Raw genomic sequence first — 40,506 nt, forward strand, 5'->3', positions numbered from 1 at the left:
CCGCCTTGGCGTGGTTGATCGCCTCCACCGTCTGCGGCATGACGCCGTCGTCGGCAGCCACCACGAGCACCACGATGTCGGTCACTTTGGCGCCGCGCGCACGCATGGCCGTGAAGGCTGCGTGGCCCGGCGTATCGATGAACGTCACCTTCGAGCCCGACGGCGTCGTCACCTGATAGGCGCCGATATGCTGCGTGATGCCGCCGGCCTCGCCCGAGACGACATTGGTCTGGCGGATGGCGTCGAGCAGCGATGTCTTTCCGTGATCGACGTGACCCATGATGGTGACCACGGGCGCGCGCGATTGCAGGTGCTCATCGACATCCTTGTCGCCGATGAACCCGGTCTCGACGTCCGCTTCCGAAACACGCTTCGGCGTGTGGCCGAATTCGGTGACGATCAGCTCTGCCGTGTCCGCGTCGATCACGTCCGTGATCTTGTGCATCGCGCCTTCCTTCATCAGGAACCTGATGACGTCGACGCCGCGCTCGGTCATGCGGTTGGAAAGTTCTTGAATGGTGATCGCTTCGGGAATTATCACCTCGCGCACGATCTTGTCCCTCGGCTGCTGAATGCCCATCGCCTTGAGCTTCTCGCGCTCTCGCTTGCGCTTGAGCGACGCAAGGGAGCGCTCGCGCTGCTGCTCGTCGAGAGCATTGTTGATGGTCAGCTTGCCGCGTTCGCGCTTCTCGTCGACGGAGGGTGCCTTGACGGGGACGCGCACCAGCTTACCGCCGCGCTTGATGGCCCGGCTCTCCTCGTCTTCCGCCTCGACGGCGACGGGACGCGGACGCGCGTCGTCCTTCCGGACGATCTTGGTCACCTCGCCGGTGCTGCGATCTGCGACGGGAGGCGCACCGGCCGGACGAGGCAGCTCGATCTGCTTCGGGCGGCCGCCTTCGCGAGGAGCAAAGCGTGTGTCGTTGCTTGACGGACGCGGGCGCGTCGAGCCTGCACCATGACGGGGAGCGCCGCCATCGTGCGACGGGCGCGACGGCTGGGGCCGCTCGGCCACCACCGGACGTTGAGGCGCGGCCTCCGGAGCAGCTGGCGCGGCTTGCACAACGACCTCGGCGACCGGAGCTGGCGGCTGTGCCACCGGCTCCTGAGCCGCAGTACGCTGCTCTTCGACGCGCTGCGCTTCCTCGATGGCGTTCCGGCTGCGGGCCTCCGCCAGCGCACGCGCACGCGCATCGCGCTCTTCCGGACGCAGAAGATCGGCCTTCCCGGCGTCGCCGCGCGGCGCATCGGTGCGGGTCGGCGCTTTGGGAGCTGGCTTCGCCTCGACCTTTGCGGCCAGCGGAGCGGCTGGCGCGGGTGCGGCTTCCGCGGCGCCGCCACCCGGGGCTGCCAGCTTGCGCGTTTTCCGCTTCTCGACCACCACAGACTTCGAGCGCCCATGGCTGAAGCTCTGCCGGACGTGGCCCGATTCAACGGTGCGCTGGAGCGACAGTGGTTTGCGCCCGCCCCCGGTCAGCGTCTTGTCGGCAGTGTCCTTGGTTTCGCTCATTCGATATCCGTTAAACCTCTAGATCCTGGGCATTTTCCGGCACGTTGAATGCACCGCCGGATGCGGCAGAGCCTGACCGATAGCGGTGGAACCGCTCGGCCTCTTTCAGAAAACGTTGGGCGGCTCCGCCTTGTATGAGGGCAGCATGTACCACATTTGACCGCCCCATGGCCAAGCTCAATTGTTCTGTAGATAGACTGGTTACCACAGCCACTTCACGGCCGTTGGCACGCGCAACTGCAGCAAATTTACGGGCTAGCTTCTCCCGCCCCCCATCGGCCGCATCCCCACCCTGAACGAGAGCCACGGCCGCGCCGGATTCGACCAGTTCGGCCACCTGCTGGAACCCGGTCGTGACGAGACCGGCCTTGTTGGCGATCGCCAGGGCCTCCAGAACGCGCTTTTCGAACAGGCGTTCAATGCGCTCGGGAAGTTCGCTGTCGGCTTTTACCGGCCGCTTGAGACTCTTGGAGAAAACGTTGGCACGGACAGCCTGCGCGACGACCGCCTTATCCGCCTTCACCCACACCCCGCGCCCGGGCAGCCGCCGCGCCAGATCTGGCACCATCGAACCGGACGGATCGGCGACGAAGCGGATCAGATCGCCGGGATCGAGAGCTTCCCGCGTGGCCGCACAGAGACGCTGCCCGCCGTCGGATTCGACGGCAGGCTCGGCATCGTCATGCTGGCGGCGGCGTTCAGCCAAAGCCCGACAACCTCCAAAACGTGTGTGCGCGGTGCCACGACCTTAAGCGTCCGAACCGGCAGCAGGGGCATCTTCCCCGTCGCCCGCCTCGTCGCTCAACTCACTCTCGGGCTGCGCGAGATCCTCGGCCGTGATCCAGCCCGCGAGCACACGCGCCGCCATGATCAGATCCTCGGCCTCCTTGCGGCCCACCTCGAAGCCGTCAAGCACGCCCTTGTGCCGCACCGGCTCCACTTCCTTGTTCTTCGAACGCTCGGTCCAGCCGATGAGATCGTCCGTTGCGCAGTCCGCAAGATCCTCGAGCGTCTTGATGCCGTTCTCGCCGAAGGCGACCAGCATCGCCGTCGTCACGCCTTCCACCTTGGTGAGATCGTCGGAGACGCCGAGCTCGCGCCGGCGCGCGTCGCGCTCCGCTTCGAGCTTCTCGAGATACTCGCGCGCACGCGTCTGGATCTCGCCGGCGGTATTCTCGTCGAAGCCTTCGATGTGGGCAATTTCCGCCAGATCGACGTAGGCCACCTCCTCGACCGAGGCGAAGCCTTCGGTCACCAGAAGCTGTGCGATCACCTCGTCCACATCCAGCGCTTCCATGAATACCTGACTGCGCTCCGCGAACTCCTTCTGACGCCGCTCGCTTTCCTCCTGCTCGGTCAGGATGTCGATATCCCAACCCGTGAGCTGGGAGGCGAGTCGCACGTTTTGGCCGCGCCGTCCGATGGCCAGCGAAAGCTGGCTCTCCGGCACCACGACCTCGATGCGGTTGCTATCCTCGTCGAGCACGACCTTCGACACCTCGGCCGGCGCGAGCGCATTGACGATGAAGCTCGCGGCGTCCTTGTTCCACTGGATGATATCGACCTTCTCGCCCTGCAGCTCGTTGACCACCGCCTGCACGCGCGCGCCCCGCATGCCGACACAGGCACCGACCGGATCGATCGAATTGTCGTTCGAGATGACTGCGATCTTGGCGCGCGAACCGGGATCGCGCGCAACCGACTTGATCTCGACCACGCCGTCGTAGATTTCCGGCACTTCTTGCGCGAAGAGCTTCGACATGAACTCGGGCCGAGCGCGCGACAGGAAGATCTGCGGACCGCGCTGCTCGCGGCGCACATCGTAGATGTAGGCACGGATGCGGTCGCCGTAGCGCACGTTCTCGCGCGGGATCATCTCGTCGCGCCGAATGATGCCTTCCGCGCGTCCGAGGTCGACGATGACGTTGCCGTACTCGGCGCGCTTCACCGTGCCGTTGACAATCTCACCGACGCGGTCCTTGTACTCGCCGAACTGGCGATCGCGCTCCGCTTCGCGCACCTTCTGCACGATGACCTGCTTGGCGTTCTGCGCCGCCACGCGGCCGAAATCCAGGGGAGGCAGGCCCTCCGCGATGAGGTCGCCGACCTTCGCCTCGGGGTTGCGCCGCTTGGCATCCGCGAGCGTGATCTGCGTCGCCTCGTTCTCCACGTCGTCGACCACCGCCAGCACGCGCGAAAGACGCGTCTCGCCGGTCTTGGGATCGATCTCGCAGCGAATGTCGTTCTCGGCGCCGTAGCGGGATTTCGCGGCCTTTTGGATCGCGTCCTCCATGGCCTGGATCACGATCTTGCGATCGATAGTCTTCTCGCGCGCGACGGCATCCGCAATCTGCAGAAGCTCGAGCCTGTTGGCGCTAATGCCTGCTACGCCTGCCATAGTCAGAGACCCTCCACGTCGTCGGTCTTGAGTTCGTCCGGATCGGCTTCCGCGCCGTCTCCGAGTTGTCCTTTGCCCTTGGCCTTTGCCCGGCTCAGGGCTTCGCGAATAAGCTCGTCCGTCAAGACCAGCCGCGCACTGGCGATCAGCCCGACGGCGAGCCCGATGATCTTGTGGCCCTCTTCGCCGAGGTCTGCCTCGATCAGCACCTCGCCGTCCTCGAAGCCTTCGAGGCGCCCTTTGAAGCGCTTCCGCCCTTCGATCGGCGCCTTGAGTTCGACCTTGGCCTCCGAGCCTGCCCAATCCACGAAATCGCTGGCCCGCACCAGCGGACGATCGATGCCGGGCGAGGAGACCTCGAGCCGGTAGCTGTCGGACACGATGTCTTGCACGTCGAGCAACGGCGAGATGGCCTTGGAGACCGCCTCGCAATCGTCGATGGTCATCGACCCGTCCGGCCGCTCGGCCATGATCTGAACCGTCTTGCCGTCGCGACCGGATACTTCGATACGCACGAGCCGAAATCCAAGACTGTCGAGCACCGGCTCGACAAGCTGGGCGAGTTCCGATGCGAGACCGGTCTCCTGAATGAAGCGGTCGCTTGACGCGACCTCGTTCGAGCTATGCATACCGAGTTGTTTCCGGCGGCCGACTTAGGCTACCAAAACAAAAAGAGCGGACCCTTGAGGGCCCACTCTCAGAGTTGAGATGATCATGAGCAAGCGAACAATACGTGACTATGACAGCCCTGGCAAGCGTATTTGCTAGCGCTTATCGCCCCGAAAATTGCGCACACCCCGCGCATGTCCCGCTACGTCCGGACAAAGCGGAAAAAATAGCAGCGGCGGCCTTCGCGGCCGGCCTTGGCCTCGTAGCGCGTGCCCGGCCAATCGGCGGGCCGCACCCGCCAATCCGACGGCCCGTCCGCCGTCCATCGAAACTCCGGTGCAGCAGCAACCGCGAGCAGCGCCGTTCGCGCGTAATCGCCGATATCGGTGGCGAGCCTGAGCTCCGCCCCGGACCTCATGACGCGCGCCAGAAGACGCAGAAGATCCGGCGAGAACAGCCGCCGCTTCTGATGCCGCTTCTTCGGCCACGGATCCGGAAACAGAATGAACACGCGCGAGACCGACGCCGCCGGCAACCACCGGAGAAGCGGCCGCACATCGTCGCCGAGCAAGCGGACATTCGCCAACCCACCCTCGTCGATCGCCGACAGCGCCTTGACCAGCCCTTCCTCGAAGGGCTCGCATCCGATGAGCCCGACGCTTGGGTTCGCCTTCGCCTGCCAGATCAGATGCTCCGAACCCCCAAATCCGATCTCGAGCCACACGGATGAGATGTCGGGCGCGAACAGACCGCCAAGATCGCGCGGAGGCGGGCTCGAAGGATCGACGGCGACCCGCGGCATAAGCTCGGTGAGCAGCCCTGCCTGCCGCGCGCTGATCTTGCGCCCCCTTCGCCGCCCGAAGGATCGCAGCTCGAACTGCGCCACCGGGGATTTGACCGGATCCACGCTGCACTCCTCGAAAAACAAACGGCCGCAGTGACTGCGGCCGCCTGCGAGCTCGAAAGAACCTGGGGCTCAGACCGCCTTCTGGATCGCGTCGGCGAGGTCGAGCTTCTCCCACGAAAACCCGCCGTCGTTGTCCGGCTTGCGGCCGAAATGGCCATAGGCCGACGTGCGGGCATAGATCGGCCGGTTGAGATCGAGCTGCTGGCGAATGCCGCGCGGCGTGAGATCCATGGCCTTGTCGAGCGCCAGCTCGATGGCCGCCTCCTCCACCTTGCCGGTGCCGTGGGTATCCACGTAGATCGACAGCGGGCGCGCAACGCCGATGGCATAGGAAAGCTGGATCGTGCAGCGATCCGCCAGGCCGGCAGCCACCACGTTCTTAGCCAGGTAGCGCGCCGCATAGGCTGCGGAGCGATCCACCTTCGTCGGATCCTTGCCGGAGAAGGCGCCGCCCCCGTGTGGAGCCGCACCGCCGTACGTATCGACGATGATCTTGCGGCCCGTGAGGCCGGTGTCGCCGTCGGGACCGCCGATGTAGAATTTGCCCGTCGGATTGATGTGCCAAACCGTGTCTTTGCCGATCCAGCCGTCCGGCAACGCCTCGCGCACATAGGGCTCGATGATGTCGCGCACCTGCTTGGAGCTGAGATCCTCGACCACATGCTGGTGCGACACCACGATCTGCGTCACGCCAACCGGCTTGCCATCCTGATAGCGCACCGTCACTTGGCTCTTGGAGTCGGGACCGAGCTTCGCCGCGTCCCCGTTCTTCGTCTTGCGCGCCCGGGCCAGGTCCTCAAGAATCTTGTGCGCATAGTAGATAGGTGCCGGCATCAGCTCCGGCGTCTCGCGGCAGGCATAGCCGAACATGATGCCCTGATCGCCTGCGCCCTCTTCCTGGTTGGCCGGCTGCTTGGCATCGACACCTTGAGCGATATCGGCGGACTGCCCGTGCAGCAGCACCTCGATGTTGGCGTTCGCCCAGTGGAATCCTTCCTGCTCGTAACCGATGTCCTTGATCGCTGATCTCGCGATATCCTGGATCTTCGCGACCGTCACTGCGCGCGGACCGCGGTACTCGCCCGCAATGATCACGCGATTGGTCGTCGCCATCGTTTCGCAGGCTGCACGGATAGCCCAGGGATCGAGCCCTTCCGAAAGGCCGTCGCGAAAAAATGCATCGACGACCTCGTCCGAGATCCGATCACAGACTTTGTCCGGATGGCCTTCGGAAACGGATTCGCTCGTGAAGAGAAAAGACTTGCGTGCCACTTGGTCCCCTCGATCTCGTTCTTGCCCGTGCAGTTCCGTAGGCACACGCTTTATGAAAGCACGATGACGGCTCGATACCGGGCGCCGTGGGTGTTGTGGGCAATTCGCGGCGTGTCTTGCCGGTTTTGCGGGTTTCGGTCAAGCGCTCGGGGCAGAAAAGCTTAGAACCTGTGCCGGAATGGACAGGCGAGGCGGCCAGCTACCCTGCATAGGTGGAGACGCGGTTTATTCCGCCGGATCCTCGCCGCCAAGCGCCCTTACAAGTTCCACAACCGAACGGCGCACCCGCGGATCGGCGATTTTCACGAACGCCTTGTTGAGTTCCAAGCCTTCTCGAGTCGAAAGAAATTCGATGACATAAGTTTCGGTGGGTCGTTCCGAGAATCCCGGTGTCGTTGATGTGTCGACAAGTTCGGATGGGGCCTCGTCGTAAAAGAATTGAACCGGCACCCCGAGAACTCGGGACAAATCAAACAATCGGCTCGCGCCAATACGATTGACGCCTTTCTCGTATTTTTGCACCTGCTGGAAAGTGAGACCCAGATGCTCGCCGAGTTTTTCCTGGCTCATGCCAAGTAGCATGCGACGCAGACGGACCCGCGTCCCCACGTGCGCGTCGATCGGATTGGGCTTGCGTGAACCGCGTTCGCTGTCGTCGTCGTCGGTGGCTTCATCTTTCGACATCAGATTCGCAACTCCCTGCCCTGCACGACCTCGCCGGCACACTCTGCCTATGGAACTCGGGCTCTGGGGTCAATAATTTACCAGCATGAAACAAATTTCACGTCATATTTGCGTTATATCTGTAATTGAAACGTAATTCTATGCGCAACCAAAAGGCGCATTAAATGTAATACGGACGATCCGGGTCGGGATTAATTGCTCGACGCTCAGCTTGCGCGCTCCAGCGTGCGGAAAAACCAAAGTGTTCCCGCTATTAATAGTGCCGCGAGCAAATAAATTACATCACCCAGAACTGCGTATGGCGGGGCCGAGCGCGCCAACGGCAATAAAGAATCTACCGAGCCTCTTAAATTTATTCCGAGCGCACCCAAGATATTGCCGCTCGAATCCACGACAGCCGATATCCCATTGTTGGCGGCCCGCACAAGGGGCAGTCCCTCCTCCACAGCTCTCACGCGCGCCTGATGGAAATGCTGACGTGGACCAGTCGTGTTGCCGAACCAGCCGTCGTTGGTGACGTTGAGAAGCAAGCCGGGACGCGATGCGCTCGCCCGCCCCACACCGGGGAAGATCGCCTCGTAGCAAATCAATCCGCCGACAGATGGAAGTCCCGGAATTCTGAGTATTGGCCTCGGAGTATCGCCGACCGAGAACCCACCCCGTAGGCGCGTCAGCTGTTCGAGCCCGATGGCCTCGAGCGTCGATTGCCACGGCAGGTACTCTCCGAACGGCACCAGATGCGTCTTGTCGTAGACGGCATCGAGTGTGCCCGCGCTATCGAACACCATGAGGCTGTTGTAGGCGCGGGCCGGCTTTACACCGACGGCACCTGCTGCATTTCCCTCTCGCCTCAGCGCGCCCGTGAGCAGGAAGGCTCCGTCGGGCAGCAGGTCGCCGATCGCCGCCAATGCCTCCGGGTGCTCGAGCGGGAGAAACGGCATGGCCGCCTCGGGCCACACCACGTGCGTAATGCCCGCAAGATTGTCGCGCTGGCCCGACGCATCCATCTCCGAGAGAGCGAGATGATCCTGGAAGATGGAGGCCTGTTTGTCGGGTAGCCACTTCTCCCTCTGGGGAATGCTCGGTTGCACGATCCTGATCTTGACCCCGTCCACCACGCCGGTCGGGCTCGTTGCGAGGCGAACGGCGCCATACCCGACGAGCACGGCGAGCGGCAAACCGGACATCGCAAGGATCGCGATCCAGGAACGGCGCCCCGGCGCCTCCCTCTCCGCATCGGCTAGGCGCACGAGCGGAGCCGCGAACACCGGCACCGCAACGAGCGTCAGCCCGTAGATACCGAGAAGGCCTGCGCTCTGCATCATCACCAGCGGCCACGTGAGCGCGTACCCCAGCACGTTCCATGGAAAACCGGTCAGGATGTGCCCGCGCAGCCATTCGGCAGCGGAAAGAGCGAGCGCCAGCACGAGAATGCGCGCGAGATCAGGCCGCCAAAGCAGCGCCGCGACCGCAGCAGCCACCGCCCAAAACAACGCCAATCCGGCCGGCATCAGCGTCACCGCGAACGGCAACAGCCACCCGAACTTGTCGGCTTCGACCAGAAACGCTTCCCCGATCCAGAACAGCCCGAACAGGAAATAGCCGAAGCCGAACCACCATCCGGCAAACGCGGCCGCACGCGCCACGTCTCGCGGCCCGCCCGGCCGGGACGCAGCCTCGTCGATCAGCCACACCAGAACCGGCAGCGTGAAAAACAGGATCGGTGAGATAAAGAACGGCGCCATGGCGAGGTTCGACAGCGCCCCCGCCGCGAACGCCGCCGCCCCCCGGCGCCAACCGCGCGCCGCCCTTACAGCGTGACGCCAGCCTCCGATTGCCTCCTGCGCCGCCATCCCGCGCTCAGCCGGAGGCTGCGCTATTGGCCGACGGCGCCGCCGGCAGATGAATCTTCAGTCGCTTCACGCGCCGCGGATCGGCGTCCAGAACTTCAAACTCGACACCCGACGCGGCATGACGGATCAGCTCGCCGCGGGCGGGAACGCGCCCGACGATGGTGAAGACCAAACCGCCGAGCGTATCGATATCGGCTTCCTCCTCGGGCTTGAGCAGCTTCTGGCCCAGCCGCGTCTCGAGCTCCTTCACCGGAGCACGACCCGATGCGACCAGCCCGAGCTTGGGATCGACGGCGATGAGGTCGGCCTCTTCCTCGTCGTGCTCGTCTTCGATGTCGCCGACGATCTGCTCGACGAGATCCTCGATCGTCACCAGTCCATCGGTCCCGCCGTACTCGTCGACGATCAGCGCCATGTGGATGTGCGTAGCCTGCATGCGGACCAGAAGGTTCATGGCCGGCATCGACGGCGGAATGTAGAGCACCGGTTTCCTGATCTTGAGCACGGCGATAGGCCGCGTGAGATCGATGCGGCTGAGATCCGGCTTGTTGTCGCCCTGCGCCGGCGGGCGCGCACCCGTACCGTCTTTGGCAACCTCTGCCGGCACCAGCCGCTGCTTCGTCGGCTCGCGCAACGCACGTCCCGCCACCTCCGCCGAAACCCAACGGAACAGATCCTTGATGTGCAGCATGCCGCGCGGATCATCGAGGGTCTCGTGATAGATCGGGATGCGCGACACGCCCGACTCTTCGAACAGCCGGATCAGCGCGCCAAGCGTTTCCATCTCCTCGATGGCGATGATGTCCGCACGCGGCACCATGATTTCATCGACGCGCGACGCCCCGAAACGCAACAGGCCCGAAAGCATCTTGCGCTCTTCGGGCGAGAACCCGCCGCTGACCTTGGCTTCCTCCTTGAGCAGCACCTCGAGTTTGTCGCGCAGCGTCGGCTGCTCGGCGAGACCCAGCCGCGTCCAGAGATGCTGAAGCCAGCCGCTGGCACTCTCGCGCATCGTCCGGCGCTCGGCGTCGTAGCTTATATCGTCCATCTGATCGTCGTCGTTGCTCATAGGCTTTGAATGGGGTGTTCGTCGCCGCCATAGGGATTGGGGATACCGAGGTCCGCCAGAACCTCGATTTCGATGCCCTCCATCTCCTGGGCTTCCTCCTCCGTCTCGTGATCGAACCCGAGAAGGTGAAGCAAGCCGTGTACGACGAGATGTTGAAGGTGATGAGCCGCCGCCACGCCCTGCTCGGCAGCTTCTCGCTCCACGGTCTCCTGAGCCAGCACGATGTCGCCAAGCGGCTGCGGGCTCGACGCGCCGAACCGCTCGAGAGCCGGGAACGACAGCACGTTGGTTGGCTTGTCCTTGCCGCGAAAACGCGCGTTCAATCCGCGCACGGTCTCATCGTCGCTGAGCGCCACACAGGCTTCGGCGGGAGGGCGCGCGACGAACCGGGCATCCGCCGCCAGCGCACGCCCCGCCGCCTCGATCAACGCATCGCGCTCGCCGAGTCGCGACCAGTCGCCCGCTTCGTGCAGAATGTCGAGGCTGAGCCAGAGGGGTGCCTCGCGGCGCCCCTCGCTCCGACTTCGACTGTCCGCAGAATCGGGCATGTCAGGGTTTCCTCGTCCCGGTGCCGACGCGGTCGTAAGCTTCCACGATCTTGGCCACGAGGTCACGCCGCACGACGTCGACGCTCGTAAACCGCACGGCCGTGATGTCCGAAACGTCGGCCAGCAATCGCACGGCTTCCTCGAGCCCGGACGTCATGCCGGGCGGCAGATCGATCTGCGATGGATCGCCGGTCACGACCATCTTCGAGTTCTCGCCGAGCCGCGTCAGAAACATCTTCATCTGCATGCTGGTCGTGTTCTGCGCTTCGTCCAGAATGACGAAGGCATTGGCCAGCGTGCGCCCGCGCATGAACGCAAGCGGCGCGATCTCGATCACGCCTTGCTCCAGGTCGCGTTCCACCTTCTCCGGCGGCAGCACGTCGTAGAGCGCGTCGTAAAGCGGGCGCAGGTAGGGATCGACCTTCTCGCGCATGTCGCCGGGAAGAAAGCCGAGGCGCTCGCCCGCCTCTACGGCAGGACGCGACAGGATGATGCGCTCGACCAGCCCACGCTCGAGGCATTGCGCGGCGAACGCTACCGCGAGGTAGGTCTTGCCGGTGCCGGCCGGGCCGATACCGAACACGAGGTCGGTTTTCTCGAGCGCACGGATATAGGTGCTCTGAGCCGGCGTCCGCGCCTTGACGACCTTGCGTCGCGTGGCGATCTGCGCCTGCCCGTCCGGGGACGGCACATCCTGCTGGCGCGCGTGGCGGATCAGACCGTCGAAATCTCCGGGTCCCACATGCTCACCTTTCGTCACGCGGTCGTAGAGTTTCTCGAGGACCTCACGCGCGATCTCGCAGGCGGTTTCTGGGCCGGACAGTATGACCACGTTGCCGTGCGCATGCGCCTCGATCCCGAGACGATCCTCGATCAGCGCCAGATTGGCGTCGAATTCGCCGAGGAGGCGAGTGAGGTGCCGGTTATCCTCGAAAGGAACCACGACGCGCTTACTGGGAATGGAAGATTTAGGCACTCGCCTTTGACCTATCGCCGTCTGGCTGCGTGTGGCTGTCAATCGCGTCGTCTCCTGAAATCTTTGAGAACCGACTCGGGGTACGTCTGAACAAGACTAGCATAGGCGCCAGCGCCATCTAATCAACGCCTTGGACCTGGGCCGAACCGTTAACAGGTTCATGATTATGCGCATATGACGCCTGCGAGACTGTTGGCTCGGGTAGCCCGGATCTCCACGTCGACGATTTGGCCGAGGCGAGAGGGGTCCGCATCTGCATGCACCAGTTGCAGGTAGGGCGACCGCCCGACGAGCTGACCGGCATGCCGCCCGGCTTTCTCGAACAGGACCGGCATGACCTTGCCGACGCAGGCGCCGTTGAAGCGGGCAAACCCGGCCTCGATCGCCGTCTGCAGCCGCTCGAGGCGCTCCCGCTTGACCTCCTCAGCAACTTGCCCGTCCATCGTGGCGGCGGGCGTGCCCGGACGCGCGCTGTATTTGAAAGAGAACGCGTGCGCGAAGCGCACCTCCTCGACCAGCCCGAGCGTCGCCTCGAAATCCGCATCCGTCTCGCCGGGGAAGCCGACGATGATGTCGGTTGAAAGCGCGATGTCGGGACGCGCTGCGCGGATGCGCCCGATAAGGTCCAAATACTCCGCCGCCGTATGTTTGCGGTTCATGGCGGCGAGCACGCGGTCCGAGCCGGCCTGGAACGGCAAATGCAGATACGGCATCAGCTTGTCTTCGTGCGCGTGCGCCTGAATGAGATCGTCGCTCATGTCGCGCGGATGGCTCGTCGTGTAGCGAATGCGCTTCAAGCCCTCGATCGAGGCAAGCCGGCGGATGAGCCCCGCGAGCGTCGTCGCATCTCCATCCTGGCCTTCGCCGTGGTAGCCGTTGACGTTCTGCCCGAGCAGCGTGAGTTCCGCAACCCCGCGTGCGACCAGCCGCTCGGCTTCCGCCACGAGAGCCGAAACGGGGCGCGAATATTCCATGCCGCGTGTGTAAGGCACGACGCAGAACGTACAGAATTTATCGCAGCCTTCCTGAACCGTCAGAAAAGCCGAGACGGCCCGCGGCGGCGCACGCTCCGGCAACGCCTGGAACTTGTCCTCGTCGGGAAATGCCGTCTCGACGAGTCCCGTCTCGCCGCCTTTGAGACGCCCGATGAGTTCTGGCAGGCGGTGATAGCTCTGCGGGCCCAGCACGAGGTCGACCGCGGGCGCACGCCGCACGATCTCCGCACCCTCTGCCTGCGCGACGCAACCGGCGACGGTGATCAGCGTTTCTTTGCCCGCCTTCGCGCGCTCGCGTTTGACGTCGCGCAAACGGCCGAGGTCCGAATAGACCTTCTCCGCGGCCTTCTCGCGAATATGGCACGTGTTGAGGATTGCAAGATCGGCATCCCCCGGCTCCTGCGTCTCCACATAGCCCTGCGCCGCCAGCGCCTCGCTCATGCGCTCGGAATCGTAGGCGTTCATCTGGCAGCCGAAGGTCTTGATGAAGACGCGCTTGGCCTCAGGCGAAGGCTCACGCTCCGCCGGCCCCTGCTGAAGCGTCGTGTCGTCGAGAAGCGATGAATCGAGATCGTCCAAGAGGCTTTGCGTTCCCGGCTGTCGAGCAGTCCCCCGCGCAGTCGCGGTATCACAATTCGCTCGCGGCTGCACCCCCACGCCGCTGCATTGCAGCATTGCGACCCCGTTTTGTCCAGCGTCACGCTGGCGATAGGGCAATAGGCTCATTCTACCACCTAAGCCGCTGGTAGAGGCCGTTAACGCTACCGGGCGTAGGGAATCAACGGGAAAGGACTCAGCGGAAAAGCGCTCCGCTGCTCGCCGGACGCGGTACGGTGCGAGCCTCCGCCGCAGGTACCGCCACCGTAATCGGAAGATCGGCCGGATAGTTCCTCAGGATCCTAACGACATTCTCGCGGATCTCGTTCTCGCTTCGGCGCGCGAGATCCTTGCGGTCGGCGAAGGCGTCGAGCGAAATTGGCGCCCCGATACGGATCTGCACATCCAAGGGCCCGGCCTTGAGAAGCTCCCAGGCATGGCTCTGCATTTCCATGTCGCCGAACCAGCCGACGAGCGGGCGCGCAGAACGGTTGAGCGGCACACCGTGCAGCCGCGTGTAGACAAGCGACAGCGTCTGCACCACCACGTCGGATGCACGCGCCTGCTCTCCACCGGGCTTAGCGGTGGGTTTCGCCGCAGCGAACAGCGAGGTCTTGAACGGCAGCACGCGGTTTCCGTCGCTCGACGTCCCTTCCGCGAACAGCACCACCGTATCCCCTGTCGCGAGCCGCGCCATGATCTCGTTCGTCGTCTCCCCGACCGCGCTGCGCCGCTCGCGGTCGACAAAAACCGTGCGCTGCAGTCGTGCGAGCGAAGAAACGAAAGGCCACCGCGCGACATCCTTCTTGGCAACGAACGAGAGCGGCGCCACGGCGCTCAAGACGGTGATATCGAGCCATGACGTATGGTTCGAGACCAGGAGCACGGGCCTGTCCTGGACGACAGAGCCCTCGATATTGAGCCTGATACCGAACAGCTTGCAGACTTGGCGGTGATACCAGTGCGGAAAGCGGCGCGCGCCCTTGGGCGACACCTTGAGAAGCAGCGCCTGCACCGGCATCAGCGGCACGGTCAGTGCGAAAAATCCCGTCAGGATGGAGGCGGCTCTGAACGTTCCCATACGTCCGACCTTGCTGGCCGCGCGAACTAGCCTTTGCGCGCGGGCTTCTTCTTGTCGATCGGCTCACCGTAGAGCTCGAGCCGGTGCCCGACCAGCGTAAAGCCGAGCTCACGCGCGATCTTCTCCTGCAGCTTCTCGATCTCCGCGCTATGGAACTCGATCACACGCCCGGTCGCGATGTCGATCAGGTGGTCGTGGTGGCCGCGTGTCGCCTCCTCATAGCGGCCGCGCCCACTTCCGAACGCATGACGCTCCAGAATGCCCTTCTTCTCGAGCAAATTGACGGTGCGATAGACGGTCGACAGCGAAATATGCGAATCGACCAGATGCACGCGCCGGTGCACTTCTTCCACGTCGGGATGGTCGCGGGCCTCCGACAGCACGCGCGCGATGACACGGCGTTGACCGGTCATGCGAAGCCCGTGCTCGGCGCACAGCACTTCGAGCCGGGTCAGGCTTTCGATTTTCGAGACCGCCATGGCATATCCCGAGCAGGCTTCAAGGTCGCGCAACGCGCGACGGAGTCGTGTTTCGTCTACTCGATTTCGGACGGGAATTCTACAAGGCAACCAAGGCCATGATAGTGCCGGACCACATCCGCTCAAGGCTCGTGCCACGCTCGCGAAATCGGTCTAGAGCTTGAGAGCCAGCGTCACCGCGTCGACCGCATCCCCCCCGGATCGCGCATAGTAACCGCGCCGCAGCCCGGTCCCCAGGAAACCGGTACGCCGATAGAGCTCCATGGCCGCATCGTTGTCGGCAGCCACCTCCAGGAACAGCTTCTTGGCCTCCGCCCGTTGCGCGGCCCGCGCGACACCTTCCACCAGCCGTTTGCCGACCCCTTTGCGCTGCCAGTCCTTGGCCACACCGATGGACAGGATCTCCGCCTCGTCTGCCGCCAGTTGCGCCATCACGAAACCAATGCAGGTCTTGGGCGATCCCCCGACCATGGCCATGAACGCCGTCGATGCGGGATGGTCGAGAAGCGCCCGGACGCTTTCTTCGGACCACGCCGGCGAGAACAGCTCCGCATGCAGCCGCGCGATATCGCCGGCTTGCTCGGGTCCCGCCCAAAGCAGCGACACGTATTTGGGATCGAGCGGCGTCGCCCCTGTCATGGTATCTCCGCGAGTGCAGACCACGCCGGCACATTGCCGTCAGCGCACTATAGGCGCAGCGCTAGTCATCGATAAACCGAGTATTCCTGAGGCGGAGCATATCGCGCTGAGCCGGTCTTGCAATGCGAGCTTTCGCCCGAGCCTCCCGCCTCAGAGAATTTGCGCCAGCTCCTCGAAGGCGAGACGCGGCGAGCGCGGCTTCAGCGCCGACGCATCGCCGTATCCGAGGTTGCAGAGAAAATTCGCTTTGATCGGCGTACCGGCAAAAAACTCCGCCGTCACACCCGCCTGATCGAAGCCCGACATCGGCCCGCAATCGAGCCCCAGCGAGCGTGCGGCAATGATGAAATAGGCGCCCTGCAGCGAACCGTTGCGGAACGCCGTTTCAACGATGTGCTCGGGCTTGCCGGTAAACCAGCTCCTGGCATCCGTGTGCGGGAAAAGCCGCGGCAGCTTCTCGTAGAATTCCAGGTCGTAGCCGAGGATCGCGGTCACCGGCGCCTTGAGCGTCTTGTCGAGGTTGCCGGCCGAGAGGAACGGCTTCAGCCGCGCCTTGGCCTCGGGAGACTTCACGAACACCACGCGCGCAGGCGAGCAGTTGGCGCTCGTCGGGCCCAGTTTCATGAGATCGACGACCCTCACCAGAAGCTCGTCCGGAACCGGCTTGTCGAGCCAGACGCTATGCGTTCGCGCAGAAAGGAAGATCTGCTCCAGCGCAGCTTGATCGATCACGGCGGACATCGGCAATCCTCGAGCGTAACGGGCAAAAGAAAAACCCCGCCGGGGAGGCGGGGTTCCGAAATCAGGATCTCAGACGGCCTGCACTTCCTCCACTTCGGGGCAGAAGTGCTTGAGCAGGTTCTCGATGCCGTGACGCAGCGTCGCCGTCGAGCTTGGGCAACCCGAGCACGCGCCGCGCATATGCAGATAAACGATGCCGTCGCGGAAGCCTGCGAAGGTGATGTCGCCGCCATCCTGCGCCACCGCCGGGCGCACGCGCGTCTCGAGCAGCTCCTTGATGGTCGCGACGACGTCCGCATCCTCGGCGTCGTAGGCGCCATCGGCCGCATCGTTGGCCCCGTCGCCGTCCACGACCGCCGCACCCGACATGTAGTGCTCCATGATCGCACCGAGGATCATGGGCTTGAGATGCTGCCACTCGGCATCGGTCTTGGTCACCGAGATGAAGTCCGAACCGAGAAACACGCCCGAGACGCCCTCGATATCGAACAGACGGCGCGCGAGCGGCGAGGCGTCGGCATCACCCTTGGCGCGGAAATCGGCGGTCCCATCCTCCAGCACCGTTTTGCCCGGGATGAACTTCAACGTCTGAGGGTTCGGCGTCGCCTCGGTCTGAATAAACATGTCGTCATCTCCTGGGGACCGACCCGCCCCGCGTCTTTAGAACTGTTCCAGAAAATAGGAATGTCGATGCGAATTGTCTAGCCCTAGCGTCGGAGTTCTCGCAAGCTCAGGCGAGCGCGACAATATCGTCGAAGGCCAGATTGCCGGGGACGACGGTCACCGGAATGGGAAATTGCCCGGCCGCTGGCCCAGCGGCCAAGGCGGAGACGAGCGGCCCGGGCCCTTTGGGGCTGGTCGAAGCGCCAAGCACCAGGATCGAAACGTCCTCGTCCTCGGCGATGGTTTTCATGATCTCTTCTTCCTTGATCCCTTCCCGGATCAGCTCCTCGCAAACGAGGTTCTCAAAACCGACGTGATGCAGCTTGCGGCGCAAGAGGCGGAACAGCGCCTTGGCTTTCGTCGTCTCTTCGTCGATCTGCACCTGGCGCACCCCCGCCCAGTGCTGGAAATCCTGCGGCTCGATGACATAGAGCATAAGGATGGTACCGGACGAGCGCACCACGCGCGCCGCCGCGTAATACAGCGCGCTCTCGACCTCCGGGCTCTCGTCGACAACGAGCAGGAATTTCCGTACATGGCCCGGCTCGAACGAGCGGCGTTTGCGGTATGTGAGCGTCATGCTGCGATGCTGCCACGTGATCTCGAAGACCACAACACGCGCGATGGCCCCCTCACGACCTGATGAAGCCGACGATGTCCTTGACCTCGTCCATGATCGGCGCCGCGATGGCCCGCGCCCGCGCCGAGCCGTCCGCAAGCACGCGATCGATCTCCGCCGGATCGGCCGTAAGGCGGCGGATCTCATCGCCGATCGGACCGAGACGCTGCACAGCCACCTCCGCCAGCGCCTTCTTGAAGCCGGAGAACTGCTGCCCGCCGAACTCAGCCACGACGGCCGCCTTCGTCTTTCCCGCGAGCGCCGCGTAGATGCCGATCAGGTTGTCCGCCTCCGGGCGCGCAGCCAGGCCAGCTTCCTCCGTCGGCAGCGGCTCGGGATCGGTCTTCGCCTTCTGGATCTTGCGCGCGATCGTATCCGCATCATCCGTGAGATTGATGCGCGACAGGTCCGAGGGATCCGACTTCGACATCTTCTTCGTGCCGTCGCGCAGGCTCATGACCCGCGTCGCCGGCCCCGTGATGACCGGCTCCGGCTGCGGGAAAAACGCACCGTCGTTGTAGCCCTTGGCCTCGATCTCGGCACGAAAGTCGTTGTTGAACTTCTGCGCGATGTCGCGCGCCAGCTCGAGATGCTGCTTCTGGTCCTCACCGACCGGCACGTGCGTCGCCCGATAAGCGAGAATGTCCGCCGCCATGAGGTTCGGATAGGCGTAAAGGCCGACGGACGCCGCCTCGCGGTCCTTGCCCGCCTTCTCCTTGAACTGTGTCATGCGATTGAGCCAGCCCAGCCGCGCGACGCAATTGAAAATCCATGCCAGCTCCGCATGCGCAGCCACCTGGCTCTGATTGAACAGAATGCTCGTCTTGGGATCGAGGCCAGACGCGATATAGGCGGCCGTCACCTGCCGGATCGCCTGCTTGAGCTCCTTGGGATCCTGCCAAACGGTGATCGCATGCAGATCGACGACGCAATAGATGCACTCGTGCGTCTTCTGCATCTCGATCCACTGCACCATGGCGCCGAGATAGTTGCCGAGATGCAGGCTGCCCGTGGGCTGCATGCCTGAGAAAACACGCTCTGTGAGTTTCATTGTCCCTCGTCCGGGCGTCGAACTGTCAGGCGCGGGTTATGGCGCGCCAAGGCCCACCGCGCAAGGCCGGAGCTAGCCGCGCCCGAACAGTTTGCGCAGCTGACGGAGATTGATCGTTCCCGTGGCGAGAACAATAAGGCCATAGACCGCAAGGCCCGCCCCGACCAGCGCCGCCAGTGCGAGCACGTGCACGGCGAACCCCTGGCCGGACACGAAATAGCGGGCCAGGAAATGCGCCGCCGCGATCAGCGCCGCACCCATCACCACCGATGACAGGAGAATGCTCGCGAACGCGCGCGCCATCCGCCGGTCCAGTACGAAATGCCCGCGCCGGACCAGCGTCGTCCATAGAAGTCCGGCATTGAGCCACCCGCCGAGTGTGGTCGCCACCGCGATGCCGAGCTGCGGCAGCCAGCCGATCTCCCGGAACAGGAAGAAGAGCCCGATCGACCCGAGCGTGTTGGCGATCAGGCTGATGGTCGCGTAGCGCATCGGCGTCTTGGTGTCCTCGCGCGCGAAGTAAGCCGGCGAGAACACCTTGATCATCACGAACGCCGGCAGCCCGAGCGCAAACACGGAAAGCACGGCCGCTGTGTTGGCGGTATCCGCCGCCGTGAAGGCGCCGCGCTCGAACAGAACCTTGACGATCGGGATCGGCACCACGGCAAGCGCCACCGCCGCCGGCACCGTCAGCAGCATCGCGAACTCGAGCGAGCGGTTCTGGCTGTCGAGAACGCCCGCATGATTGCCGGCCCTCAGTTGCCGTGCCACGTCCGGCAGCAGCACCACGCCGATAGCGATACCGACGATGGCGAGCGGAAGCTCATAGAGCCGATCCGCATAGTAGAGCTGCGACACGGCCCCCGGCTCCTGCGAGGCGATCACGGTGCCGATCATGATGTTGATTTGCGTCACGCCGCCCGCAATCACCCCCGGAATGCCGAGCGCGATCAGGCGGCGCATGCGGTCCGTCATACGCGGACGACGGAGCCTGAGCGAAAAGTTGTTGCGGCGAAGGCCGTCGATCAAGAGCCAGAGCTGCAGCACGCCCGCCACGAACACGCCAACGGCCTGCACGATGCCGCCGCCCGGCTCGTTGCGGTATCCAAGCCAGAACCCGACGAAGATCGCCGCCAGCAGTGTGAGATTAAGCACGATGGAAACGGACGAGCTCTCCACGAAGCGGCCGAACGTGTTGAGCACACCCGAGAACAGCGCCACCAGCGACATGCAGAGGAGATACGGAAACGTGATCTGCGTCAGCAGCACCGCGAGATCGAATTTCTCGGGCTGCGCGCTGAAGCCCGGCGCAAGAAGGTACATGAGCCACGGCATGGCCAGGATGGCGACGATCGTCAGCGCCACAAGCAGCGCCGCGAGTCCGCTCATGGCCTCCTCGGCAAAGGCCCGCGCCTCCTCGCGTCCGTTGCCTTCCAGCTCCTTGGCGAACAGAGGGATGAAGGCTGAGTTGAAAGCCCCTTCGCCGAACAGGCGCCGGAAGAGGTTCGGAAACCTGAAAGCGACGTTGAAGGCATCCGCCACCCAGCCGGCACCGAACGCCCAGGCGAAGGCGATATCACGCATGAAGCCGAGCACGCGGCTGACGAGCGTCAGGCTGCCCACGGTGGCAAAGGCGCGGTAGAGCTTCATGGTTCCCTAGCAGCGTCTGAAGTCAGGACGCGCAACCCATAGAGTGCTTCCGGAAAAGTGGAAACCGGTTTTCCGACGAGAAGCACGACAAACCTCAAACCGGTGCTTTCGGAAAAGTGGAAACCGGTCATGGCGGAGCCATACGCATGATGGCCCCGCGCCAAGCCTAAAGCGGAGACATCGTTCCGCCCTGCAGCGACGCGACGAAAAAGGCAGCCCCCATCAGAAAGACGAGCGTCGAGCCGAGCAGGCCTGCACCCGTGGCGACCGCTCCGGCGAGCCGGCTTTCGCCACCGGCCATGCGCGTCGCGAGTTCCCGCGAGCCGACGGCGAGCGATGCCAGGACCGACACCGTGATCGCCGTGCCGAGCGCCATCGCAAACGTCGCGAACACGCCCGCGATCAGGAGACCCTGGCTCATGGCGAAGATCAGGACCAGGATAGCGCCCGTGCAGGGCCGGATGCCGACCGATAGCGCAATCGCGATGGCCTTGCTCCACGACAGGTGTCCTTCGAGCTGCCTCGGATCCGGCATGTGGGCATGCCCGCAGCATGCCCCGTCCGCATCATGGTGATGATGATCATGCGCGTGGGCATGATGATGCGGCTCGTGAGCAGGCGCAGGGCTGTGCACATGAGCAGGCCCGTGGTCGTGCCCGCACGCACAGCCGCCGTGATCATGAGAATGAGCATGAGTATGGACATGTGCATGAGCGTGCGCCGCGTCGTGGTCGGACGTCTCGGCAGAGCCGCGGCGAAACAACTTGCCGAGCTGCCCGTAAAGCAACCAGATGCCAATCAGCGCCACGAAGCCCCAGCTCACCGTCTCGATCCAGCGCTCGGTGGCCGAAATCTCGAGGCTCGTCGCCTTGAGCGCGATGGCAAGCACGCCGACAATCGTAATGGCCGACAGCGCTTGAAAGAATGCCGACAGGAACGACAGCATGATGCCGCGCTTGACCGTCTTCTCGTTGGCGAGCACGTAGGACGAGATCACCGCCTTGCCATGCCCCGGCCCCGCCGCGTGCAACACGCCGTAAGTGAAGCTCAAGAATGCGAGCAGCAGCGTCGCATCCAGCACATTGCCCGTCTTCAGTTGCTTCACCGCGCCCGCAAGCTCGCGGTTGATGCGCTGTTGCTGCATGAGCACATACGACCAGACGTCACCGAGAAAGCTGCGCTCCGCCTTCTGCGGGGACGATTGGCCTGGCGCCAGTGGCAGCCCGAACGGCGATTTCTGCGGCTCGGATTGAGCGAGCGCGCCGAAGGAGACCATGAGGCAAAGCAGAAGCGCACCGAGCGCGGCCAGGGATCGGGTCATGATTTCTTGCAGCCCAGCGTCACTGTTTTCGCGTATCCGAGGCCCATGCCGGCATTCTGATCGCCAGTCGTCAGCTGCCCCCCGAACGACTCGTTGAGCTTCTGCAGCTCGGCGAGCTCATTCTCGGGGATGCCGATATTGGCGTGACAGCCCTGCGGCGCCCCCTCGCTGAGCTGCACCGGGTTGTCCTTGTCGAAGTCGAAGGCAATGAAGAACGACTCGTCGAACACCGCGAAATTGAAGCCCTGCGCTTCGGCGAGCACCGGCTGCTCGAACGGCAGCGTGAAATGCAGCGAGAGCAGGTTGTCTTTGTATTCGAGATAGTAGTCGATGGGCGGCTTGGCCTTGACCTCCGCCTTCCCGAGCTTGGCTTGGGTGAAATATCCGAACTCCTTGAGCCCATCGATATTGACTTGCGCCAGCTCCTTGAGCTCCTCGCGCGAGTACTGACCGTCGCCGTTGGTATCGAGGCCCTGGATCGCCATCGCCGTGTACATGTCGTCGAAGGTCCACTTGTGCTTGAGGCCGGTGATCTTGCCGCCGTCGTAAAGCACCGTCGTCTCGACCGTGACCCAGACATGCGGATGCGCCGCCGCAGGCAGCGACAGGCACGCGAACGCCGCTCCCAGCGCCAGGAGCCAACGCCCCAAAGCTCGCGACATCGAGATCAAGCTTCCCTCCACGCTTCGCCCCCAGGCACCGGATGAAAGGTGCACGCACTCTCTAGCATAGGGATCAGAACATCTCGCTGGCCTGACATATTTGTAAGGTGCGGAGGCCAGCAGATCCTCGGCACACGATCCAAAAAATGGAGCAGAACCAAGGCACGCTCGCCCTCGTTGCGCCTGATTGGATGTTATAGTATCCACAAATGAGTCAAAACGAGGAGTTTCCCTCAGCATGCCGACATCCCAGGCCATAGCCCCGTTCCGAATGAGGTGCGCCGCTCTGGCGGTTGCCCTCTTTGCGGCGGCACCTGCGTACGCCGAGCTCAAGGTCACGGCCACCATTAAACCCATCCACGCGCTGGTCGCCCAGGTGATGGAAGGGGTCGGCACACCCGACCTGCTTGTCCAGGGAGCTGCCTCGCCGCACACCTACGCGCTGAAGCCATCAGACGCCCGGGCGCTCAATCGCGCCGACGTCTTCTTCCGCATCTCGGAAACCGTCGAGCCGTTTACGCGCAAAGTCGTGTCCGCGTTGCCCGCTTCCGTACGCACCATCACGTTGGCGGACGCCCCTGGCATCGAGCTGCTGAACGTGCGCACGGGTGAAACTTTCGAAAAGCACGACCACGCGCACGAGGCCGGCGACGGGCACGACCACGATAAGCACGATCATACCCACGACCACGACGATCACGCTCACGAAGCCCGTGACGGCCACGTGTGGCTCGATCCCGAGAACGCACGCAAGATGGTCGCCGAGATTGCCCGCGTCCTCTCCGAAGCATCGCCCGCGGACACAGAAAAATTCAAGACCAACGCCGCCCGCGCCGATGCCGCGCTGAGCGCGCTCGAGACCGAGATCGCCCGCGATCTCGAGCCGGTCAAAGGCAAGCCCTTCGTGGTGTTTCACGACGCGTTCCAGTATTTCGAGCGCCGCTTCGGCCTCGCCGCCGTGGGCTCGATCACCATCAGCCCCGACACGCAGCCCTCCGCCAAAAGGCTGACCGAGATCCGCCGCAAGCTCGCGACACTCTCCGCGGCCTGCGTCTTTAGCGAGCCTCAGTTCCAGGCCAAGCTCGTCGCTGCCGTGACCGAAGGCACCAGTGCCCGGTCTGGCACCCTGGACCCCGAAGGAGCCCTGGTCGAGCCAGGCCCTCGCGCATACGAGACGCTGCTCCGCAACCTCGCCGGCGGTCTCGGATCCTGCCTCGCCCAGGGAAGCTGAGGAAAGCTGACCGCATCCACAGACCCGGAACGAAAACGGGCGGCTTGCATCATGCAAGCCGCCCGTTGTGTGTTCAGTCGATTGCGCGCCGCGTCTTACTCGACGGCGGAAGCCTGGGCTGAGCGCGAGATCGCGCCGGCGCCGACCTTGCGACCATAACGCGTGGCCATGCCCTCGACCGGCCGCGGAGCATCGGTCCGCGGCGAAGGAGAGACGGTATCGGTCGAAGGAGCATCCTCGACGACGTCCTCGCCGTTGGTGATCGTGTGAACCACCATATCCTCTTCCGGACGCAGCGGGTTGGCCTCGTCGTCCGGATAGATGAAGAATCCGGCCTTCGGTGCGCTCGCGACGGAGCGCGACTTGCCCTTCTTCGACTCAGGCTCGACCGCAGCAGGGGCGGAGGCTGAGCCAGAGCCGGCTTTCTCACGATCGAACTCGGCGATGGTTGCACCGGTCTTGAAGCGCTCCCAGGTCACGACGACCTTAGTGCCGACCGGAACCTTCGGATAGAGCTCGATCACGTCCTCGTTGAACATGCGGATGCAGCCCTTGGACACGTTCTGTCCGATGGTCCAGGGCGCGTCGGTTCCATGAATACGGTAGGTGCTGGAGCCGAGATAGAGCGCGCGCACACCGAGCGGATTCATCGGATGCCCGCCAGGCACCCAGCTCGGCAGCTTCGGGTTCTCTTTCAGCATGTCGGGCGTCGGGCGCCAATCGGGGTTCTCGCGCTTCTGCGACACCACGGTGTTGCCCTGCCAGCGGCTCTGTTCGCGCGGAATGGCGATGGGGTAGCTCATCGCCTGACCGGCCTTGGTGATGTGATACAGGCGCCGATCGCCAAAGCTGACGATGATCTGCCCTGCGGAAAACTTCGAATCGAAGCCCACGAGCTGCCGCTTGCCGCCGCCGTACTCCGGCTCGCCGCCCCAGAGAAATTCGATCAGGCCTTGCGCATTGGCCGCGCCAGGAACGCCCGCCAGCGTAGCCGCCGCGGCTACCGCTGCCAAAACCCCGCTTACCTTTGCCGTCCACACCGACATTTACGAAACTCCCGCTGCTTCAAAGCTGTGAAGACCGAAACCGGTTCCCTCTGCCGGTTTCACCCGTCACTGGCATGTTGCGTCCGCCTGTATGAACGCTCCGTATAGACCAGCCGGAAATTCGGCGGCAGAGCATGCCGGTCACACTACCGTCACTGACGCACCTGTGGCGCGACTTCCGGCTCGACCGATGCACTGCAGCAACGCTTGCCGATTTGTGAGGCGGATCGGAAGTTTGGTAGGCACAGCAACCCACTTACCGGATGATACGGCGCACAAAGTCAGTGAGAACAAAAAAAGAACAAAATCGATCGGCATAACGGTCACCATGAGCACTTCACCGAAGGTTGGCTGCTCAGAAATGTAAGTTGCGTCGTCCACTCGACAAGGAGCTGCGTATCGGCCCTCATCGCGCGGACGCTTGGAAGACGAGTGCGCGTTGCGTTTGTTGCGTCTTTGAGTTGTGCCGACGGCGATCCGGATCCCTCGTCCAAATCCCGGCGGCTTACGTTCCCCCTGCATACTTTTTGTGGCGCCAGCCCGCGTTCAAGTTGCGTCCCCCCTTGGTCTGGTCCCCACGGCCGGAATGGAGCCCCCGCCATTCCGGCCGATTTTTTTTTAGAATCCACCGCCCTCGCTGTTCGCGCGAAAGGTATCAACGATCGCGAGCACGCTACTCCGCGTCAGCGGCACCGGAACATGGAGGTTTTCAATCCCGCGTCCGCCCCTATAGAACGGTGATGACGCGCCGAGGCGCGGCGAGAGGCCCGCCGAATCCGCAGGGTCCGCATCCAGAGGTCCGGAGAGGAAATGTCCGAAATTTGCCTCCACGGACCCATCGAAAGGAAAAGGCGCACGTGCGGCCTGCGACCGGCCGCGGCAGCAGTCGGCGCCGCTCTCCTGCTTGCCATGCTCCCGAACAGGGGGCTCGCCCAGGACGTGAGCCTGCCCCGCGCGCAGCTCGAGCCCGAAGCCGGCGCAGGGCGCACTGAGAAATCTCTGGCCGTAACGAAAAAATATTTGATCTCGACCGCGAACCCCCTGGCCTCCGAAGCGGGCCGCGAGATGCTGCGCGCCGGCGGCTCAGCAACCGATGCCGCCATCGCCGCCCAACTCGTGCTGGGTCTCGTCGAGCCCCAGTCCTCGGGTCTCGGCGGAGGCGCCTTCCTTCTCCATTGGGACGAAGGAAAAAAGGCGCTGTTGGCCTATGACGGCCGCGAGATGGCACCCGCCGCCGCCAAGCCTGACCGTTTCATGGCAGCCGGCAAGCCGATGGACTTCGACCGCGCCGTACATTCGGGCCTGAGCGTCGGAACCCCGGGCCTGCCTCGTCTTCTGGAGCTGGCCCACAAACGCCACGGCAAGCTGCCGTGGGGCAAACTGTTCGAGCCGGCATTGAAGCTGGCCCGCGACGGCTTCGAAATCTCGCAGCGCCTCTATTTCATGCTGCGGTGGTTCGGCCCCGACAGTCTGTCGCCCGCCGCGCATCGCTACTTCTTCGATTCCAACGGCAGCCCGCTCCCGATCGGCCATCGGCTCAAAAACCCTGACTATGCCAGGACGCTGGAAGCGCTCGCCGAGAGAGGCCCCGAGGCCTTCTATTCCGGCCCCATCGCCGACGCCATCGTATCCGCGGTCAGGGAAGCGCCGAATGGCGCCGGCGATCTCACGCTCGAGGATCTTGCCGCCTACAAGGTGGTCGAACGCCCGCCCCTTTGCTTCGAGTACCGCAAGCGCCGCATCTGCGGCATGGGCCCGCCGTCATCCGGCACCGTCGCCGTCGGACAGACGCTTGGAATGATCGAGCGCTTCGACCTCGGCCAGAGCCCGGCTGCCGCCATGAAGATCCCAGCCATGCATCTCGTCGTCGAAGCCGAGCGCTTGGCCTACGCCGACCGCGACCGCTACCTCGCCGACCCGGACTTCGTGCCGGTGCCCGCAGGCCTGCTCGACCCGACCTACATCGCAACTCGCAGCGCCCTGATCGATCCTGCAAAAGCGATGCTGCGCGCCGAGCCCGGTGACCCGCCCGCAGCCGACAAGCGCGCCTTCGGCATCGACGCAACGCGCGAGAACGTCGGCACGAGCCACCTGTCCGTCATCGATGCCGACGGCAATGCCGTGGCTCTGACGACCACCATCGAAGGCCCGTTCGGCTCCGGTCTTTTCGCGGCCGGCTTCCTGCTCAACAACCAGCTCACCGACTTCTCCTTCCGTCCCGAGGATGAAAGCGGCCGTCCGGTTGCCAATCGCGTCGAGAGCGGCAAACGCCCCAGAAGCTCCATGACGCCCACCTTCGTTTTCGATGAAAAAGGCAACCTCTTCGCGGCACTTGGCTCGCCCGGAGGCAGCCGCATCATCCTGTTCGTCGTCAAGACGCTTGTCGGCCTCATCGACTGGCAGCTCGACGCCCAAGCCGCCATCGACCTTCCGAACTTCGGCAGCACCGGCAAGTCTCTGGAGCTGGAGTACGGCTGGTCCACAATCTGGCAGGCCCTTATGCTGAGGAGCTACGGGCATGCGATCACACCTGACCTCATGAACTCCGGCGTGCATGTCGTGTCCCGGCGCAATGGCGTGCTGGAAGGCGGCGCCGACCCGCGGCGGGAAGGAATAGCCCTTGGCGATTGAGCCCACCCGGCGTCGCACGCAGACGCCCCTCGCCATCACCGTCGTCGGCGCCGGCATCCTCGGCCTGTGGCAGGCGCTCACGCTGTCGCGCGCCGGCTACGCCGTGCGCCTCATCGAAAAAAGCGCCACACCCTTCACCGGGAGCGCCAGCCGTTTCGCCGGCGCCATGCTTGCGCCCGGGTGCGAAAGTGAAACCGACCCCGCCATCCGCCACATGGGCGCACGCGGCCTTGCCCTGTGGCGCGCCGTCTACCCGCACCTCATCAACGCTGGCAGCCTTGTTGTCGCCGCCGCGCGCGACTCCGCCGAGGCAACGCGCTTTGCACGCGCCACCGACCCGCCGCAGACGCTGGACGCCCGCGGCATCGCCGCGCTTGAGCCCGATCTCGCCGAACGCTTTCCGCGCGGCTTCTTCTTTCCCGACGAAGCGCACATGGAAACCCCCCACGCGCTTTCCTTCCTGCTCGACGCCGTGCGGCTGGCAGGCGCGACCGTCGAACTTGGGGCCGCCTGGGTGGCGCCCTCCGCCTCCGACATCGTCATCGACTGTCGCGGCATGGCAGCGGCCCACGAGCTGCCGGACCTGCGCGGCGTGCGCGGCGAGCGCCTTGTCGTGAGGACGAACGAGATCCATCTCGCCCGTCCCGTGCGTCTCCTGCATCCGCGCCATCCGCTCTACGTCGTGCCATGGGGAGACGGCCAGTTGCTCGTCGGCGCAACCGTCATCGAGAGCGAAGATACCGGCGCCATCACCGTCCGCTCGGCCCTCGAGCTTCTCGGCACCGCCTTCGCCTTGCATCCGGCGTTCGGCGAGGCCGAGATCATCGACACCGGGGCCGGCGTGCGCCCGGCATTCCCCGACAACATGCCCCGCATCGAGATCCGCGATGGCGGCGCGCGCATTTTCGTCAACGGCGCCCATCGCAACGGCTTCCTGCTGGCGCCCGTTCTCGCAGAGGCCGTGGCAGACCACATCGCTAACCAAACGCTGCACCCGCTCCTTGTCACATCGGAGCGGTTGGCGCACGACGGTCATTCCGTCTAAGGTCACCCCCATGTCGAACGAACCCAACGACCCCGGCTCCACAACCAGCTTCGGCTTCCGCCAGGTCGCCGAAGGCGAGCGCCAAGGCCTCGTCAACGCGGTGTTCTCCTCCGTCGCGTCGCGCTACGACCTCATGAACGACCTCATGTCGGGCGGACTGCACCGTCTTTGGAAGGCCGAGTTCGTCGCCATGATCGGTGCGCCGCGCGGCGACACCCCGTTCCGCCTGCTCGACGTCGCCGGCGGCACCGGCGACGTGGCGATCCGCTACGCAAGAGCATCGGGGCCCAACGCCACCGCCGTGCTCGCCGACATCAGCCCCGAGATGCTGGAGGAAGGCCGCACCAAGGTAGCCGCCGAAGGGCTGGCGGCACGCATCACCCTGACCCAGGGCAACGCCGAGGCCCTGCCGTTCCCCGACCGCGCGTTTGATGCCTACACGATCGCCTTCGGCATCCGCAACGTGACCCACATCGACGCCGCGCTGAAAGAAGCCCACCGCGTGCTCAAGATCGGCGGCCGCTTCCTGTGCCTCGAGTTCTCCGAATGTCAGGTGCCGCTGCTCGACCGCCTGTACGATTTCCATTCCTTCGAGGTGATCCCGCGCCTCGGGCAGATCGCGGCTGGATCCGCCGAGCCCTACCGCTACCTCGTCGAGAGCATCCGCCGCTTCCCGAAGCAGGAGGCGTTCGCCAGCATGATCCGCGAAGCGGGCTTCGAGCGCGTCTCCGTGCGCAACCTCACGGGCGGCATCGCCGCCATTCATTCCGGCTGGAAGCTCTAGATCATGATCGTTTCATGCCCTATCAGCCTGAAGCGTGAATCATCGGTCTCATCAAAGACCCAATGTGGCTCGGCTCTTCTTCACGCTTCTCCGCGGTCGACGCGGCGTGAGAACTCAGTCTGGCCACCGGACGCGAGAATGCGCGCCTGCTCGATCCAGTTCTCGCGCTCGATGCGACCCTTGAAATCGAGAATCTGGCTCATGCGGTCGATGTCGCCGCGCGTCCAGTTGGCGACCTGCTCGTAAGCGGTGATGCCGAGCGAGTTGAGCTTCTTCTCGATGAGAACGCCGATGCCGCGAATGCGCTTGAGATCGTCGATAGGCCCGGCAGAAATGCCGCCGAAACCATCGCCGCGTAACGCTTCCGACTTGACCGAGCGAAGCCCCGAGTAGCTCTCGACGCGCGGTGCACTAACGACGACTGGAGCCACTTGAGCCCCGGCCGGCGGTGCGGGCGTCTCGCTGATGACCTCGGGCTCCGGCGCTGGAGGCGCACGGCCGGTGAGAAACAGCGCCTGCTCCACCCAACTCTCGTGCGCAATCCGGCCAGGCGAGCCGATCAACCCCTCGAAACGGGTCACATCCGCCGCGCTCCACGACGCGATCTGATCCAGCTGCGAAATGCCGTTGGCCCGCAGGACGGCTTCGGACTGCGGATCGACGCCAATGATGCGATGTAGCCGGTCGCCATCGACCGGCACGGGTCCGGCAACCACGGTCGCGGACTTGAGAGCGACGGCGGGAGAGCCGCCGGCCGCCAGAATGCCGGCCTGCTCGACCCAGTTCTCGCGCTCGACGCGCCCCTGGAAGCCCAGCGTCTGGTTCACGGCCCGCACGTCGTCCGGCGTCCACTCCGCGATCTGTGAGAAGCGATGCACGCCGTAGCGGACAAGCCGCTCCTTGAGATCGGTGTCGATGCCGCGAATGCGGGTGAGGTCGTCCACTGCGTCCCCGAAACCTCGCTCGAGCGGCGAAACTTCGGCCGGCGTGCCGAAACGTGACGGTCCGTCGTCGTCTGCTGGTCCCGGCGCCGGAGCGCGGGCCTCGGCAGCTTTTTGAGCGGCAGCCGCATCAGCCTCCGCCTTGAGCTTGGCCGCGGTGGCCATCGCGGCCGCAGCGACCGCAATCTGGGTATAGCTCTCCCCGTCGCCCGCCGGAGCGGGCGCTGGACGCACAACCGGCGCGGGCTCCACGGACTTCGGCTGCGGAGCGGGCGCCGGTGCCGGTGGCAACACCACGCGCTGCGGCGGCGCGGGCGACGGCGAAGGCGCCGCTTGTGGAGCAGACTGCGGAGCTGGACGCGTGACGGGCTGCGGCGCCGGAGCAGAAACCGGCTTCGGCTGCACTTCGATCACCGGCTGGCCTGCGAGCACGGGAGGCACACCCGGATCCTGGCCGCCGGAAAGCGCGCGGCCAAAGCGGTCTGTTTCCGCAGCCACGACCACCGCCGGCGGCGCCGCCACGGCCACCCCTGTGAGGGCTGTCTCCGCTGCTTCGCTGACGGCGTCATCGCGCGAGGCGGTGAAGCCGCGCCGGATCAGACAGGCGAGCGACGCGCCGAGCAGGAACGCTCCGAGCATCAGCAAGAAAGTCTGCACGAGCAAAATCGTCATACGCCCCTACTCCCTGTTCAAAGACTGATCGGCCCCTTCCCGGCTCAGTCTTCGACTCGTCCGCAACTGATCCACCCGACGACGAGACCCAGAGCGAACGCCACCGCCAGATACCAGAACAGTTTCACGACCAGGTAATCCATCTCGCGTCCCCCAGTGCCCCATCCGCCTAATTCGTAAATACCTTGAACTCGATGCGCCGGTTACGCGCCATTCCCTCGCGGGTGTCGTTCGGCGCAACCGGCCGGCTCGCACCGTACCCCACCGACGACAGCCGGTCTTTGTCGACGCCCGCAAGGCCAAGACTGTTGACCACCGCGCGCGCGCGCCGCTCCGACAGGTTCTGATTGCGCTCATCGGTGCCCTCGGCATCCGTGTGCCCTTCCACCTCGACGCGTGAACCCGGACACGTCTTGATGATCTCCGCCAGCCTGGCGATCGTCAGCGAGCTCTTGGGATCGATGTCCGCACTGGCGCGGTTGAACAGGATCACACCTTCCGAGGCAGCGGCCGCGAGGCGCTTCTCGCACGCGGCGGTCGCGGCCGTGGTCTTGCGCTTCGCCGCTTGCTCCTCGGCAGCCTTCCGCGCCTGAGCCTCGGCATCGGCCTTGGCTTCGGCCGCCATGTCTGCTTCCTGCTTCGCCTTCTGGGCCGCGGCCGCCTCGGCATCTTCCTTCGCGCGCTGAGACGCCTCGGCCTCCTCCTTGGCCCTCAGAGCCGCGGCGGCCTCGGAATCCTCTTTGGCCTTCTGCGCCGCGAGTCCCTCGGCTTCTTTCGCCTTCAGCGCCGCATCCGCTTCGGCCTCCTGCTTGGCCTTGAGCTCGGCCGCCTCGGCTTCCGCCTTGCGCGCTGCCTCGGCCTCATCCTTGGCACGTTGTGCAGCCGCGGCGGCGGCTGCGTCAGCTTCGTCCTTGGCCTTCTGCGCGGCCGCTGCCGCTACCGCGTCGGCTTCAGCTTTGGCCTTGGCGGCCAGCGCGGCTTCCGCGTCCTGTTTCGCCTTGAGAGCCGCGGCCTCTTCTTCGGCCTTGCGTGCTGCGGCGGCGGCAGCCGCCTCGGCCGCCTTCTTCTCCGCGGCTCGGGCGGCCTTCTCCTCGTCCGTCAATTGCGGGCCGATGCCCGCGGGGGCCGCCGCCGCACCGGCGAGATCCGTCTTGAGCTGAACCGTGCGGATGCCCCACACGCCGCGCACGATATCGAGCGCCGCCTTGGGCTCGCCATCCTTCTTGGCGCGGCCGGTGATCACGGCATCGCGGCCCGTCAGTGTCACCTTAGCCCACGGCTGTCCGCCCTTGAGCAGGGCTTCGGTCGCGCGTACGGCCAGATCCGCTTCCACGTGGGGGCGTTCCTTGTAGTAGGTCCCCCAACTCAGCATCGCGATCGGAATGAGACCCCAAAGCCACCGCGAAGGATTACACCTCATCCCGCCCTTAACTCCCCAATACGCGCCGCCGCACGCTTAAACCGGCGAAACGCAGTCCGCCATCGCTGGCCCGGCCCCCCGACCAGCCCTGGCGCGCCGCACTATAGACAAGCCTTCCTGTGTTTCCAAGTTGCAGCAAACCCGGAGCCTGGACCACTAAACCGCTCAAACTGCGAAGCCCTCTAACATGAGGTGCACTGCGAAAAATTAAGCCTGACGGTGGTCCCACGGCGCTATCCGCCACCGCCGCGGCATACGGTAAACGGGTGCATCCGGCGCGCAGACTTTTCCCTTGCCAACCCCGGCGCCCCGGTCTCAACTGACCGCATCGAGATGCCAGAATGGATTCTCGGACTTGAACAATCCAAGAAACGACCGCACCGCGTCAGGGAGCGCCGGGCAGCACGAGTTGGGACACCCGGAATGACGGTCAGGTTCTTGATCGTCGACGATCATCCCCTCTTTCGCGAGGCTCTTCAGCTCGCCATTGAATCGGCCTACCCGGAAGCCGAGATCGTCGAAGCTTCGTCCATCGCCGCTGCCCAGGAGGCGCTGGCGAGCGAGCAGCCGTTCGATCTCTTGCTTCTCGACCTCACGATGCCGGGCACACGGGGGTTCGACGGGCTGATCGAGCTGCGCGCAGGCCGCCCCAAGCAGCCGATCCTGGTCGTTTCCGCCCACGAGGATCCGCGCATCGTTCATGAGGCCATGACCTGCGGCGCCGCGGGCTACATCTCGAAGTCCGTGAAAAAACGCGATCTCGCCGAAGCGATCCAGGACGTGATGGCCGGACTCGTGGTGCTACCGAAGGGCTATTCCCCTCCGCTGGCCGATGGCGGCCCCTCGCGCGAGACGGACCTCGCCGCCCGTGTCGCCTCCCTGACCCGCCAGCAACTTCGCGTCCTCCAGATGGTCCGCCAGGGCATGCTGAACAAGCAGATCGCCCATGAGCTCGGAGTCGGCGAAACAACCATCAAGGCGCACGTGTCCGAGATCATGCGCAAGCTCAACGTCGTCTCGCGCACCCAGGCCGTGATCGAGGTAGCGCGGCTCGACTTCGATGCCGTGCTCGCCAACGCCGCCGCCAAGGAAGCCGGCAAAGGCTCCTGACCTGCGTCGGCTCAACCCGCGATCGCCTCAACCGATGAGATGCGTGACGAGCGCGCGCAGCTCCGCCGGCTTCACAGGCTTGCGCAAAAGCTCGCAACCGGCCGCGGCAACAGCTTCGGACGCCTCGCGCGACTGGTCGGCAGTGATGACGATGGCCTGGATCTGCGTATCCTTGGCATCCCTCAGCGTTGCCACCGCCGTAAGCCCGGAATCTCCGCCGTCGAGATGGTAATCGGCCAGAATGATATCTGGACGATACTCGGGCTCCAGCGCCAGCACGGCCTCGACGTCGGCCAGTCCCGAGAAGATCCGTGCCTCGCACCCCCACCGCTCGAGCAGCGCCCGCATGGCATCGCGCACCACGCTGTCGTTGTCGATGACCACGATCTTCATGCCTTCGAGGCCGTAGGCACGCGCGGCGGCATACTTGCTGTTGCCCGCCGTCTTCCGAAACGCAATGGCGACGTCCACGACCGGCACATAGACCGAGAACCGCGTACCGCGCCCGGTCTCCGAGCAAAGCTCGATCCTGTGCCCGAGCGCTTCGCTCATGCGCGCGATGATGGCAAGTCCGACGCCGAACCCGCGCGCATGCGACTTGAGGCCGGCCGCGCCGCGATGGAACTCCTCGAAGATCTTCGTCTGCTCGGACGGCGCGATTCCCGGGCCCGTATCCCACACGTCGATCCTGAGCTGCGATCCCCGCTTGCGGGCAGCGAGTAGCACCCGCCCGCGCTCGGTGTACTGCACCGCGTTGGCCAGCAGGTTCTGCAGAATACGACGCAACATCAAGGGATCGGAGGTCACCAGGACGTCGCGCGCGCGCATGGAGAGCGCGAGCCCCTTGTTGCGCGCGATAGGCTCGATGTCGACCAGCACCGAACGGAACAGGTCCAGGAGCTCGACGGACTGGAACGACGGCCTCAGCGCACCCGACTCGAGCTTCGAGATGTCGAGAATGGTGCGCAAAAGTTCCTCGATGGTCGACAACGCGTGATCCACCTGCCCGATCAGCCGCCGGTGCTGCTGGTCCTCGCGCATCTCGCCGAGCGCCGAAAGCGAAAGCCGCGCCGCATGCAACGGCTGCAGGAGATCGTGGCTTACGGCCGTGAAGAAGCCAGTCTTGAAACGGTTGGCACGCTCCGCGCCGTCGCGCGCGCTCGTCAGCTGCTCGTTGGTGCGCTCGAGGCGGTTGAGCGCCGCCTTGAGTTCCTCCGTGCGCGCGCGCACCTGCGTCTCGAGACCGATCGCGGTTTGAAACATGGAATAAGCGTTGGCCTGATAGTCCATGCTGCGTTCGACGCGTTGCATCAGCGCCGCGTTGATTTTGGCAAGCTTCTCGTTACGCCGCTCGAGCTCCTCGAGCGCATCGTGATGCGAGAGATAAGCTGGGCGCGAGCCGTTGGTCATCCCGACCCCCGCCGCGCCCCGAACGCCACTCCCGTCAACGTTTGGTTGAGGTGCATCGAATTGAGCTGCTCGCCATAGGTATGAAAACCGACCACGCCGTACGTGCGATAAAGGTCTTCCATCTGGCGGCGGATTTGCCGGTTCTCCGCATCGAGCCGCCGCAGGACGCAGTCGAAACCCAGCACGATGTCGATACCGCCGAGCGCCCGGTCCAGATCCTCGAGCGCACGCTCCGTCGAGCTTAGCATATCCTTGGGCCGCGCCACCGTGAACACGAGCCCTTCGTCGATAGCACAGAAGAAGGAGAGGCTGCCGTCGGCATTCATATTGCGGATCGAGCGTGGATAGTAATCGCCGCCCACTTTGACCACGAGCGGATAGGACGCAAAGCTGAAAGGTCCGAGCTCGTCGGGCAGGAGGCCGATCGCCGCCGCATATTCCCGCGCCGCAGGCTCGGCGTTGAGCTCCTGCACGGTGCGGCCCTCGGTATCCGCCGCCGTGACCACGAGCTTGATCTGCGTAGGCTCGAAGTTCGAGGTCTGAAAGATGCGGAACGGGTAATCGCTCTCGATCATCATCAGAATGGCGCTTCGCGTCAGCACGCGTCCCTGGTGAATGAGAGACGTCTGCCGGAACGCAAGCCCATCACCCGCCGATCCTCCGATGAGTTGCATGCCGCCGAAGGCCCAATGAACGGCCGCGACCAGGGTCTCCTCGGCGTTGGAAAGACCGTCGACAAGCATCACTCCGAACACCCGTTCGGCAAGCTGGTCGCAATGTTGCAGACCCATGCGGGCCTTGAGGTCACGCACGATTTCGCCGGCCCGCTCGACGCCGAACGCCGTCACGTCCTCGATGACACCCGTATGAATGCGAAAGCCTGCCCGCGGAAAGGCGATCAGCAGCACGCCGCTTTCCATGATGCCGCTGGGTCCGATCCCGCCCGAGGTCGAGCATCCGTTGATTTCCACGCCCTCGAAAGCGTTGGACAACTCCACGGCGAGCTGCGCCGCGTCGTAGTCGACCGAAAAAAACGCCACGATCTGCTGGAAGTCGCCCACCAAGGCGGCCTTCAGTTTCGCAACGGCATCCTTGATGTCCGGAGCCCGCGTGCTCGCAACTCCGATCCCGCACGAGCTTGCGGAGGCAACTGCGCGCCCCACGCTATCCTCCCTGACGCCGACCTTACGTGTCCATGACAAAACCCGGACACACGGCAGCAATTGTTGTCGAACCGTTATTCGACGAAGCTGCCATAGCTTCGGCAAGCCAGCAATTGGTGATGTGGTAAATGGGGATGGCTGCAGACCGCATCAAGCCGGAAACCGCTCGCGCTCGAGCCTGATCCAATCGACGATCGCTTCCAACCCCAGCCCCCCCCACGAACGACCGCCGCCCGGGCGTGGCACGAGCGCCTCATCTGTCGCGCTGTCATCTCCATGTCGCCGATCGGTTGCTTCGCCGTCGCACGCGGCTGCTAGCCACGACAGATGCGCGCCACCTTGCGGCCGCTGTCGGCCTCATGCGTCGGGGGACGCAGATGGATATGCAGACGAAGTACGCCAGCGCACCAGCCCGCGCGCCTCGTAGCGACGCGCCGGAGCGAATCGCGACGGGGCGCTTCTCGATTTTCTTGAGTCTGCTTCTGCTGATCGCCGCGCTTCGGCTCGTCGCACTCGCCGCAAACGGCACTGACCTCTACATGGACGAAGCCCAATACTGGGCCTGGTCGCGCGAGCTGGCGCTCGGCTACTTCTCGAAGCCGCCGCTGATCGCCTGGATCATTCACGGCACAACGGCAGTCTGCGGCGATGGCGAGGCCTGCATCCGCTTGCCATCGGTCATTCTCCACAGCATGACGGCGGCGCTGATCTACGGTATCGCAGCCCGCCTTTACTCCGGCAAGGTCGCGTTCTGGTCGGGCCTCGGCTACGCACTCCTCCCGGCCGTATCGCTATCGAGCGGCATCATCTCCACCGATGTGCCGCTGCTCGCGGCCTGGGCGCTGGCGTTGCTCGCATTCGCCGGCCTCATGCAGAAACCGACGATGCGCGACACGGCCCTCCTCGCCCTCGCGCTCGGCCTTGGCCTCAACGCGAAGTATGCGATGGCCTACTTCGTGCTGTGCGCGGCGATCTATTTCGCGCTCGCGCCCGAGCACCGCGTGCGCCTCAAGGGATCGCATCTGTGGCTCGCGCTTGCGGGCGGGATGGCGCTCATCGCGCCAAACATTCTCTGGAACGCCGCAAATGGCTTCGTCACTTTCGCCCACACGGCCGAGAACGCGAATTGGCGCGGCGTACCCTTCCACCCGGAGAAGGCCGCCGAGTTCCTGCTCGCACAGTTTGGCGTCTTCGGCCCGATCCTGTTCGGCACCCTACTCGTTGTCGTGTGGCGCGCCGCAAGGCATCCGGCAGATCTGTCATCCTCGGACAAGCTGCTTCTCGCGTTCTCGATCCCGGTTCTTGTCGCCGTAACCGCTCAAGGGCTGATCTCGCGCGCTCACGCCAATTGGGCGGCACCGGCCTACGTGGCGGCGATCGTCCTTGTCACGGCCGCGATGATCCGCAATCGCGACTGGGCTTGGATGCGCACCTCGCTCGCGTTGCACGTCGCGCTTGCTCTTGGCATCGGGCTCGCCACATGGCAGGCAGGCCGTTTCGCCCTCCCCGGCGTGGGCGACCCCTTCGCCCGCACCCTCGGCAATCGCGCGCTGGCGGAAGAACTGCGCCGCGAGCTCACCACGGCCGCACAAAGAGGAATGCCCATCGGCTCCGTCCTCACCGAGGATCGCGAGCTGGCGGCCGCTCTCGCCTACTACGCGCGCGATGTCGCCGTGCCCAGTCTTTCGTGGCGCGGAGCCGCCGCGCCGCGCAGCTACTTCGAGATGACGCGCCCGTATACGCCGTCGGCGCCGACTCCGGTTCTTCTGGTGAGCGCGAACCGGAATTCGCCCGTCACCAAAAGCTTCTCCCGCATCTCGGCGGAAAACTCCTGGTTGATCCCGGCCGGAGAGCACGCGACGCGCACCGTCTTCTTCTCCCTTCTCGAGCGCAAAGGTGAGCCATGAGCGGCATCGACCCCTATGCACCGCATGAGATCAAGTTCCGGCGCGAGTTCCTGGTTGGCGCGGCTCTGCTTTCAGTCCCGCTCGCAGTGCTCATGGTCTCGAACCCGGGCATCGACCTCGCCATTTCGAACGCCTTCCAGCAGGCTTGCGCCATTCCGCCGATCGCCAAAGGAGCACCGTGGTGCCCCACCGACGCAGTCGCGATGACGCGCAAGATCTTCATGGGTGTTTTCCTGCTCGTCGTCTTCGCGACCCTCATCGTAAGCATCAGAACCTTCCTCGCCGGGCGCAAGCTCTTCGGCGCCGAGCAGGCCCGCTGCCTGTTCATGATAGCCGTCCTCGTCGTTGGACCGGGCGTGGTTGCCAATCTCGTCTTGAAGGAAAACTCGGGCCGCGCACGCCCGCGCGACGTCATTGAGTTCGGCGGCACGAAGGCCTTCACCCCGCCGCTCGTTCCTTCCGGAGAGTGCCAGCGCAATTGCTCGTTCGTCAGTGGCGAGGCCTCCTCGATGTTCGCCGCATTTTTCGCCCTCGCGTTGCTGTTGCCTCGGTATCGCATCGGCATGTTGGCCACGGCCATAGCCATGGGTACGCTGGCGGGACTCGTCCGCATCCTGCAAGGCGCACACTTCCTGAGCGACGTCGTCTTCGCCGGCATCTTCATGGCGTTGACCGTAAGCCTGTTGCACATCGCGATCATCGGCCTGTGGCGCGATCCGCGGCGCACGCTGAATGCCGTAACGGCCCCACTGATGCCGTTGATGCGCGTCGCAGCCGCGAGGATACGCTGATGGATCGCCGCACCACCAGCGCCCCGCTCGCCGTTGTGATCCCGGCCTTCAACGAGGCCGGAAACATCGGCAATCTTATCCGCGAGACGGCCCAGTGCGTCCCGGATGGCACCTTGCGCGAGATTGTCGTCGTGGACGACGCAAGCTCCGACGCCACGCCCTCGGAGATCCAGGCCTTGCTCGGCACGATCCCGCAGCTTCGCTACATCCGCCACGCGCGGCGCGCCGGCCAGAGCGCCGCCGTCCGTTCGGGCGTACGCGCGGCAACCGCACCCCTGATCGCCACCATGGACGGCGACGGGCAGAACGACCCGCGCGACATCGCCAAGCTGTCGGCACTCATCGAGGCATCCTCCAATCCCGACGTTGTGCTCGCCGGCGGTATCCGCGTCACGCGCCGCGCCGAATCCTCGAAGCGCCTGGCGTCCAAATTCGCCAATTGGCTGCGCATGCGCATTCTCGACGACCGCTGCCCGGACACGGGCTGTGGCATCAAAGTTTTCCGGCGCGATATCTTTCTCGATCTCCCCTACTTTTCCGGCATGCACCGCTATCTGCCGGCTCTCGTGCAGGCCTACGGCCACGAAGCCGTCTACGCACCCGTCAACGACCGCCCCCGCCGTGCCGGCGTCTCGAAGTACACCAACCTCGGCCGTGGCCTGATCGGCATCCACGACCTCATCGGCGTCCGCTGGCTGATCAAGCGAACAACCCTCCCCCACGCTCAACGCGCAGCGTCCGAAATCAAAAACCCTTCATCGAGCGAGGAACACCCGTGCTTGCAAAGCTGACCGCATGGTGGGCCGCCCTCTCGCCCGCCGAGGTGATGTGGCTGCTCATTGGCCTGACGGGTCAGGCCATGTTCTCGGCCCGTTGGCTCATCCAATGGGTCATGACCGAGAAATCGCGCCGCTCCACGATGCCGGACACGTTCTGGTATTTGAGCCTTCTCGGCGGCCTACTCGTCTTCGCCTATGGCTTGCATCGCTTGGATCCGGTGATCCTGCTCGGCCAGTTCGGCATCATCATCTACGCCCGCAACTTGTTCTTCATCCGCCAGGAGAAGCAAACGGCAGTCCCTCCGGGAGCGTCCGCAACGGCTCCCGCTGGAAGCTAGAACCAAATCACGCCGCCTGTCATTAACCCGTCATGGAGCTCGCCGAAACAAGCGGGGCGAACATCAATTTGCGGCTCACATCATGCTCGAGGCGTGTCCATGACCCAACGCGATCCGATCTCCGCGAAAATCAAGGCCGAGATGCTCGACAGCTTCGACGAGGAGCTCGAGCTGGAGCTCGAGGACGAGCGCCCGGAAGGCGCCGAAGGGAGCACGGAGCTCTCGGGCCTCGACCGCAAGGTCTACTTCAAGGAGCTGTTTCGCCTCCAGCGCGAGCTGGTCAAGCTGCAGGACTGGGTCGTGCAGGAGAAGCTCAAGGTCGTCGTCATTTTCGAAGGCCGTGACGCGGCCGGCAAGGGCGGCGTCATCAAGCGCATCACGCAGCGGCTGAACCCGCGCGTCTGCCGCGTTGCCGCGCTTCCCGCACCGAACGAGCGCGAGCGCACACAATGGTACTTCCAGCGTTACGCCTCTCACCTCCCGGCCGCCGGCGAGATCGTGCTCTTCGATCGCAGTTGGTACAATCGCGCCGGCGTCGAGCGTGTCATGGGTTTCTGCTCGGAAGCCGATGTCGAGGAGTTCTTCCGCTCTTGCCCTGAGTTCGAGCGCATGCTGGTCCGCTCCGGCATCAAGCTCGTCAAATACTGGTTCTCGATCACCGACGAGGAGCAGAACTTCCGCTTTTCGATGCGCATCCGCGATCCGCTCAAGCAGTGGAAGCTCTCGCCGATGGACCTCGAGTCGCGCCGCCGCTGGGAAGCCTACACCAAGGCCAAGGAGGCGATGCTCGAGCGTACGCACATTCCCGAAGCGCCCTGGTGGGTGGTCGAAGCCGATGACAAGAAGCGCGCACGCTTGAACTGCATCAGCCACTTCCTGAACCAGATCCCATACGGCGAGGTCGACCGCACGGA

Annotated in this window: 37 protein-coding genes; 10 read left to right on the forward strand and 27 right to left on the reverse strand. The window is 64.5% G+C overall.

Annotated features, from left to right (window positions below):
• The 22 genes from QZV93_RS03990 to QZV93_RS04095 all read right to left on the reverse strand — a co-directional run.
• Positions 1-1,510 (reverse strand): translation initiation factor IF-2 associated domain-containing protein (locus QZV93_RS03990; RefSeq protein ID WP_295556181.1); only part of this gene is annotated, 1,510 nt, incomplete at its 3' end.
• Between the two features lie 10 nt (positions 1,511-1,520).
• Positions 1,521-2,216 (reverse strand): RNA-binding protein, encoded by a 696-nt coding sequence (locus QZV93_RS03995; RefSeq protein WP_295556182.1) that lies wholly within the window; start codon positions 2,214-2,216, stop codon positions 1,521-1,523.
• Between the two features lie 42 nt (positions 2,217-2,258).
• Positions 2,259-3,908, reverse strand: a complete 1,650-nt coding sequence (gene nusA, locus QZV93_RS04000) for a transcription termination factor NusA (protein ID WP_295556183.1) — start codon at positions 3,906-3,908, stop codon at positions 2,259-2,261.
• 2 nt (positions 3,909-3,910) lie between these two features.
• Positions 3,911-4,537 (reverse strand): ribosome maturation factor RimP, encoded by a 627-nt coding sequence (gene rimP, locus QZV93_RS04005; RefSeq protein WP_295556184.1) that lies wholly within the window; start codon positions 4,535-4,537, stop codon positions 3,911-3,913.
• A 182-nt stretch (positions 4,538-4,719) separates the two neighbouring features.
• Complete coding sequence (trmB, locus tag QZV93_RS04010; RefSeq protein ID WP_295556186.1) at positions 4,720-5,424, reverse strand: tRNA (guanosine(46)-N7)-methyltransferase TrmB; 705 nt, start codon at positions 5,422-5,424, stop codon at positions 4,720-4,722.
• 69 nt (positions 5,425-5,493) lie between these two features.
• Positions 5,494-6,696: a methionine adenosyltransferase gene (metK, locus tag QZV93_RS04015; protein ID WP_295556188.1), complete on the reverse strand. Its 1,203-nt coding sequence runs from the start codon at positions 6,694-6,696 to the stop codon at positions 5,494-5,496.
• 225 nt (positions 6,697-6,921) lie between these two features.
• Complete coding sequence (locus QZV93_RS04020) at positions 6,922-7,380, reverse strand: helix-turn-helix transcriptional regulator (protein ID WP_295556189.1); 459 nt, start codon at positions 7,378-7,380, stop codon at positions 6,922-6,924.
• Positions 7,381-7,586: 206 nt separating this feature from the next.
• Positions 7,587-9,233 (reverse strand): apolipoprotein N-acyltransferase, encoded by a 1,647-nt coding sequence (gene lnt, locus QZV93_RS04025; RefSeq protein WP_295556190.1) that lies wholly within the window; start codon positions 9,231-9,233, stop codon positions 7,587-7,589.
• Between the two features lie 7 nt (positions 9,234-9,240).
• On the reverse strand, positions 9,241-10,302 hold the full coding sequence (locus QZV93_RS04030; protein WP_295556191.1) for a hemolysin family protein: 1,062 nt from the start codon (positions 10,300-10,302) through the stop codon (positions 9,241-9,243).
• Complete coding sequence (gene ybeY, locus QZV93_RS04035; protein WP_295556193.1) at positions 10,299-10,850, reverse strand: rRNA maturation RNase YbeY; 552 nt, start codon at positions 10,848-10,850, stop codon at positions 10,299-10,301. Before ybeY ends, QZV93_RS04030 begins: the two co-directional genes overlap by 4 nt.
• A 1-nt stretch (position 10,851) precedes the next feature.
• Positions 10,852-11,841 (reverse strand): PhoH family protein, encoded by a 990-nt coding sequence (locus QZV93_RS04040; protein WP_295556353.1) that lies wholly within the window; start codon positions 11,839-11,841, stop codon positions 10,852-10,854.
• A 149-nt stretch (positions 11,842-11,990) separates the two neighbouring features.
• Entirely contained in the window at positions 11,991-13,400 is a 1,410-nt protein-coding gene (gene miaB / locus QZV93_RS04045) for a tRNA (N6-isopentenyl adenosine(37)-C2)-methylthiotransferase MiaB (RefSeq protein WP_295556194.1), read from the reverse strand.
• Positions 13,401-13,614: 214 nt separating this feature from the next.
• Positions 13,615-14,499, reverse strand: coding sequence for a lysophospholipid acyltransferase family protein (locus tag QZV93_RS04050; protein ID WP_295556196.1), 885 nt, complete (start codon positions 14,497-14,499; stop codon positions 13,615-13,617).
• Positions 14,500-14,525: 26 nt separating this feature from the next.
• Positions 14,526-14,978 carry a Fur family transcriptional regulator gene (locus tag QZV93_RS04055; RefSeq protein WP_295556198.1) on the reverse strand — a complete coding sequence of 151 codons (453 nt, stop codon included), beginning with the start codon at positions 14,976-14,978 and terminating at the stop codon, positions 14,526-14,528.
• Between the two features lie 153 nt (positions 14,979-15,131).
• The gene (rimI, locus tag QZV93_RS04060; RefSeq protein ID WP_295556200.1) at positions 15,132-15,617 is read right to left on the reverse strand and encodes a ribosomal protein S18-alanine N-acetyltransferase; all 486 of its coding nucleotides are present in this window, start codon (positions 15,615-15,617) and stop codon (positions 15,132-15,134) included.
• Positions 15,618-15,767: 150 nt separating this feature from the next.
• A complete protein-coding gene (locus tag QZV93_RS04065; RefSeq protein WP_295556203.1) occupies positions 15,768-16,358 on the reverse strand; it encodes a malonic semialdehyde reductase in 591 nt (196 codons plus the stop codon).
• A gap of 69 nt (positions 16,359-16,427) precedes the next feature.
• Positions 16,428-16,982, reverse strand: a complete 555-nt coding sequence (locus tag QZV93_RS04070) for a NifU family protein (protein WP_295556204.1) — start codon at positions 16,980-16,982, stop codon at positions 16,428-16,430.
• Positions 16,983-17,088: 106 nt separating this feature from the next.
• The gene (locus QZV93_RS04075; protein WP_295556205.1) at positions 17,089-17,601 is read right to left on the reverse strand and encodes a universal stress protein; all 513 of its coding nucleotides are present in this window, start codon (positions 17,599-17,601) and stop codon (positions 17,089-17,091) included.
• A gap of 52 nt (positions 17,602-17,653) precedes the next feature.
• Positions 17,654-18,691: a tryptophan--tRNA ligase gene (trpS, locus tag QZV93_RS04080; RefSeq protein WP_295556207.1), complete on the reverse strand. Its 1,038-nt coding sequence runs from the start codon at positions 18,689-18,691 to the stop codon at positions 17,654-17,656.
• 72 nt (positions 18,692-18,763) lie between these two features.
• Positions 18,764-20,341 carry a murein biosynthesis integral membrane protein MurJ gene (gene murJ / locus QZV93_RS04085; RefSeq protein WP_295556209.1) on the reverse strand — a complete coding sequence of 526 codons (1,578 nt, stop codon included), beginning with the start codon at positions 20,339-20,341 and terminating at the stop codon, positions 18,764-18,766.
• A 166-nt stretch (positions 20,342-20,507) separates the two neighbouring features.
• On the reverse strand, positions 20,508-21,662 hold the full coding sequence (locus tag QZV93_RS04090; protein ID WP_295556211.1) for a nickel/cobalt transporter: 1,155 nt from the start codon (positions 21,660-21,662) through the stop codon (positions 20,508-20,510).
• Positions 21,659-22,324: a DUF1007 family protein gene (locus tag QZV93_RS04095; RefSeq protein WP_295556212.1), complete on the reverse strand. Its 666-nt coding sequence runs from the start codon at positions 22,322-22,324 to the stop codon at positions 21,659-21,661. The genes QZV93_RS04090 and QZV93_RS04095 overlap by 4 nt, the downstream gene beginning before the upstream one ends.
• Positions 22,325-22,562: 238 nt before the next feature.
• On the opposite strand from QZV93_RS04095, the gene QZV93_RS04100 reads away from it, so the two are divergent.
• Entirely contained in the window at positions 22,563-23,555 is a 993-nt protein-coding gene (locus QZV93_RS04100; RefSeq protein WP_295556214.1) for a zinc ABC transporter substrate-binding protein, read from the forward strand.
• Between the two features lie 95 nt (positions 23,556-23,650).
• Here the strand turns inward: QZV93_RS04100 and QZV93_RS04105 are convergent, their stop codons facing one another.
• On the reverse strand, positions 23,651-24,601 hold the full coding sequence (locus QZV93_RS04105) for a L,D-transpeptidase (protein WP_295556216.1): 951 nt from the start codon (positions 24,599-24,601) through the stop codon (positions 23,651-23,653).
• 810 nt (positions 24,602-25,411) lie between these two features.
• On the opposite strand from QZV93_RS04105, the gene ggt reads away from it, so the two are divergent.
• Genes ggt through ubiE form a run of 3 tightly spaced genes read left to right on the forward strand, consistent with a single transcriptional unit; the run spans position 25,412 to position 29,061 of the window.
• Positions 25,412-27,232, forward strand: coding sequence for a gamma-glutamyltransferase (gene ggt / locus QZV93_RS04110; RefSeq protein WP_295556218.1), 1,821 nt, complete (start codon positions 25,412-25,414; stop codon positions 27,230-27,232).
• Positions 27,222-28,277, forward strand: a complete 1,056-nt coding sequence (locus QZV93_RS04115) for an FAD-dependent oxidoreductase (RefSeq protein WP_363156534.1) — start codon at positions 27,222-27,224, stop codon at positions 28,275-28,277. Before ggt ends, QZV93_RS04115 begins: the two co-directional genes overlap by 11 nt.
• A 10-nt stretch (positions 28,278-28,287) precedes the next feature.
• Positions 28,288-29,061: a bifunctional demethylmenaquinone methyltransferase/2-methoxy-6-polyprenyl-1,4-benzoquinol methylase UbiE gene (gene ubiE, locus QZV93_RS04120; RefSeq protein ID WP_295556219.1), complete on the forward strand. Its 774-nt coding sequence runs from the start codon at positions 28,288-28,290 to the stop codon at positions 29,059-29,061.
• 80 nt (positions 29,062-29,141) lie between these two features.
• Here ubiE and QZV93_RS04125 read toward each other — a convergent pair whose 3' ends face one another.
• Together QZV93_RS04125 and QZV93_RS04130 are read right to left on the reverse strand one after the other, a co-directional pair.
• A complete protein-coding gene (locus QZV93_RS04125; protein ID WP_295556221.1) occupies positions 29,142-30,674 on the reverse strand; it encodes a hypothetical protein in 1,533 nt (510 codons plus the stop codon).
• A gap of 169 nt (positions 30,675-30,843) precedes the next feature.
• Positions 30,844-32,094: an OmpA family protein gene (locus QZV93_RS04130; RefSeq protein ID WP_295556223.1), complete on the reverse strand. Its 1,251-nt coding sequence runs from the start codon at positions 32,092-32,094 to the stop codon at positions 30,844-30,846.
• Positions 32,095-32,517: 423 nt separating this feature from the next.
• Here QZV93_RS04130 and QZV93_RS04135 point away from each other — a divergent pair, with 423 nt between their 5' ends.
• A complete protein-coding gene (locus tag QZV93_RS04135; RefSeq protein WP_295556224.1) occupies positions 32,518-33,204 on the forward strand; it encodes a response regulator transcription factor in 687 nt (228 codons plus the stop codon).
• A gap of 27 nt (positions 33,205-33,231) precedes the next feature.
• Here QZV93_RS04135 and QZV93_RS04140 read toward each other — a convergent pair whose 3' ends face one another.
• Positions 33,232-34,614, reverse strand: coding sequence for a hybrid sensor histidine kinase/response regulator (locus tag QZV93_RS04140; protein WP_295556225.1), 1,383 nt, complete (start codon positions 34,612-34,614; stop codon positions 33,232-33,234).
• Entirely contained in the window at positions 34,611-35,777 is a 1,167-nt protein-coding gene (locus tag QZV93_RS04145; protein ID WP_295556227.1) for an FIST N-terminal domain-containing protein, read from the reverse strand. The genes QZV93_RS04140 and QZV93_RS04145 overlap by 4 nt, the downstream gene beginning before the upstream one ends.
• A gap of 377 nt (positions 35,778-36,154) precedes the next feature.
• Between QZV93_RS04145 and QZV93_RS04150 the strand changes: the two genes are divergently transcribed.
• The 5 genes from QZV93_RS04150 to ppk2 all read left to right on the forward strand — a co-directional run.
• Positions 36,155-37,684 carry a glycosyltransferase family 39 protein gene (locus tag QZV93_RS04150; protein ID WP_295556229.1) on the forward strand — a complete coding sequence of 510 codons (1,530 nt, stop codon included), beginning with the start codon at positions 36,155-36,157 and terminating at the stop codon, positions 37,682-37,684.
• Positions 37,681-38,475, forward strand: a complete 795-nt coding sequence (locus tag QZV93_RS04155) for a phosphatase PAP2 family protein (RefSeq protein ID WP_295556230.1) — start codon at positions 37,681-37,683, stop codon at positions 38,473-38,475. Before QZV93_RS04150 ends, QZV93_RS04155 begins: the two co-directional genes overlap by 4 nt.
• The gene (locus QZV93_RS04160) at positions 38,475-39,266 is read left to right on the forward strand and encodes a glycosyltransferase family 2 protein (protein ID WP_295556231.1); all 792 of its coding nucleotides are present in this window, start codon (positions 38,475-38,477) and stop codon (positions 39,264-39,266) included. The genes QZV93_RS04155 and QZV93_RS04160 overlap by 1 nt, the downstream gene beginning before the upstream one ends.
• Complete coding sequence (locus QZV93_RS04165; RefSeq protein ID WP_295556232.1) at positions 39,251-39,592, forward strand: lipid-A-disaccharide synthase N-terminal domain-containing protein; 342 nt, start codon at positions 39,251-39,253, stop codon at positions 39,590-39,592. Before QZV93_RS04160 ends, QZV93_RS04165 begins: the two co-directional genes overlap by 16 nt.
• Before the next feature lie 99 nt (positions 39,593-39,691).
• The coding region (gene ppk2 / locus QZV93_RS04170; protein ID WP_295556233.1) for a polyphosphate kinase 2 at positions 39,692-40,506 on the forward strand (815 nt) is incomplete at its 3' end.

It is taken from the genome of uncultured Hyphomicrobium sp. (assembly GCF_902826555.1).
In the GTDB taxonomy this organism is placed as follows: domain Bacteria; phylum Pseudomonadota; class Alphaproteobacteria; order Rhizobiales; family Hyphomicrobiaceae; genus Hyphomicrobium_C.

Coding starts and splice junctions, on each gene's coding strand:
- QZV93_RS04100 (WP_295556214.1), top strand. CDS start 22,563: ATGCCGACATCCCAGGCCATAGCCCCGTTCCGAATGAGGTGCGCCGCT.
- QZV93_RS04095 (WP_295556212.1), bottom strand. CDS start 22,324: ATGTCGCGAGCTTTGGGGCGTTGGCTCCTGGCGCTGGGAGCGGCGTTC.
- ubiE (WP_295556219.1), top strand. CDS start 28,288: ATGTCGAACGAACCCAACGACCCCGGCTCCACAACCAGCTTCGGCTTC.
- QZV93_RS04130 (WP_295556223.1), bottom strand. CDS start 32,094: ATGAGGTGTAATCCTTCGCGGTGGCTTTGGGGTCTCATTCCGATCGCG.
- rimP (WP_295556184.1), bottom strand. CDS start 4,537: ATGCATAGCTCGAACGAGGTCGCGTCAAGCGACCGCTTCATTCAGGAG.
- rimI (WP_295556200.1), bottom strand. CDS start 15,617: ATGACAGGGGCGACGCCGCTCGATCCCAAATACGTGTCGCTGCTTTGG.
- QZV93_RS04065 (WP_295556203.1), bottom strand. CDS start 16,358: ATGTCCGCCGTGATCGATCAAGCTGCGCTGGAGCAGATCTTCCTTTCT.
- QZV93_RS04030 (WP_295556191.1), bottom strand. CDS start 10,302: ATGAGCAACGACGACGATCAGATGGACGATATAAGCTACGACGCCGAG.
- QZV93_RS04055 (WP_295556198.1), bottom strand. CDS start 14,978: ATGGCGGTCTCGAAAATCGAAAGCCTGACCCGGCTCGAAGTGCTGTGC.
- QZV93_RS04135 (WP_295556224.1), top strand. CDS start 32,518: ATGACGGTCAGGTTCTTGATCGTCGACGATCATCCCCTCTTTCGCGAG.
- QZV93_RS04155 (WP_295556230.1), top strand. CDS start 37,681: ATGAGCGGCATCGACCCCTATGCACCGCATGAGATCAAGTTCCGGCGC.
- QZV93_RS04125 (WP_295556221.1), bottom strand. CDS start 30,674: ATGACGATTTTGCTCGTGCAGACTTTCTTGCTGATGCTCGGAGCGTTC.
- QZV93_RS04070 (WP_295556204.1), bottom strand. CDS start 16,982: ATGTTTATTCAGACCGAGGCGACGCCGAACCCTCAGACGTTGAAGTTC.
- nusA (WP_295556183.1), bottom strand. CDS start 3,908: ATGGCAGGCGTAGCAGGCATTAGCGCCAACAGGCTCGAGCTTCTGCAG.
- QZV93_RS04075 (WP_295556205.1), bottom strand. CDS start 17,601: ATGACGCTCACATACCGCAAACGCCGCTCGTTCGAGCCGGGCCATGTA.
- ybeY (WP_295556193.1), bottom strand. CDS start 10,850: ATGCCCGATTCTGCGGACAGTCGAAGTCGGAGCGAGGGGCGCCGCGAG.
- lnt (WP_295556190.1), bottom strand. CDS start 9,233: ATGGCGGCGCAGGAGGCAATCGGAGGCTGGCGTCACGCTGTAAGGGCG.
- QZV93_RS04020 (WP_295556189.1), bottom strand. CDS start 7,380: ATGTCGAAAGATGAAGCCACCGACGACGACGACAGCGAACGCGGTTCA.
- QZV93_RS04160 (WP_295556231.1), top strand. CDS start 38,475: ATGGATCGCCGCACCACCAGCGCCCCGCTCGCCGTTGTGATCCCGGCC.
- QZV93_RS04090 (WP_295556211.1), bottom strand. CDS start 21,662: ATGACCCGATCCCTGGCCGCGCTCGGTGCGCTTCTGCTTTGCCTCATG.
- ggt (WP_295556218.1), top strand. CDS start 25,412: ATGTCCGAAATTTGCCTCCACGGACCCATCGAAAGGAAAAGGCGCACG.
- QZV93_RS04050 (WP_295556196.1), bottom strand. CDS start 14,499: ATGGGAACGTTCAGAGCCGCCTCCATCCTGACGGGATTTTTCGCACTG.
- murJ (WP_295556209.1), bottom strand. CDS start 20,341: ATGAAGCTCTACCGCGCCTTTGCCACCGTGGGCAGCCTGACGCTCGTC.
- QZV93_RS04150 (WP_295556229.1), top strand. CDS start 36,155: ATGGATATGCAGACGAAGTACGCCAGCGCACCAGCCCGCGCGCCTCGT.
- QZV93_RS04105 (WP_295556216.1), bottom strand. CDS start 24,601: ATGTCGGTGTGGACGGCAAAGGTAAGCGGGGTTTTGGCAGCGGTAGCC.
- trpS (WP_295556207.1), bottom strand. CDS start 18,691: ATGAAACTCACAGAGCGTGTTTTCTCAGGCATGCAGCCCACGGGCAGC.
- QZV93_RS04140 (WP_295556225.1), bottom strand. CDS start 34,614: ATGACCAACGGCTCGCGCCCAGCTTATCTCTCGCATCACGATGCGCTC.